Genomic DNA, 56137 nt, shown 5'->3' with positions numbered 1-56137 from the left:
GGAGGACTGTGCGATCGAGTGCTGGCTGCACGGATCGTCGTTCGACCTCCGCACCGGCAAGCCGTCCGGCCTTCCCGCGACGCGCCCCGTCCCCGTATACCCCGTAAAGATCGAAGGGGACGATGTGCTCGTCTCCGTCACCCAGGAGTCCTGAGTCACCCATGGCAACGCTTGAAATCCGCGACCTGCACGTCACCGTCGAGGCCGACAACGCCACGAAGGAGATCCTCAAGGGCGTCGACCTGACCGTGAAGCAGGGCGAGACCCACGCCATCATGGGCCCCAACGGGTCCGGCAAGTCCACCCTCGCGTACTCGCTGGCGGGTCACCCCAAGTACACGATCACCAGTGGCACGGTCACCCTGGACGGCGAGGACGTCCTGGAGATGTCCGTCGACGAGCGGGCCCGCGCCGGCCTGTTCCTCGCCATGCAGTACCCGGTCGAGATCCCCGGTGTCTCGGTCTCCAACTTCCTGCGCACCTCCGCCACCGCCATCCGCGGCGAGGCCCCCAAGCTGCGTACGTGGGTCAAGGAGGTCAAGGAGACGATGGCCGAGCTCCAGATGGACCCGGCCTTCGCCGAGCGCAACGTCAACGAGGGCTTCTCCGGCGGTGAGAAGAAGCGCCACGAGATCCTTCAGCTGGAGCTCCTCAAGCCGAAGATCGCCGTCCTGGACGAGACCGACTCCGGCCTGGACGTCGACGCGCTCAAGACCGTCTCCGAGGGCGTCAACCGGGTCCGCGAGAGCGGCGAGGTCGGCACCCTGCTGATCACGCACTACACCCGCATCCTGAAGTACATCAAGCCCGACTTCGTGCACGTCTTCGCCAACGGCCGTATCGCGGCCTCCGGCGGTGCCGAGCTGGCCGACCAGCTGGAGAACGAGGGCTACGAGGCCTACACGAAGGGTGGCGCTTCCGCGTGACTGACGCCCGACAGGGGCTCACCGGCCTCCTCGACACAGAGGCGATCCGCAAGGACTTCCCGATCCTGGACCGTACGGTCCACGACGGCAAGAAGATCGTTTACCTGGACTCCGCGGCGACCTCGCAGAAGCCGCGCCAGGTCCTCGACGCGCTCAACACGTACTACGAGCGCCACAACGCGAACGTGCACCGTGGCGTCTACACGATCGCCGAAGAGGCCACCGCGCTGTACGAGGGCGCCCGCGACAAGGTCGCCGCCTTCATCAACGCACCCAGCCGCGACGAGGTGATCTTCACGAAGAACGCCTCGGAGTCGCTGAACCTCGTGGCGAACATGCTCGGCTGGGCGGACGAGCCCTATCGGGTGGACCGTGAGACCGAGATCGTCACCACGGAGATGGAGCACCACTCCAACATCGTGCCGTGGCAGCTGCTCGCGCAGCGCACCGGCGCGAAGCTGAAGTGGTTCGGCATCACCGACGACGGCCGCCTCGACCTGTCCAACATCGACGAGATCATCACCGAGAAGACGAAGATCGTCTCCTTCACGCTGGTCTCCAACATCCTGGGCACGATCAACCCGGTCGAGCAGATCATCCGCCGCGCCCAGCAGGTCGGCGCGCTGGTCTGCATCGACGCCTCGCAGGCGGCCCCGCACATGGTGCTCGACGTGCAGGCCCTCCAGGCCGACTTCGTGGCCTTCACCGGCCACAAGATGGTCGGCCCGACGGGCATCGGCGTGCTGTGGGGACGGCAGGAGCTCCTGGAGGACCTGCCTCCGTTCCTCGGCGGCGGCGAGATGATCGAGACCGTGTCGATGCACTCGTCGACGTATGCTCCGGCGCCGCACAAGTTCGAGGCCGGTACGCCCCCGATCGCCCAGGCCGTCGGCCTCGGTGCGGCCGTGGACTACCTCTCGGCGATCGGCATGGAGAAGATCTACCAGCATGAGAAGGCGATCACCGAGTACGCGGTGAAGCGCCTCCTGGAGGTCCCGGACCTGCGGATCATCGGTCCGGCGACGGCCGAGGACCGCGGGGCGACGATCTCCTTCACGCTCGGCGACATCCACCCGCACGACGTGGGCCAGGTCCTCGACGAGCTGGGCATCGCCGTCCGGGTCGGTCACCACTGCGCGCGGCCGGTCTGCCTGCGGTACGGAATTCCCGCGACGACGCGAGCGTCGTTCTATCTGTACTCCACGCCCGCCGAGGTCGACGCCCTGGTGGACGGTCTGGAGCACGTCCGGAACTTCTTCGGCTGAGGGCTGACAGGTGAAGCTGGAATCCATGTACCAGGAAGTGATCCTGGACCACTACAAGCACCCCCACGGGCGCGGCCTGCGGGACGGCGACGCCGAGGTGCACCACGTCAATCCGACGTGCGGCGACGAGATCACGCTCCGGGTGAAGTACGACGGCGAGACCATCGCCGACGTGAGCTACGAGGGCCAGGGCTGCTCCATCAGCCAGGCCAGCGCCTCCGTGCTGAACGAGCTGCTCGTCGGCAAGGAGCTGTCCCAGGCACAGAAGATCCAGGACACCTTCTTGGAGCTGATGCAGTCCAAGGGCCAGCTGGAGCCGGACGACGCGATGGAGGAGGTGCTGGAGGACGCCGTCGCGTTCGCCGGCGTCTCCAAGTACCCCGCCCGGGTCAAGTGCGCGCTGCTGAGCTGGATGGCGTGGAAGGACGCGACGGCCAAGGCGCTGTCCGAAGGGAAGACCGCATGAGCGACAACGAGACCGCGACCATGAAGCCGGCCTCCGAGGAGGAGGTCCGCGAGGCGCTGTACGACGTCGTCGACCCCGAGCTGGGCATCGACGTCGTCAACCTGGGCCTGATCTACGGCATCCACGTCGACGACGCCAACATCGCCACCCTCGACATGACCCTGACGTCCGCGGCCTGCCCGCTGACCGATGTCATCGAGGATCAGGCGAAGTCCGCCACCGACGGCATCGTCAACGAACTCCGGATCAACTGGGTCTGGATGCCGCCGTGGGGCCCGGACAAGATCACCGACGACGGACGCGAGCAGCTGCGCGCGCTCGGCTTCAACGTCTGACACTCCCGGACAGCTCTGACGCGTCCCGGACAGCTCTCCGACACGTCCCCGGGGTTCCGGCATATCCCCCGGGCAAAGTGGCGAACGGCCATGCCCGCCAGGCACACTGGCGGGCATGGCCGTTCGTATGTACCACATCGCCGTCGACTCCCACGACCTGCCGCTCATGGCCCGCTTCTGGAGTGCGGTGCTGGACTGGCAGGTGCTCTTCGAGGACGAGGAGGAGATCGTCATCGGCGCCCACGAGACCGCGCTGCCGGGCATGTGCTTCCTCCCCGTGCCGGAGGGGAAGACCGTCAAGAACCGGCTGCACATCGATCTCACCCCCGACGACCGGGACGCCGAGGTCGAGCGGATCATCGCGCTCGGCGCCCGGCGGGTGGACGTCGGGCAGGGGCCGGACGCCACCTTCGTGGTGATGGCCGATCCGGAGGGCAACGAGTTCTGCGTGCTGCGCCCCAAGCGGACCCTGACCGACTGAGACCGGCTCGGACCGGCCGGGAGCAGGCTGAGACCGGCTCGGATCGGCTGGTACCGGCTCGGACCGGCTGGGACCGGCCGCCCGGCCCTCCGCGCTCAGGCGGGGGCGGGCGGCGGCGGGCCGTACTGCTCGGGCAGGGGCTGCGCAGCCGCCTCTGCCAGGACCGGGCCCAGGTTCTCCGTGCGCATCCGGCGGTCGACGTACAGCAGACCGATCACCAGCGGCGGGAAGACCGCCGTGAACAGCTGGGCGATCAGCTGGCTGACGAACGACAGCAGGACCAGGCCGCCGAACAGGGCCACGATCTCCCCGCCGCTCGGGTCGGCGTCCACGTCGGCGGGGTCGAACAGGCCGGGGAGCAGGCCGGCCATCTGGAACGGCATCTGGATCATGTAGCCGATCATGGACGCCAGCGCGTAGGCGACCAGCCCGACGCCGAAGACCCGCCACCAGCTGTTCCGCACCAGTTGGGCCGAGCGGCGCAGGGCGGCGACCGGGCGCTGGTTCTCGAAGACCACGACCGTCGGGGCCAGGGAGAACCGCACCCAGAGCCAGACCGCCACGGGGGCGACGAGCAGCGTGCCGATGACGCCGGCCGCGATCAGCGGCACGACGCCGTCCTCGTCGCCCAGCGAGACGGTGTAGATCGTCAGCCCGGCGATGGCGGTCATGAAGAGCGCCATCGGGATGACCGCGATCAGACCCGTCAGGAACACCGTGCCGATGATGGACCAGACCCGCGACCACGCACGGCTCCAGACGGCGCCGAAGCGGATCGGGCGGCCCAGGACGGCTTCCTGGAGGACGACGGGCACCGCTGCCTGCACCACGGCCGACGCCAGCAGATAGACGATGACGCCGATGATCATCAGCACGCCGAACGCGACGCCCAGCGGGACCAGTTGCGCCGCGTCCGGGGAGCCGGTGGTCAGCTCGTCCCAGTGGGTCGCGACGGCGGAGCCGGCGACCACCAGTGCGACGATCATCACGAGCGCCGCCGCGCCGAACAGCGTCAGGGCCACGCCGGTCAGCGGCTTCCAGTACCGCCCGAGCGTCGAGAAGGCACCGCTGAGCATGTCCGAGATCCTCAGCGGCGCCAGGGGTATCACCCCGGGCCTGGGCGGTGCGGCCCACCCGCCGTTCCAGCCGCCGTCCGGTCTCTGCGCGCCCCCGTGGAAGGGCCCCCCACCGTGAGGTGCGCCCCCGTACGGGCCGCCGCCCCACCCTGCGTCCTGCGCCACTGCGTCTCCGTCGCGTCGTCGGCCCGCACCGGCGGGCCGTGTTGTCGGTCGGCACACCGTAGCTTCCCCGGCGCGGCCCGATGATATGTACGGCCGTACGCAACGTTGGGTACAGTCGTACACATGGGATATGCATACGGACTGCTGGCCGCCGCCATCGCGGCGGAGGTGGCCGGGACGACGGCCATGAAGTACAGCGAGGGCTTCACCCGGCTCTGGCCCTCGCTCGGCACCGCGGTGGGCTATCTCATCGCCTTCACGCTGCTCGCGCAGACCCTCAAGACGCTCTCTGTGGGCACCGCCTACGCCATCTGGGCCGGCGTGGGCACCGCGGCCGTCGCCCTCATCGGGATCCTGTTCCTGGGGGAGTCCAGCGGCCTGGCCAAGATCACGGGCATCACCCTGATCGTGGTCGGGGTCGTCGTCCTCAATCTGGGAGGGGCCCACTGATGGCCCGGCGGTACGACCCCGAGCGGCGGACGCGGATCATCGACGCGGCGCTGCGTGTGATCGCGGCCGACGGCCTGGCCGGGCTCAGCCATCGCACCGTGGCCGCCGAGGCCGATGTGCCGCTCGGCTCGACCACGTACCACTTCGGCTCCCTCGACGAACTCCTGGTCGCCGCCCTGCGCCGGTGCAACGAGAACTTCGTCCAGGCCCTGCGCGGCAGCGAGGTCCTGGCCGCGCCGGGGCCCATATCCGCCGGACCTGACGGATCCGCCGCGTCCGTCGGCCTCGCGGAGGAGCTGACCCGGCTGCTGGAGGAGTGGTTCGCGGGCGAACGCGGGGCGATCGAGCTGGAGTACGAGCTGTATCTCGCGGCCCTGCGCCGCCCCGCGCTGCGCCCCGTCGCCGCCGAGTGGACCGAGGAGGCCGTCGAGCTGCTGTCCCGGCGCACCGACCCGGAGACCGCGCGGGCCCTCGTCGCGCTGATGGACGGCGTCTGCCTCCAGGTCCTGCTGACCGGCGGCACGTTCGACGCGCCCTGCACCCGCGAGATGCTGGGCCGGATCGTCGACGGCGGCGTCTGAGCCGTAGGCGGTAGCCGCCTGAGCCGGGGCCGCGCCTGCGCCGGAGGCGGCACCCGCCTGAGCCGTGCCTGCGCCTGAACCGGTGTCGCGGGCGCCCCGCTCAGTCCGCCGGGCGGCGGCGGACCGCTTCCAGGGCCTCGCGCACGCTCGCCTCGATGTCCGTGACCGGGTACAGCACTTCGCGGATCGTCCGCTCACGGTCCACCACCAGCGTCAGCCGCTTGAGCCTGCTCACGCCCGCCGCCCGGAACGTCGGCAGCCGCAGCGCCGCCGTCAGCGTCAGATCCGCGTCCGAGAGCAGCGGGAAGCGCAGCCCTTCCTTCTCCGCGAACGCGCGCTGCTCGTCCGGGCGTTGCACGGACACCCCGTGCACGGTCGCGCCCGCCGCCGTGAAATCGGCCAGCTGGTCGCGGTACGTGCACGATTCGAGGGTGCAGCCGCTCGCCCCCGGGATCCCCGCCCAGCCCGGCGGGTAGGCGTCGCGGCGGGCGTAGGCGCTGGGGAAGCAGTACAGGACGGTGTACGGGGTGCCGGCGACCGGGTCGCGCGGCTCTCCGTCGTCCCCCGTCAGCAGCAGCTCCGGCAGCCGCGTCCCCCGCAGCGCCCGCACCCGGGCCGCCTCCCGTGAGGCCTCCGCCGTCGTCGCCATCGTCTCCCCTTCCCCCAGCACCCAGGTGTCGCCCCAGTCCTGGAGCGCGATCAGTACGGGCAGCAGCGCCCGGCCGCGCGGGGTGAGGAGGTACTCGTACCGGACCGGGCGGTCCTGATACGGCTCCCGCGCCAGCACCCCCGCGTCGACCAGCAGCCGCAGCCGCTCGGTCAGCACCTTGCGCGAGACGCCCAGCTCCTGCTGGAGCGCGTCGAACTGGTGCACACCGCGCGCGGTGTCCCGCACGATCAGCAGCGTCCACCAGTCGCCCACGACGTCGAGAGCCTGGGCGATCGAGCAGCCGGCGCCGGCCAGGCTGGTGCGCTGGGGCATGGTCGTTCCTCCGGTTGTGGCCGCTGTCCGCCCCGCGCTGCCCGGGGTCCTTCGGTTGACCCCGATGGAATCATGCTGCCATAGTCCGTTCCCATAAGGAACTCGCTAAGGGTGTGTGTGGGGGAGCGGGGATGGGCATGGTGCGCGGTGTTCCGCGGACGGTACGGCTGCTGGCGCTCGGGGCGTTCCTCAACGCCGTCGTCAGCTTCACCTTCGTCTATCTCTTCGTCTACCTCGTCGGGCCGCGTGGCCTGTCCGTCACCCAGGCCGGAGTGATCAGCGGCATCGGCGGCGTCGGCCTGGTCGCGGGAAACTTCACCGGCGGCTGGTTCGGAGACCGCCTCGGTCATCGCCGCGCCCTGCTGACCGGTGCCTGCGTCAGCGGGACGGCGCTCGTCGTCCTGCCCGTCCTGCCGGTCGCCGCGCTGTACGCGGTGCTCCCCCTCGGGCCTTTCGTTCGGATCATGCCGGGCTCGCGGGGTTCGGCACGCACTCCCCCAAGCTCTCGGCTTCGCTCGAGCAGGGAGGGGCCCCCTCCGACGTTGTCGTCAGTCGCCAATGCTCCGCAGTGACTCCCTCCTCCGCCTTGCAGCTGCACGCACCGGACCCCGCTCCCTGATCCGGCCTGATCCGAACGGAAGGCCCCAGCCCAGTACGCCGCGGGCGTCGTCCGCGCCGCCAACGCGGCCCTCGTCGCGGTCTCCGTCCCCGAGGGCGGCAGCCGCCGCCAGAGCTTCGCCCTCACCCGCTTCGCCGCCAACGGGGGCTTCGCCGTCGGCCCGCCGCTCGGCGCGCTGATCGCCACCCGGTTCTCGTACGACTGGCTCTTCGTCGCCGACGGCATCGGCACCCTGCTCTTCGCCCTCTACGCCGCCCGGATCCTGCCCGCCCGCGGCAGCGCCCACTCCGCACCCGCCCACGACCCGGACGCTCCCGGCCTCATGCGCGAACTGCGGGCCAGACCCGCCGTCCTGGTGCTGCTCGCCGCGATCGTCCTGGTCGACCTCGTCTACCGGCAGCAGTACTCGACGCTGCCGGTCTTCCTCGCCGACCACGGGCACTCCACCCAGCTCTACGGCTGGCTGCTCGCCATCAACGGCGGCGTCATCCTCTGCCTCGAACTGCCCGCCGCCCACGTCCTGCGCCGGCGCGCCCCGCTCGGCCTCGTCGGCGTCGGGCTCCTGCTCGTCGGGCTCGGCTACGCCGTCCTGATCCCCGGCGCGGGCGGGCTCTTCGCCGTCACCATGATGCTGTCACTGACCCTCGGCGAGATCCTCTACAAGACCCCCGCCACCGCCTATGTCGCCGACCAGGCGCCCGGCCACGCCCAGGGCCGTTTCCAGAGCCTGTACGCCGGTGCCTCGATCAGCGGCCAGGTGCTCGCCCCACCGCTCGGAGCCGCCCTGTACGCCGCCGCTCCCGCCCTGCTCTGGCCGCTCTGCGCCCTGCTCGCGGCGGGTGCCGGGGCCGCGGTGCTGGCGGCGCGGCGGCTGCCCGGACCGGGGGAGCGGGCGCGGGCGGAAGGAAGGGGGCCCCATGCTGAGACCGGTTCGCCCGAGCGGGCCCCGGCCGGTTAGGTTGCTGTTCATGACCGACACGACTTCCCAGGGTTCTGCCCGCACCACCGGCGCCGTCGCCGCCGGCCTCGCCACCGTCGCCGGTGACGGCACCGTCCTCGACACCTGGTTCCCCGCCCCCGAGCTGACCTCGGACCCCGGCCCGGCCGGTACGACGCGCCTGACTCCGGACGAGGCCGTCAACCTGCTCGGCGAGGGCGCCGCCAGGGCCATCGGCGTGGACGCCCGGCGCGGCGTCGAGATCGTCGCCGTGTCCACGGTCATCTCCTCGCTCGACGACAAGCCGCTCGACGCGCACGACGCCTACCTGCGTCTGCACCTGCTCTCGCACCGGCTCGTCCGGCCGCACGGCCAGAACCTCGACGGCCTCTTCGGGCTGCTCGCCAACGTCGCCTGGACCTCGCTCGGTCCGGTCGCCGTCGACGACGTGGAGCGGGTGCGGCTCAACGCCCGCGCCGAGGGCCTGCACCTCCAGGTCACCTCGGTCGACAAGTTCCCGCGGATGACGGACTACGTCGCCCCCAAGGGCGTACGCATCGCCGACGCCGACCGGGTCCGGCTCGGCGCGCACCTCGCCGCCGGGACCACCGTCATGCACGAGGGCTTCGTCAACTTCAACGCGGGCACGCTCGGCACCTCCATGGTCGAGGGCCGGATCTCCGCGGGCGTCGTCGTCGGCGACGGCTCCGACATCGGCGGCGGCGCCTCCACCATGGGCACCCTCTCCGGCGGCGGCAACGTCCGCATCGTCATCGGCGAGCGCTGCCTCATCGGCGCGGAGGCGGGCGTCGGGATCGCGCTCGGCGACGAGTGCGTCGTCGAGGCCGGTCTGTACGTCACCGCCGGCACCCGCGTCACGCTGCCGGACGGCCAGATCGTCAAGGCCCGCGAGCTGTCCGGCGCCTCCAACATCCTCTTCCGCCGCAACTCGGTCACCGGCACCGTCGAGGCCCGCCCGAACAACGCGGTGTGGGGCGGCCTCAACGACGTCCTGCACGCCCACAACTAGAGCCCGGCCCCTTCTCAGGCCGCGAGGAGTTCCTCGTACGCCGCACGCAGCCCGTCGGTCGCCCCGCGCCCGGCGGGCTGCAGCGGTTCCCGGACCGGTCCCGCGTCCAGGAGCGCCTTCGCGGTGACGGTTCCCGGGAGGCCGCTCGCCATCATCAGTTCGGTGAGGCGCACCGTGAGCCCGTTGAGCCGGGCCGCCTCGTCGGTCCGGCCCGCGTCGAACGCGTCCAGCGGCGCCCGCACCGGGCGCGGGGCCACGTTCGCGACCGTGCTGACATAGCCCGCGCCGCCCACCGCGTACAGCGGCAGGTTCAGCTCCTCGCAGCCCGAGTAGTACGCCAGCGAGGTGCGGGCCATCACCTTCGTCGAGCCGAGCAGGTCGTAGGAGCAGTCCTTCAGCGCCACCACCCGCGGGTGCTCCGCCAGCCGCAGCAGGGTCTCCGGCTCGATCCGGGTGCCGGTACGCCCGGGGATGTCGTACAGCATCAGCGGCAGGCCGGTGGAGTCCGCGACCCGCAGGACGTACGCCTCGACGGCGGCCTGCGGCGGGCGGCTGTAGTACGGGCTCACCACCAGCAGCCCGTCCGCGCCCGCCTCCTCGGCCTCCCGCGCGAGGCGCAGGGTGTGCGCGGTGTCCGGGCCGCCGACGCCGGAGAGCAGCGGCACCGCGTCGCCGACCTCCGCCCGGACGGCCCGCAGCAGAGCGGACTTCTCGGCGTCCGTCGTGGTGGGGGACTCGCCCGTGGTGCCGCTGAGGACGATCCCGTCGCAGCCCTCCGCCACCAGGCGTGCGGCGTGCGCACGGGCGGCGTCCGGGTCCAGGGCTCCGGCGGCGGTGAAGGGCGTGATCATGGCACAGAGCGTGCGGCCGAAGGGGCGCGGTGCGGTGGCGGTCATGCCCGAAGTGTCGGCTCCCGCAATCATGCAGGTCCACTTAGATCTTCTTGGGGTGACCGGCAAGGGATGCTGAAGAGTCGGGAGGGGCGACGACTTCTTCTGACGTGATCGAACGCAGGGGCGGAAGGCCGGGGTGTCGGGCCGCGGCGGCGGGCCGGGACGGCGGACAGAAGTGCGGCGGGCGGTATGCGGTGAAGCGGCGGGCGGCGGCCGGTGCATTGCGTCTAGGCTTGGACGCGAGAGCCTGTCGGGTGACCTCTGACCGGGCGGCCACGCCCTGGCACGCACGCTTCCGGCGTTGCCGAAATGCCCTAGTAGCTCCGCTACGAGGACATTCCGGCGCCTTGGAATCGCACGCACCATGCCGCGTCCGCTTTCCGATCGAAGGTCACCCGACAGGCTCTGAACCGCGTACGCACTCCGTATGCCCCCGAGCACGCACCGAGGAGAACCTCCGATGTCCGCAGAGCGCCCCTCCCTGCCGCCGGTGCGGCTGCACTCCGAGGCCGAACTGGCACGGGACGCGCTCGCCGCTCCGCTGTTCGTCCGCGCCGTCAGGCTCGCCCGCTGGGCAGGACCGGACACCCGGGTCGGCGCGGGCGGCGAACTCGTCGAGGCGCAGCTGCCCGCGGCCGCCGAGCACCTCGCTCTCCCGGCCGACGAGGACGGCGCGGCGTACGCCGGCGAGGCCTGGCGGCTCGCCGTGGACACCGGCCTCCTCGACGTCACCGACCCCGAGGAAGGGGCCGAGGACGGCGACGGCACTGTCGCCGCAGGTGAGAACCTGGCCCTGCTCACCGGCGGCTCCCCGCAGGACGTCCTGGGCATCTGGCTCGACGGCCTGGACGCCGTGCACGCCGACGCCACCGCGCCCGTCCTGGACGACTTCGCGGACCTCGTCGGCGAGGACGGCTCGATCGACTTCGACGCCCTGGACTGGGACCCGGAGGCCGAGGCGGAGTTCCTCGACGGCGTCCTCGGCAACCTCTACCTGCTGACCCTCGCGGACAACGGCGCGGGCGAAGGACCGGTCCCGCTGCCCGCCCTCGCCGCGTCGATGATCGTCCCCGACGACATGGGCGAGCCCACCGACGACATCCTGGAGCAGGTGTCGGAGGCGATGATGCGCCTCGACGACCAGTTCCGGCTGCTCGAACCCATCGGGATCGTCGAATACCGGCCGGTCGACGAGGCGTTGCTGGTGGAGGAGGGCGAATCCGCGGACGACTCCGCCGCCGGGGCCGACGACGAGGACGTCACGCGGTACGGCATGGTCAGGCTCACCCCCCTCGGCCTCTACGGCGTCCGGGCCCGGATGCTGGAGGCCGGGGTGGACGCCCCCGCCGTCGGCGACCTCGCGGGCAAGGGCGCCGACGTCCTCCTCGACGGCATCGCCCACTACCCGGAATCCGCCGCCCGCGCCGAGGTCAAGCTCTGGCTCGCGGGATACGGCGCCGAGGGCGCGGCAGCGGCGGCCGCCGAGCTGCTGGCCGCCGCGCGCGGTTCGGACGAGGGCGCGCCGCTGCGCCGCCTCCACTGTCAGCAGGCCCTCGCCGTGGCGGGCCCCGAGGCGGAGCCTGCCGTACGCTCGGTGCTCGGCGACCCGGAGCTGGGCGGCCTGGCCCGCGTCTGGCTCGCGGAGCGCGGCGCCGCCGACGTGCCCGCCCCGCCGGAGGACATGATCTTCTGGCTGGCCGTCGACACCATCGCCGCCCAACTGGACGTGGACGGCGAGCTGGACGAACTCCAGGGCCTCGTCGAGGGGCTCTCCGCGCAGCACAACGGCTTCTTCGACGAGGTCTGGCGCGTCGACCACCCGGCCACCGCCGATGTGCTGGAGGCCATGGGCCGGCTGCACAGCGACAAGAAGACCGCCAAGGAAGCCCGCAAGGCGGCGTTCAAGGCCCGCTCGCGCGCGGGCGGTTGAGCGCGACCTGAACACCGGGGTACTCAGGGAGCCCCGCGCCGTCGTTGCGCTGGGCCCACCCGCCGGAGGAGGCCCTCGGGCAGTCGCTGGGCCAGGTCCCCGCGCTGCCCGGCCGCACCCCGGTCCTGATCGACCGCTCCGGTTCGGCGGCCGCGCCGCTCTCCGGGCGCTCCCGGCCGAACCGGGCCGATGCCACGGCCGTCCCGGGGCCTGGGCCACTTCGGCGGCCTGGGCGGCACGAACCACGGTCGAGGCGGTGCGGCGGCCCTACCGGGGCCACCACGGCGTCCTCGTCGTCACCGATGAGCAGGCCGCGCACACGCGCCGTGGCGACGCGACCCGGAGCGTTCCTGACGCGGTGCCCGTCCGCACCTGGAATCGGGCCGGGTACCGGCTCGGGCACGCCCCGTCCGGTGACGGAAACCGCCACACGTTCGGGGGTCTTTCCGACCCGGCGTTCCGCGTGGTTCCGCTGCTGGAGGCGGGAGGAAGCGCTGACCGGCCGTGGTGAGCGCTGATTACGAATCCGGCACTTCTGGGGCCCCGGGCCCCGGCGGGCATGGCGTCGGGCCTTCACAGGGCGCATACTCGACTTAATGAAACAGTCAGCCGGATCCCGGCGTCACCTGCCTTCCAGTCCCTTCAACCGCCCGGCCCAGGAGGCCCCACCGGTCGAATGCTTCGATGTGGGCGACAGGGTGTCGCACGACCAGTTCGGGCTCGGCAGGATTCTCGCTGTCGAGGGCGACAATGACGCAGTCCTCATCGACTTCTCGGGGCGACAGGGAAGGATCCTGAGCCCGTACTCCAAGTTGACCAAGCTCTGAGACGCGAGACGAGCACGAGCAGCGTCCGCCTTCTCCGGATCCGGGGCACCTGAATCACTTCAGGCGCTCCGGACTCCGTCGCGGCCCCGCCGGCCGGGGCCCCCGGGCCCCCTCCCGGCGAGGGCCCACGGGCGGCTACAGGGACTTGGCAGCGGGCTTCACCATGCCCCGCACAGTGCGCGACTTCACGAACTCGCCCATCGCGGTCATCTCCCACTCGCCGGTGAACTGCTTGATGAGCTTGGCCATCATCACGCCGGTCTGCGGCTCGGCGCCGGTGAGGTCGAAGCGGACCAGCTCCTCGCCGGACGCGTCGTCGATCAGCCGGCAGTAGGCCTTGGCGACCTCGTTGAACTTCTGGCCGGTGAACGAGTTCACCGTGAAGACCAGGCCCGTCGCCTCGGCGGGGATCCGGCCCAGGTCCACGACGATCACCTCGTCGTCGCCCGCGCCCTCACCGGTGAGGTTGTCCCCGGAGTGCTTGATCGCCCCGTTCAGGATGGCCAGCTTGCCGAAGTAGCAGCTGTCCAGGTGATTGCGGTTGGGGCCGTAGGCGATCACCGACGCGTCCAGGTCGATGTCCTTGCCGCGGAACGCGGGCTCCCAGCCCAGGCCCATCCTGACCCGCGAGAGCAGCGGGGCGCCGCCCTTGACGAGGGACACGGTCTGGTTCTTCTGGAGGTTGACCCGGCCCTTGTCCAGGTTGATCTTCCCGGAGCCCGCGGGCGCGGCGGGGGCCGCCGGGGGAGCGGCCGGAGCGGGCGGGGCGATCCGCGGGTCGAGGGGTGCGGCGACGGGGGCTACCGGGGCGGGGGCGACCGGCACCGGCGGGGCGGCCGGGGCCGCGGGCTCCTCGACCGAGACGCCGAAGTCCGTGGCGATCCCGGCCAGCCCGTTGGCGTAACCCTGGCCGACCGCGCGGGCCTTCCAGGCACCGTTGCGCCGGTAGACCTCGATGACCACGAGCGCCGTCTCGGCGCCCAGCTGCGGCGGGGTGAAGGTGGCGAGCGCACTGCCGTCGTCCGCGTCGCGCACGGTGGCGGTGGGCTCGATGCCCTGGAAGGTCTGGTCGGCGGCGTCCGGGCTCGCGGTGACGACGATCTTCTCGATGCCCGGCGGGACGGCCGCGGTGTCCACCACGATCGCGTCGGGTGCGGAGCCCCCGCCGGAGCGATAGGTCACACCGGGGCCCGAGGGCTGGTTGTAGAAGATGAAGTCGTCGTCGGAGCGCACCTTGCCGTCGGCGGTGAGCAGCAGGCCCGAGACGTCGAGCCGCACCGGGGCGGCGACGTCCACCGCCACGCGGGCGGCGGAGAGGGGGATGTTCGAGCCGGGGGTCATAGCGGTCATGCACGGGGTAACGAACGACCCGGCTTTGCCGTTCCCTTACCTTCGGCCGTCCGGACCATGGCCGTCGAAGTGCCCTCAGCGGCGGTTGCGCGGGTGGTTTCGGGCGGTGCGCTCGTTGCCGTGCCTGTACGCGCCGGTCCAGCGGGCCATCACCAGTTGAGCGTCGCCCGATGTCACCTCGGCGAGGAACTTCTGCGCCCGGCCGCCGCGCAGGGTGCCCGCGGGGCGGTTGTGGTGGGTGATGGTGACGCTCTGGTCGCTGTGCTGTTCGTACTGGAATCCGGAAGGTCTCGGCATGCCCGTATCCTGCCCGCCCGGCCGCGCCCGCGTCGCCCGGATTTCCGCCGCCCCGCCCCGGCGGCCCCTTCCGGGCGGCTCGGTGCGGGGAGAATACGTCCGCCTTGACCTGCCCTCGGAGGCTGCCCTAGCGTTGGGCTGTTCAGGAATATGTACACCGATCAGAATTGTGCACGCCTGTATCTGCTCAGGGAGCGACCGTGGCCTCAGCCCCCCTTGCCGCCCGGCTCAGCGAAGTCGCCGGGCCGCTCTTCTTCCCCGTGACCGCGTTCGGGCCGGACGGCACCGTCGGCATCGACGTCTTCCGGGCCCTGGACTCCGGCGACGACGCCCTGGCCAACGCGCTGCTCGACCACTTCTCCCGGCCGCTCGTCGAACTGCGGGCCAAGGGCCGCGGGTGCGCCGTGTCCGCGGTCAAGGGCGATGTCCGGCTCCAGGGCCTGGACGTCGGCTTCCAGGGCCTGGACGTCGGCTTCCAGGGCCTGGACGTCGGCGCGGTGCGTATACCCGCCGGACCCGGAACTCTGGGCGGGGCGGGCCCTCGCCCCGTACCGCCAGAGCTGGACGGCCGGCGACGATCCGTACGGGGAGGCCGCCGGAGCGCTGGCCGCCGCCGGTCTGGAAGTGCACAGCTGGGTGGTCCTCGCGCACAGCTCGCGGCTCGGCGCGGAGCACCCGGACACCTCGGTGGTCAACGCCTACGGGGACCGCTACCCGTGGGCCCCCTGCATCGCCCGCCCCGCCGTGCGCGCGTACCTCGTGGATCTCGCGGCGGAGGCCGCCGCCCGGCCCGGAACGCGCGGTACGGAACTGGAGTCCTGCGGCTGGTACGGCTTCGCCCATCTGCACGCACACGACAAGGTCGCCGGCGTGGGCCTCGGCGACGCGGCGCAGTACCTGATGTCGCTGTGCTTCTGTCCTGAATGCCGCGAGGGGTACGGGCAGACGGGCGTCGACCCCGGCGAACTGTCCGCCGCCGTCCGCCGCGCCCTGGAACCGGCCTGGTCCGGCGCCGGCTCCCCGGAGTCGGGCCGGGACGGCATCGAGAAGCTGCTCGGGCCCGGACACGCGGACGCCACCCTGCGATGGCGCGGCCGGGCCGCCCGCGCGTTCCAGGAAGCGGCCGTCGCCGCCGTACGGGCCGCGGCTCCGCCCGGCTTCCAGGTGCTGCTGCACGCAGACCCGGTCGCGTACCGCACCGGGGCCAACGTCGGCGTCGAGGTGGACCACATCCTCGCCGTGGCCGACGGCGTGGTGCTGCCCTGCACCGGGCCCGACGCCGCCAGGGAAGCGGTCCTCGGGCCGTTCGCCGGCCGGGGCGGGGTGCGTGCCGCCAACTTCGGGGTCGTCGCCGGGATGGGCGGAAGCCCCCGCACCCTGGAGCGGGACGCGGCCCACGCCGCCTCGCTCGGCGCGGACCAACTGCGCCTGTACCACGCGGGACTCGCCTCGGGCCCGGACCTGGAGGCGGTCGCCGCCGCGCTTTCACGGCTGGGGTGAGGCGGGGGCTCACGACCGGGGTGCGGCGGGGGCGGACGTCGACGCGGGGGCGCCGCGGTGCCGTCGCCGTGCCCCTGCCGCCAGCAGCACCGCGGCCAGCACCCCCGCCGCCCCTCCGGTCGCCGTCAGCACCCGTACGTCCACCACCGCGACGAGCCCCGCCCCCAGTGCCAGGGCCACCGCGTTGGGTGCCGTACCAGCAGCGCCTTCCGGGGCAGCCGGTCCGCGAGCGCGCCGAGCGCGGGCCCGGCCAGCACCGGGGCCCACATCGCGCACACCGTCAGTGCCGCCAGACTGTTCGACCCGGTCAGCGACCTGCCCCAGATCCCCGCCGTGAGCCACAACGCCGACGTGCCGAACCCGGAGACGACCACCCCCGCCAGACAACGCCCCGCCGTCCGGTCCCGCAGGACCCGCACCACCGCCGAACCGCCCATGCCGCTCCCCACTCCGCACCCGCGCTGTGCGGGCCGTGCGGCTCATGCTGCGGAGTAAGGCGGTCCGGCGGCATCGGGCGAATGCCCTAAGGCCCGACTCCCGTTGAAGGTCCCGAAGCCGGAGGCAGCGGGCCACGAAGAGGGGCTCTCGGTACTGCGGGCGGAGAAGATGGCGGAGAGGGTGGCGTCGTCCGCGACCTGGATGGCGGTGGTGGTGGCGAAGGCGCGGGGCAGCTTCGGCGGACAGGTACCGGCGCCGTACGGAGCGGAGTTCATCCACGCGGCCCAGGCCGCCGCGTCGGTCGGCGCGGGTGGTGAATCCGGACCCGTGCGCCGCCGCGACCCTCAGCCCGGGGTGATGAAACCGGACTCGTACGCCGCGATGACCGCCTGGGTACGGTCCCGGGCGCCGGTCTTCGCGAGGACCGCCGCCACATGCGTCTTCGCCGTCGCGGGGCCCACCGCGAGCCGCCCCGCTATCTCCGCGTTGGTCAGCCCCGCCGCCATCAGCCGCAGCACGTCCGCCTCCCGCCCGGTCAGCCTCGCCACCCACGCCGGGGCCCCGGGCGCCTGCCGCGCGGCGTGCTCGGCGGCCAGCGTGCGAACCGCCGCCGGGTAGAGGAGCGAGTCGCCGCACGCCACCAGGCGTACCGCCTGCACCAGTTCCTCGGCCGCCACCCGCTTCAGCAGGAACCCGGCCGCTCCGGCGTGCAGGGCCTCGTACACGTACGCGTCGTTCTCGAAGGTCGTCACGACGACGATCCTCGGCGGGTCCTCCAGTGTGGCGAGGATCTGCTCCGTGGCCCGGATGCCGTCGATCTCCGGCATCCGCACGTCCATCAGCACCACGTCGGGCCGCAGCTCCCGCACCACGGAGACGGCCTCCGCACCGGTGGTGGCCTCCCCGACGACCTCGATGCCTTCCTCGGCGTCCAGGATCGCGCGCAGCGCCGTACGCACCATCCGCTCGTCGTCCGCCAGCACCACCCGCACCGAAGCCCCGCTCATCGCCGCTCCTCCGTCCGCCCGGCCGTTCCCGGGGTCCTCCGCCAGTCCGTCCCCGGTACCGCGCCCGGCGCGGCGCCCGGCACCGTCAGCGGCAGCCGGGCAATCAGCCGCCAGCTGCCGTCGTACGGTCCCGCTTCGGTTCGGCCGCCCAGCAGGACGGCCCGCTCCGCGATGCCGCGCAGCCCGCGACCGCCCCCGGGGCGTGCCACGGCGGGCTGTCCGCCCAGCGGATTCTCCATCACGATCTCCAGCTCCCTCTCCCGTACCGCGATCAGCAGCCGCACGGGGGACGGGCCGCCCCCGCCGTGCCGCGATGCGTTGCTCAGCCCCTCCTGGACGATCCGGTACGCCTCCCGCGAGACCGCCGGGTCCACGTTGTCCGGGTCACCGGGATCGCCCTCCCGCTCGTACGCCACCGGCACCCCGCAGTGCGCCAGCAGCCCGTCGAGCGCGTCCAGCCCCGGCCCGTGAGCCGCTTCCCCGCCCTCGTCCGGCTCTCCGTCCTGCCGCAGCAGCCCCAGCACCGAGTCCAGCTCGCCGACCGTCCGCCGTGTCGTCTCCTCGATGGCGGTCAGCGCCTCGCGGACGAACTCCGGATCGCGGTCCAGGACCCGGCGCGCCGCCCCCGCCTGAAGGGTCACGGCACTCAGCGCGTGGCCGACCGAGTCGTGCAGTTCCCGGGCGAGCCGGTTGCGCACCGCCAGGTCCGCGGCCCGGCGCTCGGCGGCGGCGAGCCGGTCCTCGGGGGTCGGCCCCAGCAGAGCCGGGGCCCGCCGGGCCAGCAGCTCCCCGGCCGCCGCCGCCACCAGCGCCATCGCCACCAGCATCGCGAGCCCGGCGAGCGGCGCGAAGGCCAGGGCCCACGGCTCCCGCAGCGCATCGGGCCCGCCGTACATCCAGGTGTCGCGCAGCCCCGCGAAGAACGGCAGGGCGGCCACCGTCACCGCGAACGGCGGCAGTGCCAGCGTGATCCCGCTGACGATCCCGCCGAGCGCCAGATGCAGGGTGTACCAGCCGGCCGCCCGCCCCCGGGCCTGCCGGGTCCGGGCGGGCCCGTCGGCCAGCAGGGCGGGCGGGACCCCGCACAGGGCGCGGGCGGCGGCCACGGACAGCGGCCGGACCAGGGCGAAGAAGCCGGTGACCGCCGCCATCGGCAGGGCGAGGACGAAGGCGGCGAACTGGGCGGGCAGCGAGGAGAAGAGCTGTTCCCCACCGCTCATCATGCCGACCAGGACCGTGCTGACCAGGAAGTACGGCATCAGCAGCGCGCCGCCGATGATCAGATGCAGCCAGCGCAGCCGCGCCCGCCGGCCGAACAGCGGGGCGACCGCCCTCATGACACCCGGCTGTCGGACGACGTGGCAGGGGCAGGGGCAGGGGCAGGGGCAGGGGCATCGGCGGCCGCGGGCAGCGCGGAAGCCGCCGCGCGCTCCGCGAAGAAGTACGCGCCAAGTGTCAAGACGAGCGCCCCGGCCAGCATCTGGACAGCGTAGACCGTCGTCGTCGCCGGCATCGGCCGGTCCGCCGCTTCGCCCGCGCCGATCAGACCGGTGACGCTCAACCAGCCGCCCCAGCAGGCCGTCGCCGACGAACCGGCCCAGGCCAGGACGAGCGGCAGCCGCAGGGAGAGGCGGCCGGTACGCCGGAAGGCGAGCAGGAGCACCCCGACGGCGGTGGCCACCACGAAGAGCAGGCTGACGGCTTCCAGTACGTAGAAATCGCTGGTGCGGGCCGCGGCCCGGCCCGGGTTGAGCCCGGCGGTCGAACCGGAGACCCACAACAGGTGCGTGACGCCGGGGAGAAGGGCCGCCAGAGCGACGGCGACAGCGGTCGCGCGCAGGGCGGGCGTGGTCGGGCCGTCCGGCAGATCCCGCAGCTTCCCCTGCCACAGATGGCCCCAGCGCTCCTTGGCGTACAGCGCGAAGAGGCTGCCGAGGGCGAGGCCCTGGACGATGAAGCCGCCGTAGACGACACCGAAGACCCACGGGTCCAGGAACGCCTCGGAACTCCCCTCGCCGACCGGCCGCCCGTCGCCACCGCCGAAGAGCCCAAGGACCATCTGGATCGGGAAGCCCGTCATGATCGGCAGCAGCAGACCGCTCGCCACCCACATCGGCAGCACCAGCAGCCAGGCGGGCACCCGCTTGCCCCAGGGCCGGGTCAGCAGCAGAGCGAGGACGATGACGGCGCCGTCCATCAGCACCGTGGCCCCGTTGGCGACGCGCAGCGTGGTGCCGCCGTCGAGCAGCGCGCTGCCGTCCGGGATACCGAGCTGACTGCCCGCCATCCAGGCGATCTTGAGCGCGATGTAGGGCAGACAGGACACCATGGCGACCGCCCGGAGCACGACCCGCGCCCTGCTGACGCGGTACGGGGGCGTCTCGGGCGGTGTGGTGCGGTACGGAGGTGTCCTGCCCGTCCCGGCGTGGTGCGGGGCGGGCGGGGGCGCTGTGGAGGGCCGGTTCGCTGTCATGGCTCCAGGCTCCCGCGCCGGCCGTGCCCCGCACGTCCTGCCCGGCGACGATCCGCCTCCGCCATCCGGGGGAGAGCCTCCCCGGGCCCGAGCCCCCGCTCCCTGACCCGACCTGATCCGAACGAAAGGCCCTATCCCCGGAGCGTCACCAGCACCTCGTCGATCTCCTCGCCCCGGGCGCGGGCGAACCCGCGGTCCTTGCCGGTCACCACGAAGCCGCACTTCTCCAGCACCCGGCGCGAGCCGAGGTTGTCGGCCGCCGCCCGCGCGTGCAGCGGGCGCGTGGGGGTCTCGTCGAGGAACGCCCGCAGGGCCGCCGTCGCCAGTCCGCGGCCCCAGTGCCCACGGCCGATCCAGTACGTGACCTGGCGGTCGCCGGGGTCCCCGTACGCCCCGACGTGGCCCACCACCGCACCGTCGGCCACCACCGTGCGCATCACCACCCCGCCGGACCCGGCGCGCAGCCGCGCCCAGTGGGCGTCGAACGCGGCGCGGTCGGTGGGGTCCTCGGGGGTGAACGCGGCGACGCGGGTCGCCTCCGGGTCGCTCATCCAGGCGAAGAACAGCGGCAGATCACCGTCCTGGACCGCTCGCAGGACGACCTCGGCCATCAGAGCCTCCGGGTCGCGAGGGTGAGCCGGTCCCGGGCGTCGAGCAGGGCGTCCTTCACCGTCTGTTCGTGCCCGGGGGTGAGCCGGGCGACCGGCACCGAGCAGCTGATCGCGTCGCGCGCGGGCGTCCGGTAGGGGATCGCCACGCCGAAGCAGCGCAGACCGAGGGTGTTCTCCTCGCGGTCCACCGCGTAGCCCCGCTCGCGGACCAGCCGCAGTTCCTCGATGAGCTTCTCGCGGTCGGTGATGGTGTGTTCGGTCAGCGCGGGCAGCGACTCGGGCAGCATCTTGCGGACCTGCTCGTCGGTGTGGGTGGCGAGCAGCGCCTTGCCGAGCGAGGTGGAGTGGGCGGGCAGCCTGCGGCCGACCCGGGTGAAGGGGCGCAGATAGTGCTGGGACTGGCGGGTGGCGAGGTAGACCACGTTCGTCCCGTCGAGGCGGGCCAGGTGGATGGTCTCCGTGGTGTCGTCGGAGAGCCGGTCCAGGGTGGGCCGGGCGGCGGCCACGACCTCGTCGCCGTCGATGTACGAGGTGCCCACCAGCAGGGCACGGACACCGATCCCGTACCGGGTGCCCGTCGCGTCCGTCTCCACCCAGCCCAGCTCCACCAGGGTGCGCAGCAGCATGTAGAGGCTGGACTTGGGGTAGCCGACCGCCTCCTGGACGGCGGCCAGCGAGTGCATGCCGGGGCGCCCCGCGAAGTATTCGAGGAGCTCCACCGTCCGTACCGCGGACTTGACCTGTGCCCCACCGGACTCGGCGACCGACATCGCCCACGCACCCTTCTCCAGCTCTCTTCGGCCTTCGTCCGCATCATCGTCCGAAAGCCCGCCATCACGATTGCCAAGACGGAACGCCCGGAAATAGAGTCCCAGGACATTCACGATCAGGAACTCTGTTCAGAATACCGAACACTTGCTGATATGCGGCCGCAGACGGTCGGAAGGCCGTCACCAGGCGGTCGGCAGACGGTCAGCAGACGGAGGGAATCACGGTGAGCGCAGTACCAGTCTGGAGTGTCGACCCCCGAACCGGGAACCCGCGCGAGCAGGTTGCCGTGGAGGCCGCCGCCGAGGAGGTCGACCGTACGGTCCGGGCGGCTCACGCCGTCCGCGACGCCCTCGCCGACCGCGCGGCGCGCGCCGCGTTCCTGCGTACGGCGGCGGAGCTGCTGGCGGAGTCCGGCGAGCACATCATCGAGGCCGCCGACGCGGAGACCGCACTCGGACCGGCCCGGCTCACCGGCGAACTGGCCCGCACCGCAGCGCAGTTGAGGGCCTTCGCGGAGGTCGTCGACGAAGGCGCCTTCCTCGACGTCCACATCGACCACGAGGACGGGTCGCGGACCCCGCCGTGGCCCGACCTGCGCCGTTACAAGATCCCGCTCGGGGTCGTCGCCGTCTACGCGGCCAGCAACTTCCCGCTCGCCTTCTCCGTCCCCGGCGGCGACACGGCCAGCGCGCTCGCGGCCGGCTGCCCGGTCGTCGTCAAGGCGCACCCCGACCACCCGGCCACGTCCGAACTCTGCGCCTCGGTCCTCCGCCGCGCCGCCGCCCGCACCGGACTGCCCGAGGACGTCCTGACGCTGGTGCACGGCTTCGACGCGGGCGTCGAGCTGATCCGCCACCCGCTGGTGAGCGCGGCGGGCTTCACCGGATCGGTGCGCGGCGGCCGGGCCCTGTTCGACGCCGCCGCCGCCCGGCCCGTGCCCATCCCCTTCCACGGCGAACTCGGCTCCCTCAACCCGGTCGTCGTCACCGGGGCCGCCGCCGCCGAGCGCGCCGGGGAGATCGGCGCGGGGCTCGGCGGCTCGATGACCCTGGGCGTGGGCCAGTTCTGCACCAAGCCCGGCTTCGCCCTGGTCCCCGAGGGGGCGGCGGGAGACCAGCTCCTGAAGTCCCTCACCGAGGCGGTCAGTTCCACCGGCTCCGGCGTCCTGCTGGACCACCGCATGCGGGACGCCTTCGTCGCGGGTGTACGGGAACGGGCCGCGCTGCCCGACGTCAGCGCCCCCGTCACCCCCGGCGCGGGCGGCGAGCACACCGTCTCCGCCGGATTCCTCACCGTGCCGGCCGCCCGGCTGACCGTGAAGGGCCCGCACGACGCGCTGCTGGAGGAGTGCTTCGGCCCGGTCACCGTGATCGCCCGGTACGCCTCCGTCGACGAGATCGCCGCCGTCCTCGCCCGGCTGCCCGGGAACCTCACCGCCACCCTCCAGGCCGCCACCGAGGACGCCGACCCCGACGCGGCGCGGCTGCTGGCCGCCCTCACCCCGCTCGCCGGGCGCATCCTGGTCAACGGCTGGCCGACCGGCGTCGCCGTCGCCCCCGCCCAGCACCACGGCGGCCCCTACCCCGCCACCACGTCCACCTCCACCTCGGTCGGCGCGACGGCGATCGAACGCTGGCTGCGCCCCGTGACGTACCAGAACACCCCCGACGCGCTCCTCCCGCCGGAACTCCGCGAGGACAACCCGCAGGGCCTGCCCCGCCGGGTGGACGGCCGCCGGGCATGAGTCTGGGCCCGGACGCCTTCCCCTTCGCCCCGGACGCGGTGGGCACGACGGACGCCGGAACCGGAACCGCGCCGACGGCGTACTGAACCGGCGGGGCGGGACCCGACCGGTGACGCCGGGGCGTCGTATCCCGGCCTGGAGGGCCGGGAGTGCGCCGAGTGCTGCCTGGCGGTGGGGGCCGGGGAATCCCCCGGCCCCCTTCGGTGTTCGCACCGGTGAACCGACCTGCGGAGGCACCCTCCGCACACCCCCCACGAGCCCTGGAGAGATGAAGAGTCATGCGCGTCGAGATCTGGAGCGACATCGCTTGCCCGTGAACCAACGGAGCCACAGGTTACCGCGACGCTCTGACCAGCGTCTATGTGGCGGGAGTTGGGCAGCACAAAGCCCCGCCCATGCGCCACGGGGGCAGCACACGGACGGGGCCGGTAGGGGGTGCGTGCTTGGTCAGTGCGGCGCGCAGGTGGACGCGCGCAGCTCCGCGAGACGGCGTTGGTACAGCGGGCCTACAGCGTGCGCGCCCCTCGCCTCACTCGGGGTGGCCTGTTCGATCAGGTGATGGGAAACCGCCCTGAGATGAGCGGCCCAAGCGATCACGTGCTGTTGAGCCGTCCGCCCGCATCCCTGCGGTTCACCAGGGAGACACAGCGGAAGTTGCGGACCGAGCTTGTTCGCCGCGTGCCGGAGGTACCGAGCGATGGTGAGCCATTCGTCCTCGGTCCGCCGAACGGCGTTGCTCTCGCCTTCCCACCCCCACGGGCCGAAGTCGTCCCCGTGATCGTCCATGCGCGCTCCTGGTATTCAGCGGATTAGGCCGGTGCAGCGATGGTAACGGCGCTCTCCGCTTCCCTGGGGTCGCAGTGCCCGACCGAGGGAACACACGGACCACAGGGGCCGCACATGGGGAGGAACTGCGGAGGAGTGCACGACTGGACGCCATCCGCGTGCACCGCCGCGATATCGGCCGCAACGTCGGTCATCTGCGCGCCGCCCCAGATTTCGGAGATCGGCCGTTCCAGCACGTTGCCGAGGGTGAGGAATCGGCCGAGGACGCACGGCCACACATCACCGGTCGGGCCGATGGCGAACTTCTCGTGCGCGCAATGCCCGCATAGATCAGCGATGGCCGGCGCGGCCCCCTGACTCGCTCGCCCGAAAGCGCGGGTTCGGTATCCGCCGACCGTGCCGACACCGAGCGCCGTAAGGTCCCGCGCCGCTTCCTGTACGCGCTGCCCGTCCCGCACAGCGACGACCCCGCCCCGCAGCGGGATACCGAGCGCGAGCGCCTTTTGCACGTTGGCACGCGTCTTCTTGTGTGCCCCTCGGAGTTGCGTCACCGCGTCGTGTTCCTCGGCGCTGTCCGAGTAGTACGACGTGGCGAGCTTGACGCCGTACTCCCCGAATGCGTCCCACAGTTCCGGGCGGATGTGGGTCATGTTCGAGAACACCTCGATGCCGAGGCCCCGGCCGTGAGCGTGCTTGATCAGCGCGGGCAGACTCGGGTAGAGCGTCGGCTCTCCGCCGATGAACTGAACGTCCAGGGTGCCCATGTCGGCAAGCTGGTCAATGACGTTCAACCAGTCGTGCACGGTCATGGTTCCGTGCGTTCCCTTGGGTCCACTGTCTGCGTAACAGTGATCACAGAACTCGTTGCAGAGTCCCGTGACCTCCAGCCATGCGAATAAGAGACGGTTTCCGGCAGTGCTCATTGCAGCTCCTTACGACCGTTGGTGTTTGGTGCCCCGCCCCTGTCGAGAATTCGGATGCGCTCGACAGGGGCGGGAGTTCAAAGGCGTCCGGTAGCGGCCAGCGTGAGAATCGCCGTACTCGATGCGGCGACCGTGAAGACGAACACGAACCAGCCGAACCGGCGTACGCACTTCACGCGCTGTCCGCGAGGGGCACGCAGTTGGGGCAGTCGTCGGTGTGGAACGGCGACGGGGGATGAATCGGGCCGGGGAGGTAGACCACGCCGGAACGCTTGTCCAGCGCTCCGCCGTACTGGTCATACCAACCGGGCGGAGAGTCCGCGTACGGGCTTCCGGGACCGTCTATGAGGCTGACTAGCTTCGGGGGCGGAAGAGGCCGCGTACGGCGCTGCTGTGCCTCTACGGCGGCCGTCACCGCTTCCTCCGTCGCTTGGTCCCCTCCGGGTCGGCGCAATCGATGTGCCGGTAGATCGTGACGGGGGTGCCGGACTGCCGCTCGATCTCTCCGCGTCGGCAACGTTCAAGGGTCTTGATCGGCTTCATGCAGGCCGGGCACGTCTCACCCGAGGGGGCGAACGTCGTGTACTCCCACTGTCGTGCGTCGGTGTCTTCCGTGGTCGCGCTCGCCATGGTTCGCCGTCCCGTCAAGTCCGCTGGTGATGATGGGTGTTGGACTAGGCAAGCGCGGCGAGACAGCGGGAACCACAGCAAAAGGGCCGCACTCATGCCGCACCCTGGCCGCACTGGATACGCTGGCCAGGGCAGACGGGCATTTCCCGAGAGGAGACCGGCCACGATGACCAGCAGGCGGCGGAGGTTGGCGGAGCGCCGGAAAGCGTGCGGGTACAACCAAGAGGAATTCGCGGAGGCGGTCGGCGCTGATCGCTCCACGGTCCAGCGCTGGGAAAGCGGAAGGACTGATCCGCAACCCTGGCAGCGACCGAAGATCGCAAAGGCGCTGTCGGTCACGCCTGCGGAACTTGACGCGCTGCTAGTCCCGGATGCGTACGCCCCGCCGCAGCCTCGTACCGCTTGGCTGTCTGACGTAGCGTCGGATAGTGATGACGAATTCGACGCCCTCGAATTGGCGCGGCGTGTATCCGCTAGCGACGTCGGCAAGGAAACGCTAGGTCGCCTAGAACGCGCATTCGATGAACTGGCAATGAAATACCCGGTGTCACCGCCGCAAGACTTGCTCGAAAGAGTAAGGAAGCATTCCACTTATGTCTCACATCTTATGGATGCGCGCATGACCCTTGCGGAACAGCGCCGCCTTTATGTAGTCGGCGGATGGTTCCAACTCTTGGGGGCCACGCTGCATATCGACCTGAACCAGGAACACGCGGCGACGGCTCGTTTGCAGACAGCGGCCACTCTTGCGCAGCACGCAGATCACCACGAAATCGAAGCGTGGTGCTACGAGACTGACGCTTGGCGGGTGCTCACCGATGGCGACTACGCGCGTGCGCTAGAACTCGCACGGATTGCACAGGAATTGGCTCCGGCTGGCACGTCGGCTGCAATCCAGGCGACAGCCCAAGAGGGCCGGGCACGGGCGCGGCTTGGGGAAAGGGCGGAAACATACGCGGCCGTTGAGCGAGTTCAACGCATGTCGTCCGCCATGGTTCCGCGCAAGGGTACCGAGCATCACTATCAGTACGACCCCGGTAAGGCGCTGGCCTATACGGCAACGACGCTGGCATGGGTGGGAGATCCCGCAGCGGAGGACTACGCGCGACAGGTAATCGCGCGGCTTGCTCCCGCTGACGACGTGGAGAAATGGCCGCGCCGGGTGGCGTCCGCGAACATCGATTTGGCGTTGGCATTGCTCGGGGGTGACCGGCTAGATGAGGCGTGCAACGCAGCACAGCGGGCCATACTGTCCGGGCGTATTGTCCCATCGAATCATTGGCGTGCCCTTGAAGTGGTCAACGCAGTAGAAGCGCGACAGCTTCCGGAAGCGACGGATCTTCGCGAGGCATACCAGGGATTGAAGGCGCTACCAAAGGGCGAATAGGTTGCCAGAATGAGAAAGGCCCCGCACTCGCCACCCTTGAATGGGGAGCAAGTGCGGGGCTCGGGGGCTAACCGTTGAGAACGTTCGTAAGGCGGGCTGCCGCCTTACCGCCGAACAGCGCGAGGCCACAGTAGAAGTCGATGCGCGTTCGGTAGACCGGCTTGTCGTGCGACTCGCCAAGATCTGTGACCTGGACTCCGCCGTTGGTGAGGCCCGAGAGTCCAGCGTCCGCCTCGGAAGCCCCGAAGCGAACGGCGTAGATGTCGCCGGTCTCGGCACTTCCGGTCCCAACTGTCAGCGGCAGCACGTCTGTGCCGTCGAGTCGCTGGCCGGCGTCGAGGAGCGGAATTCCGTTCCACATGGTGGTCGGCTTCCCTGCTATCTCCTTGGTCAGGAGTTCACTACCCCCAAGCCGTCGGAACCCGGACGCAATCTTGGCCCGCAGAGCAGCATTCATGTAGAGCGCGCCATTCGTGCCGTCGATGCCCCGTACCTGGTTCGTCAGGGTGTCGAGCAGGTCGAAGAAGTCGTGTCCGTTGACAACGGGACCCGTCCCCGTGGCATCGACGACCTGTCGGCCGACCAGCCGCTTGCGAAGCCCGTCGAACCCCTTCGGGTTCACCGTGACGTCCCCGTTGAAGAACTGGTCAGCGAAGTGGATAGAGGCAGCCTTGACCTTCATGTGTGTCTGAATCGCGCGCTGATCACTAAGGTTTCCTCGGGTCTGGACGATGAACTTGTCTACGTCTGCATCACCTCCGAGGATCGCCAGTGTTTCGATGCGCTGGTTAAGAGTTCCGGTGCTCTCCGGGTACGCCTCGTTTACAGCGCGGAAGGACACTCCAGGCAGGCTGGATTCCTCGTTGTACTTGAATGCGCTTCCCTCCACCTGGATGAGCGGCAGCCTGTCGAGGATCGGCGACTCCTGAACGAAGGTCTCGATTACGCCACGCTGAAGCTGGTCAAGCGTGAGCTTTGCAGATTCGATAAGGGTAAGAGTCACAGCTATATCTCCTGATTTCGATTGAACTGATAAACACGTGACCCACAGAAACGCTCAATTGAGCCACGCGAGTTTTTTGCCTCCCTGCCGTTCTTTTGCGGGAGGGGTCGGGGGTCACCCCCTGGTCAACAGCTCACGAACGGCGAGGCTTGACGCGTTCGGCTGCCCACCCGCCCGGCTGGTGCTTCGCGGTCTCGCGGCTATGGCACGTCGAACACAGCGGACGGAGACGAGACCACGCGTCCGGATCACTGACACCCCGAGCGACCAGCGCACGCCGTGACTCGGGGAAATGGTCGGCAACCGTCGCAGTGCGGGAGCAAAGCACGCACCACGGATGCGCGTACAGGTAGCGCTTACGGATGCGCTCCCAACGGACGCCGTATCCCTTGGCCGTGGTCGTCCCTCGCTGCCGTTCGGCTTCCCTCGCATGTGTCGGGCAGCGTCCGCCCGTGGTGAGTTCGGGGCAGCCGGGGACAGAGCAAGGGGGGCGGGGCTTACGGGGCATGGGGGCACCTCCGATGCACGGGGGGTTGTCGTCAGACGGACATGAAAGGGACTCCGGCGGGACTCCCGTTAGCCCCTGGCCGTAGGCAAGCGGATGCGGTGCCATTGACCGAGCCGCACATCTATCAACGTTGATAGATGTCACTCTCTGTAACCAATGCAGGTAGAATCAGGAACCTGACGCACCCGTGCACGAGGGTTCACGGTGGTGAACCATTTCCCCCATTTCCCGTGCTCCCCTAGCGGGCAATCGACGAGAGGTAGCCATGCCGAGCGACCGTGAGCAACGCCCCGCATTCGAACTACGCTGTGGCGGGCTCCACTTGACTGTTCAGCGCATTCCCGGATGGCTGGTGGCAGCACTCGCCACAACGGCAGGTAGCGGGCTCGCAGCGTGGCTCACGTCGCGCTAAAGGCGGGATGCACTGGACCCGCTACGACTGGTCCTCGTTCCCCAAGGGAAAGTCCTCGCCCGTCTTGATCCGGTGGCAGTCCCGACACAGTGGTTGAACGTTCGTGTCTGTGTCCTCGCCCCCGAGTGCAAGCGGCTGCACATGGTCCACGTCCACCACGCCCGCGAGGACGAGCGAACCGCACCGGGCACAGCGAGCACCACCACGGGCACCAACCAGAGCACGGAGACGAGCGGCCCCCGAGAACACCCGGACCAGCACCGCACGGCGAGCACGCCGAGCACGGACCGAAGCCCGCTTGCCGAATGCCTGGTGGTGGTTCTCGCAGCGTCCGCGGTGCGTCGCCGGCTCGGTGCAGTCGATACAGCGCACGGTCCCGCACCCCCTCCACACCGTGAGTCGGCGTTCTTCTGCCAACACGAGTGAGCCCCGTGTTTAAACGGGGCTCCACCGCGCACATGTCTAGGCGAAAATATCCAGGACCTTGAGACCAATTTGGATGAGCTGAGATACCACCCATGCCACCCGCCAGCCCGGCCCACTATTGGAGTTGCCGTCGATCACGCTTCCACCTGCCTTCCATGCCGCCCGGCCAATTGCCGGGTGTCCATGGGGATGGCGTTACGTATGGACCGCACGCATTCCAATGGGCACTTCGGATGGAAAACCGATGCCTCGGGTATCATCGGGGTCTTTAACCCAAGTGGTTCTATAATCGTCCACCCGCATCGTCTGCAACGCAACAAGAGCGAGCGAGATGGAACGCGAAGTGATTTCGCACCCACACCCGGAGTCGAACCGGGAACTCTGCGGGTTCGTCCGGGTCTCCCCGAGGGGCCGGTACCGCGCACCTCTACCAGTTGGGTCATGCGGGCTGGTGGTCGTCCTCGCCGGCAGGGCCGGTCCGAACACCATGGGGAGATCACACGAGCTTGCAACCCCGTTCGGCACCCCCGGTCAAGGGGCGGTTACTAATGGGCGGTGTGATCTCCCCGCGCTCTGCCTCACGACCACTGCGGCCACCCCTCGGGGTGCGTGCTGCACGGGCAGAGCTGTTCGTGAGAGTCGGGCACTCAGACCGCCGTTTCCGGGCTGGTGGGGTGCGCGGTAATCCCGCTCTCACTGTGTTGTGGGGACCAGCAGATTCCCGGCCCCCGCCGTGCGGGGTGCTCGGAGCCCGTTCGGTCCCTCACTGTGGTGTGGGGTCCAGCAGATTCCCGGGGGCCGACCATGGCGGGATGACGGTTGGACGTGCTGTTTGGTTTTCTCTCTATTTTTTAGACGTAATCAAAAGAACCCCTCTAACCGTCATATCGCCATGGCTCCGCCCGCTGGTCCCGCTGTCGCTCGGCGAGCCCTGTACGCCCGTCTGCGGGCATGGGAAAGCCCCGGCGGTCTGCGAGGACTACCGGGGCGGTCGGGCTGGTCAGGGGGGGCGGGTAGGGGCTACGCGGCAACTGTTCTCTTACGGTGCTCTCGCGTCGCGTCAACATGTGAGAGCGCCGCGAGTAGCGGGCTCTCGTCGGTTTCCTTGTCCCGCCAATCCAGAGCTATCCGCTTGTCGATGGGCGTGCGGTCCCCTCTCCCCTTGGGTGGAGCCAGCGTTACCTTTGTGAGCGCTGCACGAAGTAGGGCTCGCTGTCCGCCCACGCCTGCGCTGTCCCAGAGTGCGGCCAAGGCATCCGGGTCCATGAGGGGGCTCAAGTCTGCGTCTTTGGACAACTCGGCCAACTCGACCTTCAGTCCGCTGATTTGCTCGCTCAAGTCGCGCCGCAGTGACTCATAACGTGACTCGTCCATGCGGCCCACTATGAAGAACTCCTTTTCGAGCTTCATTTCGCGGCCCACGGCACTCTCCAGGGCCGCATTTACCTTTGCCTTTTTATCTTCCTTGGACGGGTCTTTATATGAAAGCCAGCGGCGAGCAATAGCCTGGATGGTGTTGGAGTCAGGCGAAAGGCTAAGGATGTGATGAGCCCATAGACCTTGAATTGCCGTTTCGATCCTCTTTCGGTCTGTGGAGACCCCTATGCAGGCAGACTTGCCTTGAGCTTGGCGCGCGTCGCATCGATAATTTACCCCGCCGTTCTGCATCGGCCCTTTGCAGCGTCCGCAGCGAAGTAGTCCGCTCAGGATTGCGACCGTTTCCCGCTTTCCTCGGGTTCGATCACCAATACTGGTTCCGGGCTGGGAGCGCTCGGCGAGGATCTGAGCTATCTTTACGTGTTCGGCGAATGTGATCACACCTTGCCCCACGGGTATGGGGTGACCCTTCTTGTCCAGAAGGGGGGTTCCGCCTCTGTGGTACTTGTCGAGCGAATTCCCGTTGTCGTCGCGCATCTTTTCGCGGTCTGGTACAAGACCGGCCCATGAGACCGAATGGGCGAGACTGATGATCCCGGATGCAGTCCACTTCTTTCCGTGACGCGTTAGCAGTCCCTCGCTGTTGAATTCGTTTGCGATGAATGCGGGCGTCTTGCGATCCAAGAGATATACCGCGATCCGCCGGGCGGTCGGATACTCTCCCTTGTGATGTGCGAGTTTTCCCGACCCTTTGGGAGAGTGGAGCCCGTAGGGGGCTACCCCGCCCGTCCACTTCCCTTCCGCCTTGTTGGCAGTAATCCCGAGCTGCGTGAACTGGCTGATGTCGTTTGCTTGCTCGCGGGCTTGCTCCGAAAGAATGGCGAGGATCATCCGAGACTTTGTGGAGTCGATCCTTTCGGCGGTCACCATGATGCGGGCGCGCTGTTTGTCGAACTCGTCCAGCAGCAAGCCGACTTGTCCCATGCCTCGCCGAGAAAGACGACTCGTCTTGTACACGTACAGCGTCTTGGAGCGGCCGGAGATTATCGCGCCCGTAGCTTTCTCGAACTCCTCGCGACGAACGTGTGCCTTGCTCGCGCTTCGCTGTTCGAACCAGACGTGCCGGATTCGCTTTCCCTCGCCTGAGGAGTACGCGTTAATGTCGCGGAGCATTTGCCGCAGCGAGGACATGGTGTCCTTCTTCTTGCTGCGGCGTAGGTAGATCTCCGCCAGATCCTCCGGGGCCCCGATTGCAGGCAGCCATAGCCCAAGCTCTTTGAGCTCGTCATCCTCGAAGCCGAGAGCGCGCAGCGTGGGCAGGTCCGTCCGTTCCATGGTCATCCGTTCGCCGAAGGTGACCACCTCCTGTGACTGCGGGTACTGGCGCGGCGGGGTCCTGGTCCGCTGTGGGGACCAGGAAGTTCCGACGAGCACATTTCCGCAGGTCAGGCGTGGTATGGCTCCGTTGGTCCATGGGTGTCCGTGGTGCTACATCGGCAAGGCCCGCTTCGAGAAGGGCCTCGCGGAGTTCGCCCACCGGAACGAGGTCGAGGTGGTGCACCGCTCCTTCGAGCTCGACCCCTCCCGGGCCAAGGGCGACACCGCGCTCGTGATCGACATGCTGGCCGAGAAGTACGGCCGCAGCCGCGAGGAGGCCGCCTCGATGGAGGCCAATGTCGCGGCCAACGCGCAGGCCGAGGGGCTCGGCTACCGTACCGAGGGCCGCGACCACGGCAGCACCTTCGACCTCCACCGGCTGCTGCACCTGGCCAAGGCCCGCGGCTGCCAGGACGAGCTGCTGACCCTCGCCTACCGGGCGAACTTCGCCGAGGAGCGCTCCGTCTTCGACGACGAGGTGGTGCTCGCCCTCGCCGTGGAGGCCGGACTCGACGCGGACGAGGCCCGTGCGGTGCTCGCCGACCCCGGGGCGTACGCCGACGATGTCCGGACCGACGAGCGCGAGGCGGCCGAACTGGGCGCCAACGCCGTGCCGTTCTTCGTCCTCGACCGGCGGTACGGGATCTCCGGCGGTCAGCCCTCGGAGGTCTTCGTCCAGGCGCTGGAGCAGGCGTGGAAGGACCGTTCCGCCACCGCGCTGACCACCGTCGGCGGGGACGCGGCGGCCTGCGACGCGGACGGGGCCTGCGAGGTTCCGCGCGGCTGAGCCCCGCCCCGCGCAGTCAAGGAGCCATCACCCATAAGCATTCCTTTGGTGGAGACCTTAACTCTCCATGATTGACTTTGGGTTGGGAGAGCTTCAGGGTGGACGTATGACGATCCTCGCGCCCATCCAAGCGGCAGCCGTTGAATTCGCTCCGGAGGTCACCTACCTCAACACCTCCAGCTGGGGACTGCTGCCCCGCCGGACGATCGCCGCCGTCAAGGCCCTGGCCGACGAGAACGCCGTCGGCCGCCGGGAGGGGGCGGGCAGCTTCGAGGCGGTGGAGGCCGCCCGGGTCGGCTTCGCCCGGCTCGCCGGGGTCCACCCGGACCGGGTCGCCACCGGCAGTTCCGTCACCGTCCACGTCGGCCTGATTGCCGCTTCGCTGCCGCCCGGCGCCGAAGTCCTCTGCCCCGAGGGCGAGTTCTCCTCCGTGGTCAGCCCGTTCGCGCTCCGCGGTGATCTGCGCGTGCGGTACGCGCCGCTCGCGGACCTCGCCGCGGCCGTACGCCCCTCGACCGCCCTCGTCGCCTTCTCCGCCGTGCAGTCGGCCGACGGCCGGGTCGCCGACCTCCCCGCCGTCCGCGCGGCCGCCGCGGCGCACGGGGCCCGGACCCTGCTGGACGGCACCCAGGCGGCGGGGTGGTTCCCGCTGGACGCCGGGGCGTACGACTACACGGTCACCGGCGGCTTCAAGTTCCTGCTCTGCCCGCGCGGTACGTCGTTCCTGACCGTCACCGAGGAGGCGCAGGGCACGCTGCCGCCGCTCTTCGCGGGCTGGGTGTCCGCCGGCGCGCCCTGGGCGAACAACTACGGCCCGCTGGAACGCCTGGCTCCCACCGCCCGCGGCTTCGACGAGCCGCCCGCCTTCCTCTCGTACCACGGGGCCGAGCACTCCCTGGACCTGCTCGCGGAGGTCGGCGCCGACGCCCTGTACGCACACGCCACCGGGCTCGCGGCCCGGCTGCGCGCGGGGCTGGCCGGGCTCGGGTACGAGGTGGTCCCGGGGGAGTCGGCGATCGTCTCGGCACCGGGGCTGGAGGACCGCAGGCCCGGCCTGGTAAAGGCCGGGATCGCCGTCTCGGCCCCGGCCGGGAATCTGCGGATCTCCTGCCACCTCTACAACACCGAGGCCGATGTGGACCGGGTGCTGGAGTTCCTGGCCTGAGACCTCCCGCGCGTACGCCCTCATCCCGCGCGCGCCTCATCCGCGTGCGCGTGCCCGTCCTCTCGCGTACGTCTGGATCAGCGCCGGTCGGGGCAGTCCGCGGTCTCCCGGCAGAGGTTCTCCTCGACCTTCGCCAGCAGCCGGATCAGCTCCGCGCGCTCGGCCGGGTCCAGGCCCGCGAGCGTGTGTTCCTCCAGGCTGCCCCAGGCGGCCTGGACCGCGGTGTGCAGCGCGCAGCTCGTGTCCGTCGCCTCGACCAGCACGGCCCGCCGGTCGGCCGGGTCGGGGCGGCGGCGTACGTGCCCGGTCTGCTCCAGCCGCTGGAGCATCTTCGTGACCGTGGACGGGTCCAGCTCCAGCGCCCTGATCAGCTCCGTCTGGCGGATCGCCCCCTGGTCCCACAGATGCATCATCAGCAGCTCCTGCCCCGGGTAGAGGTCCACCCCCTTGAGCGCCTTGCCCGCCGCGATCCGGTGCAGCCGGGCCACGCGGGAGACGGCGTGGCTCACGGGCCCGCTGAGCGCCGCCGTGGGCAGCGCGGCGGTACAGGCCTCTTCCGCGGGGGTGGCGTGGCCGGTGGTCATGGCGGGCTCCTGGGGTCCTCGGGGCTGTGGGCGGCGGCTTTCGATGATGCCCGACGGTTCCCCACCACTTTACCTTGGTCGGCCAATCAATGAGGTACTGTTGCCGTCGACGCCAATGCTTGGCCGACCACATACTTTTTTGGGAGCCTTCATGACCACCGCTTTCGACCCGATCGACCTGTCCGGCACCCCGCTGGCCAACCGCATCGCACTGGCCCCGATGACCCGCAGCCGGGCCGGTGAGGGCGGCACCGCCACCGAGCTCACCGCCACGTACTACGCCCAGCGCGCCTCGGCCGGCCTGGTGATCACGGAGGGCATCCAGCCGTCCGTCGTGGGCCAGGGCTACCCCTCCACGCCCGGTCTGCACAGTGCCGAGCAGGTCGCCTCCTGGCGTACGGTCACCGACGCGGTGCACGCCGAGGGCGGCCGGATCTTCGCCCAGATCATGCACGCGGGCCGCATCGGCCACCCGGTTCTGCTGCCGGACGGCCTCGTCCCCGTCAGCTCCTCCCCGGTCAGGGCCGAGGGGCAGGTCTACACCCACGTCGGACCGAAGGACTTCGTCGAGCCGCGCGAGCTGACCGACGCCGAGATCCGCGCGACCGTCGCCGACTTCGTCGCCGCCTCCCGCAACGCCGTGGACGCCGGATTCGACGGGGTCGAGCTGCACGGCGCCAACGGCTATCTCATCCACCAGTTCCTGGCCCCCAACACCAACCGGCGCACCGACGCGTGGGGCGGCTCCGACGAGGCCCGCGTCCGCTTCGCCGTCGAGGTCGTCAAGGCCGTCGCCGCCGAGATCGGCCCGGAGCGCACCGGACTGCGCATCTCGCCCGGCAACCCGTACAACGACATCGACGAGCCCGCGCCGGAGGCCGTCTACACCGCGCTGGTCCGGGAGATCGAACCGCTCGGCATCGCCTACCTGCACGTCCTGGAGGCCGCCCCGATCCGCGAACTGACCCTCGCCCTGCGCAAGGCGTTCTCCGGAACCCTCGTCATCAACGTGCACACCGAGGGCGCCACCGGACCCGGCGACCACACGGTGATCGACGACGGCATCGCCGACCTGATCTCCTACGGGGCGCTCTTCCTCGCCAACCCGGACCTGCCCGCCCGGCTGAAGGCGGGCGGCCCGTTCAACACCCCCGACCCGTCGACCTTCTTCGGCGGCGACGCCAGGGGCTACACCGACTACCCGGCGCTGGGCTCCGTCAAGTAGCCCGTACGGCAGGCTGGTTCACGCCCCGGGCCGGGCGGCCGGTCACGCCGAGTCCCGGCGTACCAGCTCGGTGGGGAGGATCACCGCGGCCGGGTCCTCCCCGCTGATCTGCGCCAGCAGCACCCGTACCATCTCGGTGCTGATCCGGTCCCACGGCTGCCGGATCGTCGTCAGGGCCGGGCGGGAGGCGAGTGCCGCGGGGGAGTCGTCGAAGCCGCCCACCGCGACGTCCTCGGGCACCCGGCGCCCGGCCCGCTCCAGCGCCGCCAGCACACCCTGGGCCATCAGGTCCGACGCGACGAACACCGCGTCCAGGCCGGGGCCCGCTCCAGCAGCGCGGCGGCCGCCGCCTCGCCGCTCCCCCCGGCTGTAGTCGCCCGGGGCGATCAGCGCCTCGTCGGCGGGCAGCCCGCACTCCGCCAGCGTCTCCCGGTACCCCGCGAGGCGCTCCACCCCGCCCGGGGTGTCGAGCGGGCCGCTGACCGTGGCGATCCGGCGGCGCCCGGACGCGTACGGGAAGCGCACCATGTCCCGTGCGCCGTCCCGGTCGTCCGCCGCCACGTAACTCACCTTCGAGCCCTGCCCGATCGGCTTGCCGCAGGCCACCAGCGGAATCCCGGCCTCGTGCAACTGGGCGGCGACCGGATCGCCGGAGTGGCTGGAGACCAGCAGGACCCCGTCCACATGGCCGGCGATGTAGCGCATGTTGCGGCGGCGAGACGCTCTACGACCGTCACCTCACCGTCGACTTCGGCCACCCCGAGGCCGACCTCGGCGCATACCCGTTGGTGGTCGTCCCGGCCCTCTACCTCGCCTCCGAGGCGACCGGCCGCAAACTGCGCCGGTACGTGGAGGGCCGCGGAACGCTCGTCGTCTCGTACTTCTCCGGCATCGTCGACGCCGACGGCGCCGTCCACCCCGGCCCCTGCCCCGGCGTCCTGCGCGATGTCCTGGGCCTGACCGTGGAGGAGTTCGCCCCGCTCCCCGCCGGCGGAACGGTCCGCCTGACCACCCCCGAAGGGGCGCGGAGCTCACCGGCGACCTCTGGTCGGACGTCGTGATCCCGCGCGGGGCCGAGACGATCCGGGCGTACGCCGACGGCATCCCGGCCGGCTGGCCCGCCGTCACCCGGCACCGGCTGGGGGAGGGCAGCGCCTGGTACGTCTCCACCCGGCTCGGCGGCCCCGGCCTGGACGCGGCCCTGGAGCGGGCCTGCGCGGACGCCCGCATCGCGCCCCGGACCGGGCTCCCGCACGACGTCGAGGCGGTCCGCCGCACCGGCTCCAGCGGCACCTACCTCTTCGTCATCAACCACACCGACGCCGACGCCGAGGTGCCGCTCGACGCCCCCGGCTACACGGTCACCCCCGCCGGACACGCTGCCAGCCTCCGGGATGTCATGAACGTCGTGGAGGCCGTCCCGAACGGGCGGGGCCTGGGCGTCGTCTACCTCTGATTCCTGGCGGAGCCGCCGGGCCGTTGAACTGTTTCAGCTCGGCTTCGAAGTCGGCGCAGACCTCCCGAATGATCTCTTCGGTGCGGGTCAGCGCGGCGTCGGTGAGCGCTTTCCTCCGGTACTCAGTGAAGAAAACCAAGTGAACGTTCAGGTTGTGGACAGCGTGGCGACCTGTTCTGACATCGGTGTCAGGGGTTACATCGTGGTGACACATGCCAACGCTATGGTCCTGGTCGTGAGTCAAGACGCCCTGGTCAAGCGGCAGTATGGGCCTCGCGCTCATCCCGGCTGCCGGGAGGGCAGTCGTCAGGCCCGCGAAGCGCGTCAAGCCCGCTACCACAAGGTAAGCAGGAATCTCCCGGCTTCAGCCGGGAGAGCACTTCAATGGGAGGCGTCCTGGACCGCCGTGCCCGGCAGCGGCTGGGACCCGCAGGACCCGGCCTCCGGCAACGCATGGGAGAACCAGGCGCTGTTCGGCTACGACACCACACTGCTGCCCGCCGCCCGCTGGTTCTCCCACCGCTGAGCGGGCTCAGCCCTTCTCCTCCCGCGGCCGCCCGTCCCACCGCCACGACGTGCGGCGCGGGTGGTCCGGCAGCTCGGCGCGACCGGTGGCCCACAGCAGGACGGTCCACCGGTCGCCGCCCGCCGGGGCGTCCGGGAAGAGCCGGGCCAGCACCCGGTCGCAGAGCGCCGGGGACGGCGACCAGTCCAGCCCCAGGCCCTCGGCGAGGTCATGGGTGTGCACCAGGGTCTCCACCACCCCCATCGCGGCGAAGCCCTCCGGGTCGGAGATCCCGTACCCGTGGTACGAGCGCACCTGCGGCGGTGTCGTCCGCGCCATCGAGGCCAGCAGCGCCCCGCTCGCCTCCAGCGTGGCCAGCAGCCCGGCGGGACCGGCTTCACGGTCGGCGAAGACCGCGTTGTGCGGACCGCCCTCCCGTCCGGGCGCCCACCGGTAGGGCACTTCACCGTCCAGCGGAGGCGTACGGGGACCCAACTGCACGGCGTACGCGAACAGATCGTCGCTCAGGTGCTCCACCGTCTCCCAGCAGCTCCAGGTGAGGCTCCCCGCGGGCACGTCCCAGCGGTCCGCCGGAGCCCCGGCCAGCACGTCCACCGCGAGCCGGACCGCCGAGGTCACGTCGTCGGCGGTCACCGGCAGCCGGGTTCCCGTCAGGGCCGCCCGTTCGGCGGCGGAGCACTCCACGCAGAACTCGTTGCCCTCGGGATCGGCGAGCGTGGCCCAGCCGCGCCCGTTCGGTCTGCGGCGGTCGCCCACCATGGTCGCGCCGAGCGCGAGCAGCCGCTCGACCTCCTCGTCCCGGGAGCGGTCCTGCGGCTGGATGTCCAGATGGACGCGGCTCCCGGCCTGCTGGGGCCCGTCGGCCCGCACGAAGAGGATCGCCGCGCCCGGGGCCTCGACCAGCGCCTCCGGATCACCGGGGAAGTCGTCGTCGGCGAGCGGGGATTCGAGCACCTGGGCCCAGAAGCTGCCGAGTGCGTAGGCGTCGGCGCAGCTGATCGTGATGTGGCGTACATGGGAAGTCATGGCGAACACCCTCTCCGCTGACCCGGCCCCGGTCCAGTGAGTTACGCGCGAAGGGCCGGGACGGCGTACCGTCCCGGCCCCGACTCGCCTGCGCGTACCGCTACTTCACCGGGGTGAAGTCCCGCGCCCCGATGAACTCGGGGCGGCGGATCGGAGCCGCGAAGGGCTCCTGCGCCGCGTTCTCCACGCTGTTGAAGACGATGAAGACGTTGCTGCGCGCGTACGGGGTGATGTTGTCGCCCGAGCCGTGCATGGCGTTGCAGTCGAACCAGGTCGCCGAACCGGCCTTGCCCGTGAAGAGCCTGATGCCGTGGCGGTCCGCCATCTTCGTCAGCGCGTCGTCGGACGGCGTGCCGGCGTCCTGCATCTGGAGCGACTTCTTGTAGTTGTCCTTCGGCGTCTCGCCCGCACAGCCGAGGAACGACTTGTGTGAACCGGGCATGATCATCAGCCCGCCGTTGGTGTCGAAGTTCTCGGTCAGCGCGATCGACACGGACACCGTCCGCATGTTCGGCAGGCCGTCCTCCGCGTGCCAGGTCTCGAAGTCGGAGTGCCAGTAGAAGCCCGAGGCCCCGAAGCCCGGCTTCACATTGATCCGGGACTGGTGGACGTACACGTCCGAGCCGAGGATCTGGCGGGCCCGGCCCACCACCCGCTCGTCGCGGACCAGAGCGGCGAAGACCTCGCTGATCTTGTGGACCTCGAAGACGGACCGCACGTTCTGCGACTGCTTCTCGACGATCGAGCGCTCGTCGGCGCGGATCGCCGGGTCGGAGATCAGCCGGTTCAGCTCCGCCTCGTAGCCGGTGACCTCGTCCGGGGTGATCAGCTGGTCGACGGTGAGGAAGCCGTCGTGCTCGTATCCCTGGAGATCCTTGGCGGTGATCGGGCCCGGTGCGCCCGGCGCGGACCAGATGACCGGGTCCTGGCGGGGAGTGGTCATCTCGGCGGCGCCGCGCGAGGGGTACAGATCGGCGCGTACTTCGGTGGTCATGGTTCAGCCCTCCTCGGTCAGCAGTGGGTAGACACCGTTCTCGTCATGGTCCTCCCGTCCGGTGACGGGGGGATTGAAGACGCACACACAGCGGAAGTCGGTCTTGGGCCGCATGGTGTGCCGCTCATGTCCGTCCAGCAGATACATCGTGCCGGGCGTGATCCAGTGCTTCTCGCCGGTCTCGTCGTTGGTGAGCTCGGCCTCGCCCTCGGTGCACAGCACCGCCTCGATGTGGTTCGCGTACCACATCGAGGTCTCCGTGCCCGCGTACAGCACGGTCTCGTGGAGCGAGAAGCCCACCTTCTCCTTGGCGAGCACGATGCGCTTGCTCTCCCAGGTGCCGGACGCGGACTTCACATGCCGGTCGGTGTTCTCGATGTCACTGAACGATCGGACGATCACGGTGAGCGGTTGCCTTTCTCTTCTCTGCACAGCGTCCCGGGCCTCGCGGCCCGGGACCTCTTCTTCTCCACCTGCCCCGGCAGCGCCGGGTCAGGCCGTCTCGCGGACGCAGCGGGCCAGCGTGCGCAGGCCCTCGTCCAGCTCTTCGGGGGTGACGGTCAGCGGCGGCAGCAGCTTGACGACCTCGCTCTGCGGGCCCGAGGTCTCCAGCAGGAGCCCCAGCTCGAAGGCGCGGGCGCAGACCGCCGAGGCGCGCGCCGGGTCCTCGAACTCCATGCCCCACACCAGGCCCCGGCCGCGGAACTGCGCGGTCGGCTCCTCGGCGCAGATGGCCAGCAGCGTCTGCTCGACCTGCTCGCCGCGGGCCAGGGTCTGCTTCTCCATCTGGCCGTCCGCCCAGTAGGCGTCCAGCGCGGCGGCGGCCGTGACGAAGGCCGGGTTGTTGCCGCGGAAGGTGCCGTTGTGCTCGCCCGGCTCCCAGATGTCCAGCTCCGGCTTGAACAGGCAGAGCGCCATGGGCATGCCGTAGCCGCTGATGGACTTCGACAGCGTGACGATGTCCGGGACGACGCCGGACTCCTCGAAGGAGAAGAAGCCGCCGGTACGGCCGCAGCCCATCTGGATGTCGTCGACGATCAGCAGCATGTCCTGGCGGTCGCACAGTTCTCGCAGAGCGCGCAGCCACTCGGGCCGGGCGACGTTGATGCCGCCCTCGCCCTGGACGGTCTCCACGATCACGGCGGCGGGCTTGTTCAGCCCGGAGCCCTGGTCCTCCAGCAGGCGCTCGAACCAGAGGAAGTCGGGGACCGTACCGTCGAAGTAGTTGTCGAACGGCATCGGGGTGCCGTGCACCAGCGGGATCCCGGCGCCGGCCCGCTTGAACGCGTTGCCGGTGACGGCGAGCGAGCCCAGCGACATGCCGTGGAAGGCGTTGGTGAACGAGACGACGGACTCGCGGCCCTTGACCTTACGGGCCAGCTTCAGCGCCGACTCGACGGCGTTGGTGCCGGTCGGGCCGGGGAACATCACCTTGTACGGCAGGTCGCGCGGGCGCAGGACCACGTTCTGGAACGTCTCCAGGAACGCGCGCTTGGCGGTGGTCGCCATGTCCAGGCCGTGGGTGATGCCGTCGCGCTCGATGTAGTCGATCAGCGCGCGTTTCAGCACCGGGTTGTTGTGGCCGTAGTTGAGCGAGCCGGCCCCGGCGAAGAAGTCCAGGTAGGAGTGGCCGTCCTCGTCGGTCAGCCGGGCGCCCTGCGCGCGGTCGAACACGGCGGGCCAGCTGCGGCAGTAGCTCCGGACCTCGGATTCAAGGGCCTCGAAGACGCTCAGTGCGGGCGGGGTGATGGTCACAGCGGATCTCCTGCGTGAGGGGGTGTGACGGGCAGTGGTCGAGTGCTCCCCGCCGCACGGCGGCGGCCGGGACCGCGCCGGGTGGTCGGCCGGCGCGAAAAGTCGGGGGGTGCCGGCGTACGGGTCGGGTACGCCGGGTCGTGGCCGGGACGGCTCAGGTGGCGAACGGGCCTATCCGGTAGAGCACCTCGGGCAGGTGCGTCCCTTCGGGGAACAGCCCGCCGTCGAAGAGCACCTCCTGCTCCAGCGCGACGTCGTGGCGCTGGGCGTAGGACGTGAACAGCCGGTCGGAGGCGGTGTTGTCCGGCGTGATCGTCGTCTCCACGGACGACAGGCCCTGGCCGGCGGCGACCCGGGCGGTCAGCGCGTCCAGCAGGGTGGCGGCCAGTCCCTTGCCCCGGTGGGCCTGGTCGACGGCCACCTGCCAGACGACGAGGGTCTGGGGGCGGTCGGGCCTGATGTAGCCCGTCACGAAGGCGATGGGCTCGCCGTCCTCACCACGGGCGACGGCGGAGGTCGCGGCGAAGTCACGGCACCACAGCAGGTAGCTGTACGAGGAGTTCAGGTCCAGGACCTGGGAGTCGCGGGCGATGCGCCAGATCGCGGCTCCGTCCTCCACTCGTGGGGCATCGATACTGAGGAATTCGCTTCGGGCACGGGCAAAATCTGCTGGTGCTGCGGTCATGCGAATTGAATTTACCCAGCAAATTTCGAAATTGCATCGAGGTGAAGGGTTGGGTGAAGCGCCCCTATGTGTTATCAGGCGTGCGCGAGATCCGCCATGATTAGGGTAGGGTTTCCTGTACTTTGTCCCGAATTTTTCGGGCATAACGTCGCCGGTGTGGAGTCGGTCACAGGGTTGTAACTCTCCTGAGACGTGTCCGAATTACGAGGTTCGAGACCCGCGAAAACTTCCGCGTTTAGGTAGCGGGAAAGCGGGCAGAAGAATGCGGGGAGCTGCTTTCGGTAAAGCAACTCCCCGCATTATGAATATCAGCGGCCCGGCCAGGTTTTCGAAACGGCCCCGCGGGCACCCTCGATATCGGCCGGCCGGCCCGCGTCGGTCAGCGCCGCTCCCAGAGCCGCGAGCGAGGACAGCACCGCGTCCCGCGTCGCATCCGCCCCGTAATGATTGACCCGGATCATCTCCTTGGACAGCGCCCCGCCGCCCGCGATGAGCGGCAGCGAGGGGTCCGCCGCCAGCGCCCGCGCGACCAGCGAGGCCGCGTCGGTCCCCGCCGGGGCGCGCAGCGTCGTGGCCACCGGAGCGGCGTCCCGCGCGTCGTGGACGTACGGTTCCAGACCGCCGCCCAGCGCCACCGCACCCGCCCGGGTCGCCGCGGCGGCCGAGGCGTGGCGGGCCATCACCGTCTGTGGGCCCTCGGCCTCGATCCGCTCCAGGCACGCCTCCAGGCCCAGCATCTCCAGCTGCGCCGGGGCGTGCGGCAGGGCCGTGCGGCCGGCGTCGATCCAGCGCTCCTTCCAGTCCAGGAGGGAGAGGTAGGAGCGCCGCGGGGCGGCCGGGTTGGCGGCGATCCGCTCCCAGGCCCGCCCGCTCACCGACACCGCCGACACCCCGGCGGGCCCGCCCATGGCCTTCTGCGCGCCGATCACGCACAGGTCGACGCCCCAGGTGTCCGGAAGCAGCGGCTCGGCGCCCACCGAGGCGACCGCGTCCAGCATGAACAGCGCGCCGTGCGCCCGGACCACCTCGCCGATCTCCGCGACCGGGTTGGTGTTGCCGGTCGCCGCCTCCGCGTGCACCAGCGAGACGAAGTCGATCTCCGGGTGCTCGGCGAGCGCCTCGGCGACCAGGCCGGCGGTCGCCGCCGTGTGGAAGGGCACCGTGAGGTCGACGACATGCGCGCCGCAGTCCCGCAGCCAGTTGCCGAAGGTCTGCCCGTAGGGGCCCGTGACCACGTTCAGCGCGGTCGAGCCGGGCCGCGCGCCGCTGCGGATACAGCCCTCCAGCGGCAGCAGCGCCTCGCCCTGGGTGATGACGACGTCCTGCTCCGTGGCGAGGAGCCGGGCCACGCGCCGCTCGATCGCCGCGAAGCGGTCGGCGGTGAGCGGGGGGAGGTCGAGGAAGGGGTGCGTCACGGTTCGGTGCTCTCTTCGGGTCGGTCGGTCGGGTCTTTCGGCGGCCGGGCGGCGGTCGGGCGGCGGCCCTGCCCGCGGCCGATGCCCCCCGCGCAGCCTACCGACGGCCTCGTACAGTGCCGCATATGAGTGATCAGGAGGAACAGCGGGTGCTGCGGGTGAAGGGCCGGGTGCTGGTCGGCCCGGACGAGGTGCGGGACGAACTGTGGGCCGTGGACGGGCGGATCACCTACGAACGGCCGGCCGGCGCCGACGACGCGGTGACGGTCACCGGCTGGGCACTGCCCGGACTGGTCGACGCGCACTGCCACGTGGGCCTGGACCGGCACGGCCCGGTCGACGCGGCGACCGCCGAGAAACAGGCCCTCGCCGACCGGGAGGCCGGAACCCTGCTGATCCGGGACGCCGGATCACCCTCCGACACCCGGTGGATCGACGACCGGGAGGACCTGCCGAAGATCATCAGGGCCGGCCAGCACATCGCCAGGACCCGCCGCTACATCCGTAACTACGCCCATGAGATCGAGCCCGGCGACCTCGTCGCGTACGTGGCCCGGGAGGCCCGGCGCGGGGACGGCTGGGTCAAGCTGGTGGGGGACTGGATCGACCGCGACGCCGGGGACCTGACCGCCTGCTGGCCGCGCGGCGAGGTCGAGGCGGCCATCGCCGAGGCGCACCGGCTCGGCGCCCGCGTCACCGCGCACTGCTTCGCCGAGGAGTCGCTCACCGACCTGGTGGAGGCGGGCATCGACTGCATCGAACACGCCACCGGCCTCACCGAGGACACCATCCCGCTCTTCGCCGAACGCGGGGTCGCGATCGTCCCGACGCTGGTCAACATCGCCACCTTCCCCGACCTCGCGGCGGGCGGCGAGGCCAAGTTCCCCCGCTGGTCGGCCCATATGCGGCAGCTGTACGAACGCCGCTACGACACCGTGCGCGCCGCGTACGACGCCGGGATCCCGGTCTACGTCGGTACCGACGCGGGCGGCTCCCTGGCGCACGGCCTGGTCGCGGGCGAGGTCGCCGAGCTGGTCAAGGCGGGCATCCCGCCCCTGGAGGCCCTTTCGGCCACCGCGTGGGGAGCCAGGCGCTGGCTGGGGCGGCCCGCGCTGGAGGAGGGCGCCCCGGCGGATCTGGTCGTGTACGACGAGGATCCGCGCGCGGACGTCCGGGTGCTGGCGGCTCCTCGGTACATCGTGCTGAACGGGCGGGTGATCGGCTGAGCGCGGCGCGGTGCTGTGTTGACGAGCAGTGACGGATGCGGTCCCCGGCTCGTTGATGCACCTCAGCGCACTCTCCGCGCACGCTCCGGCGCGGTCGCACACCGTTCGGCCCCGCCGTGTGAAACGGGTGAAGCCAGGGGACGCACGTGCCGAAAGATTCGAATATGCGAGCGGAAACCCCCCTTTGGGGTGAACTCACGTCAGGTGTCCACCAGTTCACCCTCAGTGCGTAAAGATTCACGGAGTCGAGGCCGCCGGCACGGGCGATGTCCCCCATTGGACTGTGCCGGTGGCTCCATGTCTCTTGTGGGGGTTCCACCATCTTGAACAGCAACACCTTCCGTCTCGCCGCCCTGGCGGTCGCCGCCGCCCCCGTCGCTCTGCTTGCCGCCGTCCCCGCGCACGCAGCCCCGGCGACGCCCGCCACCGGCGGCGAGGGCCGGGCGAGCGCGGTCGTACTCCGTACCGGGCTCGACGTCTCGCTCCTCAACAAGTCCGTCCAGGTGCCACTCAAGGCCACGCTCAACGAGGTGCAGGCCCCGGCCAACGCCGAGAAGACGGCCCTCAGCGTGAACGTGGACGGAGTGGAGGGCGGCCGCCCGGTCAGCATCCTGCGCGCCGAAGTGGCCACCGCGAACGCGACCGTCGACGAGCACCGGGCCGAGGGCCACACCAACCTGGCCAAGGCCCGGATCCATGTGCCCGGACTGCCTCTGCTCTCGCTCATCGAGGTCGAGAAGGTCACCTCCAAGGCGGTCTGCGAGACCGGCAGGAAGCCCGTCGCCGAGTCGAACGTGCTCGGCCATGTCTCGGTGCTCGGCAAGAAGGTGACGCTCACTGCGGGCGGTCCGACGCGGGTGTCGGTGCCGGGCGTCGGCGAGGTCTCCCTCGACCTGTCCAAGACGGTCACCACCGAGCGCACGGCGGCCGCGACGGCGCTCCAGCTCAAGGTGTCGGTCAACCCGTTGAATCTCAACGTCGCCGAGGTGGAGGGCGAGGTCACCCTCGCCGAGGCGACCTGCGAGACCCCGGAGAAGCCGAAGACCCCCGAGGAGCCGGGCTCGACGGGCGGTGACAGCGGTGGCGGTTCCACGGGCGGTGACAGTGGCGGTGGCTCGACGGGCGGCGACAGCGGTGGTGGTTCCACGGGCGGTGGCAGTGGCGGTGACCAGGGCGACGGAGGCGCCACCGGCGGCGACGTGAAGACGCAGACCGGCTCCGACACCGCCCCCACCACGGCGAACCTCGCCGAGACCGGCGGCAGTTCCACCACCCCGTACATCGCGGGCGGAGCAGCCCTGCTGCTGGCCGTCGGCGCGGGCGCGACGGTGCTGGCGCGCAGGCGCGGCAGCAGCCAGAGCTGATACGTGAGCGGCCGGAGCCGAGCGTGCCGGGGCCGGAGTTGACACGTGCCGGAGGTCGGAGCTGATACGCGCCGGAGGTCGGAGCTGATACGCGCCGGGGGCGGCGTCCGTACGACGAACGCCGCCCCCGGTACGCCGGCCGGGTCGCTCCTCAGCGCCCCGATCTCGCGGGCAGCGCCTGCACGGCCTGGTCCAGGGCCTGGAGGAAACGGTTGGTCGTGGCCCGGTCGCGGACCGCGAGCCGCAGCCACTGCGGCCCCAGCCCGGGGAAGGTGTCCCCCCGCCGGGCCGCGAAGCCCAGCAGCCGCAGCCGCTCCCGGACCTCGGCCGCCCGCTCAAGACGCACCAGGACGAACGGCCCCCGGGCCGTCTCCACCGTCTCCACCTCGCTGAACTCGGCCAGCCCGGCCAGCAGATGGGCCCGGTCCACCGTGATCCGGTCCGCCGCCTCGGCCGCCTCCACCAGCGCCCGCGGCTCCATGCACGCCTCCGCCGCCGCCAGCGCCGGGGACGACACCGGCCACAGCGGCTGCGCCTCGGAGAGCAGCGCCACGGTCTGCGGATCGGCCAGGACATAACCGATCCGCAGACCGGCGAGCCCCCAGGTCTTGGTGAGGCTGCGCAGCACCACGAGCCCGGGGATGTCCGTCCGCCCGCACAACGCCTCGCGCTCGCCCGGCACGACGTCCATGAACGCCTCGTCGACCACCAGCGTCCGACCCGGCCGCGCCAGCCGTTCCAGCAGCGCCGCCGGATGCAGCACGGACGTCGGGTTCGTCGGATTGCCGATCACCACGAGGTCCGCCTCCTCGGGCACCGCCGCCGGATCGAGCCGGAAGCCGTCCTCGGCGCGCAGCAGCACCCGCCCCACCCCGTGCCCGGCCGCCCGGAGCGCCGCCTCCGGCTCGGTGAACTGCGGATGCACCACGACCGGATGCCGGACCGGAAGAGCTCGGGCGAGCAGGACGAACGCCTCGGCCGCGCCCGCCGTCAGCAGCACCCGCTCCGCCGGCAGCCCGTGCCGGCCGGCGACCGCGGCGCGGGCGGACGAACCGTCCGGGTAGGCGGCCAGCGAGGTGAGCGACGCGGCTATCCGCTCGCGCAGCCACTCCGGGGGAGTGTGGGTACGGACGTTCACGGCGAGATCGGTCAGATTCTCGCCGCGCACCTCCGCGTCGCCGTGGTGGCGCAGGTCGGGCCCGGCGCTCTCGATGTTCCGCGTGGGGGGATTCATGGCAGCCATGGTGAACGGGCGGGAGCCCGCCGTCACCGGTGAGGTGGAAGTTTTCCTCCCCGAAACATCGGAAGTCCCGGCGACGGCCGGACGCCGGCGGGCCACCGCACAGGTCGCCACCCCCTTGGACGAGGTGTTCCCGCCCGGGGCACGGGTCTTCGGCACCACCAGCTCGTCCGCCTCGATCAGCGCCGCCGCCTCCGCGACCGACGGGGTCCCCACCGCCGCGCCCACCGCGCCCGAGGGGTGCGGCACCCGGACCGCGGCCAGCGCCCCGGCCGGATGGGTCCGCACCGGCACCCCGAGCCGGGCCGCCGCCCCCACGATCCCCGGCTCGTCCCCCTTGGCGTCGACCGTCGCCACCTCCAGCACGTCCGCCGGGTCCAGCCCCGCCCCGCTCAGCACCGCCTCGATCAGGGCGAACACCACATCACCGCAGGCGCCGCGCCGCGCGCCGACCCCCACCACCAGACTGCGGGCCCCGGACTCCGGTCCGGGTCCGACGGATGCTCCGGTCATCGGCGGAGTCCTGCCTTTCAGGTCAAACGTCTCGGTGGCGCGGGGGAGCGGGCACGGCCGTTCCGTATACAGACGCAGATACGGATACGGGCACGGGCACAGATACGGGCGCGGGCGCGGGAACAGGCGCGGGCGGCCCGGAGGGGCACAGGCGGCGGGAGGCACACAGCCGGCCGCTCCGGTAAGGACACCCTGAGATGCGAAGAGAGGGCCCGATCGACTAGCAAGGCCCCATGGCGGTGTTCGTCGCGCTCGGCGCGTTCCTGATGACTCTGGCCGGCGGCTGGGTCGCACAACGCGTCTCCGACCGCCGTCACCTGGTGCTCGGCTTCGCGGGCGGGCTGATGCTCGGCGTGGTCGGACTCGACCTCCTGCCGGAGGCGATCGAGGCGGCGGGCACCCCGGTGTTCGGCGTGCCCGCCGCCCTGCTGCTGTTCGTCGGCGGCTTCCTGACGGCCCACCTGGTCGAGCGGCTGCTCGCCGTACGCCAGGTGGCACACGGGGCGAGCGGCCCCCAGGGTGAACGCGTACCGCAGGTGGGACTGACGGCGGCCGCCGCGATGGTCGGCCACAGCCTGATGGACGGCATCGCGCTCGGCGCCGCCTTCCAGGTCAGCGGAGCCATGGGCACGGCCGTCGCGCTGGCGGTGATCAGTCATGACTTCGCCGACGGATTCAACACGTACACCCTCACCAGTCTTTACGGGAACGCCCGCCGCAAGGCGCTCCTGATGCTGTTCGCGGCTGCCGTGGCGCCGGTCGTGGGCGCCGCGACGACGCTGCTGTTCACCCTTCCGGAGGAACTGCTGGGCGGCTATCTCGGCTTCTTCGGCGGAGCGCTGCTCTATCTGGCCGCCGCGGAGATTCTTCCCGAGGCGCACCACACCCATCCCGCCCGCTCCACCCTTCTCTGCACCATCGGGGGCGTGGGCTTCATCTGGCTGGTCGTCGGCATCGCCGAGTGAGCCGCGCGTACGCCCGCACGCCTCGTCACGACGGATGCGCCCCCGGGACACCGGCTCACCGGGCCCGGCAGTGCTCGACGAACCTCCGGGCCACCGAGGGCGAAGCGGCCCAGTGGGTGTGCAGATAGCTGGCGTGCACGCCCCGCTGGACGTACCCCTCCACCCGTCGCTCCGGCTGGTGCAGGCCCCAGGCGGGCGTGGTCCCCGCCCCCGGCTCCAGCACCGTGCGGTGGAACTCATGGCCGCGCATCCGGGTCCCCGCCACCGCCAGCGCGCTGTCCGAGACGGCCACCGCCTGCCGGTACCCGAGCGTGAGGCGATCGGACATCCGGGCCCCGGCGTCCAGCACCCCGCACATCGGCCGCCCGTCCAGCTCCCGCGCCAGATACAGCAGCCCCGCGCACTCGGCCGCCACCGGGGCTCCGTCCAGGGCCAGCTCCGTCACCGCCCGCCGCAACGGCTCGTTGGCCGACAGCTCGGGGGCGTACATCTCCGGAAACCCGCCGCCGATCACGAGCCCCGCCGTACCCACCGGCAGCTTCTCGTCCCGCAACGGGTCGAAGGTCACGACCTCCGCACCGGCCGCCGTCAGCAGCTCGGCGTGCTCCGCGTACGCGAAGGTGAACGCCGCCCCGCCCGCCACGGCGACGACGGGGCGGGGGCCCCGCGCGGGGGCGTTCGCGGGCTCCCACGTCTCGTCCGGCAGCGCGGGCGCGGTCCGGGCCAGCGCCATCAGCGCGTCCAGGTCGCACCCGGCCCGCACCCGCTCACCCATGGCCCGTACGGCATCCACCGCGTCGGCACCCCGCTCGGCCACCGGGATCAGCCCCAGGTGCCGCGAGGGCGTCGCCACCTGCGGGGCCCGCCGCAGCACACCCAGCACCGGCAGCCCCGACTCGTCCAGTGCGTCGCGCAGCAGCGCCTCGTGCCGGTCGGAGGCCACCTTGTTCAGGATCACCCCGCCGATCCGCACCCGCGGGTCCCAGGAGGCGAACCCGTGCACCAGGGCCGCCACCGAACGCGACTGCGACGAGGCGTCGACCACCAGCACCACAGGGGCCTTGAGCAGCTTCGCCACCTGCGCGGTCGACGCCAGCTCCCCCTGCCCCGATGCGCCGTCGTACAGCCCCATCACGCCCTCGACCACGGCGAGGTCGCAGCCCGCCGACCCGTGCGCGAACAGCGGGGCGATCAGCTCCGTCCCGCACATGTACGCGTCGAGATTGCGGCCGGGGCGGCCCGTCGCCAGCGAGTGGTAGCCCGGATCGATGTAGTCCGGGCCCACCTTGTGCGGCGAGACGGCCAGCCCGCGCGCGGCGAAGGCGGCCATCAGCCCGGTGGCGACGGTGGTCTTGCCGCTGCCGGAGGCCGGAGCGGCGATGACCAGACGGGGCACAGTCACCACTCGATGCCCCTCTGGCCCTTCTGCCCCGCGTCCATCGGGTGCTTGACCTTCGACATGTCGGTCACCAGGTCGGCGGCCTCGATCAGGGCGTCCGGCGCGTTGCGGCCGGTGATCACCACGTGCTGGGTGCCGGGCCGGTTCCGCATCACCTCGACGACCTCGTCGGTGTCGATCCAGCCCCAGTGCATCGGGTAGGCGAACTCGTCGAGCACATACAGCTTGTACGTCTCGGCCGCCAGGTCGCGCTTGACCTGCTCCCAGCCCTCGCGGGCCTTCTCCTCGTTGTCGAGCTGGCCGTCGCGCTGGACCCAGGACCAGCCCTCGCCCATCTTGTGCCAGTCGACGGTGCCGCCCTCGCCGCTCGCGCCCAGCACCTTCAGCGCGTTCTCCTCGCCGACCTTCCACTTCGCGGACTTCACGAACTGGAACACCCCGATCGGCCAGCCCTGGTTCCAGGCCCGCAGCGCGAGCCCGAAGGCGGCTGTCGACTTGCCCTTCCCGATGCCCGTGTGGACGAACAGGAGCGGGCGGTTGCGCCGCTGACGGGTGGTGAGCCCGTCGTCCGGCACCGATGTCGGCTGTCCCTGTGGCATTAAGCGGCCCTCCCGGCTGCGGTGACGTCCTTGACGAGCCCGGCGATCGAGTCGGCCCGCAGCTCGTCGAGCGTGACGGCGGTGCCTCCCAGTTCCCGGGCGAGTTCCCCGGCGAGACCGAGGCGTACGTACCCCGACTCGCAGTCCACGACGACCGAGGCCGTCCCCTCCGAGCGGTGCAGCCGGCCGGCCCGCCCCGCGAGCGCCACCGGCTCCGGGCCACCGGTCGCCCGGCCGTCCGTGACGACGACGAGCAGCGGCCGCCGCGACGGATCGCGCAGCCGCTCCACCCGCAGCACGTCATGGGCCTTGAGCAGCCCGGCGGCGAGCGGGGTACGGCCCCCGGTCGGCAGCGACTCCAGACGGGAGGCGGCCGCGTCCACGGACGAGGTCGGCGGCAGCGCCACCTCGGCCTCCTTGCCCCGGAAGGTGACCAGACCGACCTTGTCCCGCCGCTGGTAGGCGTCCAGCAGCAGCGACAGCACGGCCCCCTTGACCGCGCTCATCCGCTGCCGGGCCGCCATCGACCCGGAGGCGTCCACGACGAACAGCACGAGGTTGCCCTCACGCCCCTCCCGGCTCGCCTGCCGCAGATCGTCCCGGCGCACCACGAGCCCCCGCCCGGAACGCCCGCGCGAACGCTGGTGCGGGGCGGCGGCCTGCACGGTCGCGGCCAGATGCAGCTTGGTCAGCGACCCCTGCGGGCGGCGCGCGCCGGTCGTGCGCCCGTGCTCGGTACGGGCCCGGGAGCGCCGCCCGGCAGCTCCCTCGCCGAGCCCCGGCACGCTGAGCATCTTCGTCCGGAACGGCTCGGCGGAGGCCACCGGCTGCTGCTCGGCCCCGGCGGACCGGCCGGGCGCGCCGGGATCGCCCTCGGGGGTCTGCGACGGCGTGTCGCTCGCACCGCCCTGAGGCGGCACACCACCGCCACCGCCGTCGTCGCCTCCACCGTCCGGCCCGGACCCGCCGGGATCGGGGTCGGGGTCGGAATCAGGGTCGGGCTGGTCGCCGCCGCCGCTCTCTCCCTCCTCCGGCTCCTGCCGGCCGGCCTCGTCCAGGGTCTGGTCGAGCTTGTCCTCGTCCAGACCCGGCGCGTCGAAGGGGTTGCGGCGCCGCCGGTGGGGGAGCGCGAGGAGCGCGGCCTGCCGCACGTCGTCGGCGGTCACCTCCTCGCGCCCCGCCCAGGCGGCGAGCGCGGTGGCGGTACGGGCCATCACGATGTCCGCCCGCATCCCGTCGACCTCGAACGCGGCACAGGTCGCGGCGATCTGCCGCAACACGCCGTCGCCCAGCACGACGAGGGGCAGCAGGGCGCGCGCGGCGGCGATCCGCTCCCGCAGCGCTTCCTCCTCCGCGGCCCAGCGGGCGGTGAAGCCCTCCGGGTCGTCGTCGTACGCGAGCCTGCGCCGCACGACCTCGACCCGCTCGTCGGTGTCCCGGGACGCGGCCACCTCGACGGTCAGCCCGAACCGGTCCAGCAACTGCGGCCGCAGTTCGCCCTCTTCCGGGTTCATCGTCCCGACCAGCAGGAACCGCGCCGCATGCCGTACGGAGACGCCCTCGCGCTCGACGTACGAAGCACCCATGGCCGCCGCGTCCAGCAGCAGGTCCACCAGGTGGTCGTGGAGCAGGTTGACCTCGTCGACGTACAGGATCCCGCGATGAGCGTCGGCGAGCAGCCCAGGCTCGAAGGCCTTCACGCCCTCCGAGAGCGCCCGCTCGATGTCCAGCGCCCCCACGAGCCGGTCCTCGGACGCGCCGACGGGCAGCTCCACGGTCCGCGCGGCCCGCGACACACCGGCCGCCTCCGCGTGCGGCCCGTCGGGACACGCCGGATCGGGGGAGACCGGGTCACAGGAGAACCGGCACCCGGGCACGACGGAGACCTCGGGCATGAGGGCGGCCAGCGCGCGGACGGCGGTGGACTTGGCGGTCCCCTTCTCGCCCCGCACGAGCACCCCGCCGACGGCCGGACTGACCGCGTTCAGCAACAGCCCGAGCCGCAGGTCGTCCTGCCCGACGATCGCGGTGAAGGGATACGGCGTACTCACTTGGCCTCCTGGTCGACATGAACATCAGCACAATCAAGCCCGTCCGGCTTCCGGGCTTCTCCAAGCGCCTCCGGGTGAGCCCTTTCAAGCCCCTCCGGCGATTGAGGAGCGGGGCCCACTCCCGCACCAGTGCCCACTCCCGCACCCGGCACCGCACCCGGCGCCCCCGGCGGCACGAACGGCAACCCCGCAGGCGCGCCCCCCTCGATCAACCGCCACAACGCGTCCGTATCGGCGTGCTCCTCCACCAGATCCCCCAGCCGGTCCAGCTGCTCCTCCCGCAGCACCCCGAAACTCGTGTCCGGCGCCGGCACGAACCGCCGCCCAGCGGCCTGGGCCACCTCCACCAGGAACCGCCGCCGGAACGCGTCGCTCTCCAGCGACCCGTGCCAGTGCGTCCCCCACACGGCCCCTACCCGGCACCCGTCGAGGAACGGCTCGCCGCCCCGCACATCGGCCACCCCGTGGTGGATCTCGTACCCCTCCACCGGCTCGCCCAGCGCCGAACCGACCGGCCGCGCCAGCGTCTTGGCCCGGTCGAACCGGATGCGTACGGGAAGGAGCCCCAGCCCGTCCACGAGACCCGCCCGGGACTCCACCTCGTCCTCGATCCGCTCGCCGAGCACCTGGAACCCGCCGCAGATCCCCAGCACCGGCCGGCCCTCCGCCGCCCGCCGCACCAGCGCGTCCGCGAGGCCCCGCTCGCGCAGCCAGGCCAGCGCCTTCACCGTGCCGCGCGTCCCGGGCACGACGGCCAGGTCCGCGTCGGCCAGCTCATCGGCCCGGTCCACGAACCGCACGACGACGCCCGGTTCGGCGGCCAGCGCGTCCACGTCCGTGAAGTTCGACATCAGCGGCACCGCGCAGACCGCCACCCGCAGGACGTCCTCGCCGTGCGGGGGAGCCACGACCGACTCCCGTACCGCACCCCGCAGGGACACCCGCAGGCCGTCCTCCTCGTCGATGCCGAGCCCGTGGACGTACGGCAGTACCCCGTACGTCCGCCGCCCGGTCAGCCCGTACAGCATGTCCAGGCCCGGCTCCAGCAGCGAGACGTCTCCCCGGAACTTGTTCACCAGATAGCCCGCGACGAGCGCCTGGTCCTCCGCGCCCAGCAGCGCCGTGGTCCCGAAGAACGACGCGAAGACCCCGCCCCGGTCGATGTCCCCGACCACCAGGACGGGGAAGCGGGCCGCTCGGGCGATCCCCATGTTCACGATGTCCGTGCGCCGCAGATTGATCTCGGCGGGGCTTCCGGCCCCCTCGCAGATCACCGCGTCGTACGTGGACCTCAGCTGCTCCAGGCAGTCGGTGACCGTGCCGAGCAGCGCCTCCTGACGGCCCCCGTGGTACCCCCGGGCGCTCATCTCGCCGACCGGCTTCCCCATCAGGACCACCTGGCTGGACCGGTCGCCGCCGGGCTTCAGCAGCACCGGGTTCATCAGGGCCGTCGGCTCCACCCGGGCGGCCTGCGCCTGCATCGCCTGGGCCCGCCCGATCTCCGCGCCCTGTCGGGTCACGAAGGAGTTCAGGGACATGTTCTGCGCCTTGAACGGCGCGACCTTCACCCCCCTGCGCACCAGCCACCGGCAGATGCCGGCCGTGACGACGCTCTTGCCCGCGTCCGACGTGGTTCCTGCGACCAGCAGTCCGCCGCCACTCATGCCCGCTCCCGTTCCCGTACCGCACTGCGTGCCGGACCGCTCATGACCGTCCCCGCTTCCGTCCCGCGGCCATCCGACCCGCCACGCACACACCGAGGGCCAGCGCGCTCACCCGGCGCGACAGCCGTACCGCGCGTTCGATGTCCGCGCCCCGCACGTCCCGCCCGGCCTCCCCGTTCAGGACCGGCCGGTGCTCGACGCGCCCCGCGTACGCCAGCGTCCCGCCCAGCCGTACGCCGAGCGCCCCCGCGAACGCTGTCTCCACCGGCCCCGCGTTCGGGCTCGGGTGACGTCCCGCGTCGGCCCGCCAGGCACGCACGGCATCCCCGGGACGCCCGCCCGCCGCCACGGCCAGCGCGGCCGTCAGGCGGGCGCCGGGCCACCCGGCGAGGTCGTCCAGGCGGGCCGAGGCCCAGCCGTAACGGCGGTAGCGGGGCGACTTGTGACCGACCATCGCGTCGAGCGTGTTCACCGCCCGGAACCCGACGAGCCCCGGCACCCCGCCGATGGCCCCCCACACCAGCGCGCCCACGACGGCGTCCGAGGTGTTCTCGGCGACCGACTCGACGACCGCGCGGGCGATCCCCGGACCGTCCAGGGAGTGCGGATCGCGCCCGCACAGATGCGGCAGCCGCTCCCGGGCCACTTCGAGGTCCCCGGCGGCCAGGGCGCCGCCGATGGCGCGGGCCTCCCGGCCCAGCGACGTACCGCCGACGACGGACCAGGCGGTGGCGGCGGTCAGCGCGACGCCGAGCGCGGGGCGTCCCCGGGCGGCGCGGGCGGCCAGCGCGGCGGCCCCCACGGCGCCTCCGGCGCAGACGAGGGTGTGCAGCGCGCCCGCGGCCCGGTCGTCACGCCACAACAGCGCCTCGGCCCGCGCGGCGGCGCGGCCGAATCCGGCGACGGGGTGGCCCCGACGGGGGTCGCCGAGCAGGGCGTCGGCGATCAGCCCGGCCGTGGCGCCGTACGCGAAGACGCGGTCGGCACGCACGGCTCAGCCCGTCGCGGGGAGCGTCGTCGTGGCACCGGGGCCTTTACCGGGGGGCACGGGATACGGCACACGGCGGCCGGGCATGGCGTAGGTCCTCACTCAGGGTCCGCGCCCTGGTTCGACGTGACCGGCGACGAGAGTCTCCTGGCTTCCGGATCCGCAGTTCCCCCGGCCTTCCAGCCCGCGTCTCGCGGGCCGTGACATCCGGTGTGGGGGAGTGCTCCCCGGTGACAGTGGCGGGACCGCGCCGGATTCGCACCGGCTTCCTCTGCTGTCGCCGTAAATGGCTCCGGCAGTCCACCACGCCCCGCGAACAACCGTCAACTTGCCGTTGACCTGCGGGGCTCCACTGTGTGCGGACGCACATCGGGCCGGACACACACGAGGGTGTGTCCGGCCCGATGGAGTGCGACGAAGTACGCGGTGGAGCGGGATGCTCTTATGGATGTCAAGCAGCGGTTGTGAGGTGGCTCGGGTCTGCTGCTGTGACGTTGGTGGCGGTCAGGACGTGGAAGATCTCGCGG

Annotated in this window: 48 protein-coding genes, 8 pseudogenes and 1 riboswitch (1 of these 57 cut by a window edge); of the genes and pseudogenes, 25 read left to right on the top strand and 31 right to left on the bottom strand. The window is 71.3% G+C overall.

Annotation, left to right across the window (positions count from 1 at the left end):
• The 6 genes from ACGF2Y_RS26845 to ACGF2Y_RS26820 all read left to right on the top strand — a co-directional run.
• Positions 1-154, top strand: the end of a protein-coding gene (locus ACGF2Y_RS26845; protein ID WP_003969893.1) for a bifunctional 3-phenylpropionate/cinnamic acid dioxygenase ferredoxin subunit. It extends 164 nt beyond the left edge of the window; 154 of the gene's 318 nt are visible here — the last part of the coding sequence; the start codon falls outside the window, past its left edge; its stop codon occupies positions 152-154.
• Between the two features lie 7 nt (positions 155-161).
• Entirely contained in the window at positions 162-926 is a 765-nt protein-coding gene (gene sufC / locus ACGF2Y_RS26840; RefSeq protein WP_392952344.1) for a Fe-S cluster assembly ATPase SufC, read from the top strand.
• The gene (locus ACGF2Y_RS26835) at positions 923-2191 is read left to right on the top strand and encodes a cysteine desulfurase (protein ID WP_392952341.1); all 1269 of its coding nucleotides are present in this window, start codon (positions 923-925) and stop codon (positions 2189-2191) included. Before sufC ends, ACGF2Y_RS26835 begins: the two co-directional genes overlap by 4 nt.
• A 10-nt stretch (positions 2192-2201) precedes the next feature.
• Positions 2202-2657 (top strand): Fe-S cluster assembly sulfur transfer protein SufU, encoded by a 456-nt coding sequence (gene sufU, locus ACGF2Y_RS26830; protein ID WP_063804482.1) that lies wholly within the window; start codon positions 2202-2204, stop codon positions 2655-2657.
• On the top strand, positions 2654-2992 hold the full coding sequence (locus ACGF2Y_RS26825) for a metal-sulfur cluster assembly factor (RefSeq protein ID WP_003969897.1): 339 nt from the start codon (positions 2654-2656) through the stop codon (positions 2990-2992). Before sufU ends, ACGF2Y_RS26825 begins: the two co-directional genes overlap by 4 nt.
• A 115-nt stretch (positions 2993-3107) precedes the next feature.
• Positions 3108-3473, top strand: a complete 366-nt coding sequence (locus ACGF2Y_RS26820; protein ID WP_392952338.1) for a VOC family protein — start codon at positions 3108-3110, stop codon at positions 3471-3473.
• Between the two features lie 95 nt (positions 3474-3568).
• Here ACGF2Y_RS26820 and ACGF2Y_RS26815 read toward each other — a convergent pair whose 3' ends face one another.
• Entirely contained in the window at positions 3569-4549 is a 981-nt protein-coding gene (locus ACGF2Y_RS26815; protein ID WP_392952336.1) for a hypothetical protein, read from the bottom strand.
• Positions 4550-4837: 288 nt separating this feature from the next.
• Between ACGF2Y_RS26815 and ACGF2Y_RS26810 the strand changes: the two genes are divergently transcribed.
• Positions 4838-5164, top strand: coding sequence for a DMT family transporter (locus ACGF2Y_RS26810; protein WP_392952333.1), 327 nt, complete (start codon positions 4838-4840; stop codon positions 5162-5164).
• Entirely contained in the window at positions 5164-5745 is a 582-nt protein-coding gene (locus tag ACGF2Y_RS26805) for a TetR/AcrR family transcriptional regulator (protein ID WP_392952331.1), read from the top strand. Before ACGF2Y_RS26810 ends, ACGF2Y_RS26805 begins: the two co-directional genes overlap by 1 nt.
• Before the next feature lie 100 nt (positions 5746-5845).
• Here the strand turns inward: ACGF2Y_RS26805 and ACGF2Y_RS26800 are convergent, their stop codons facing one another.
• Entirely contained in the window at positions 5846-6727 is an 882-nt protein-coding gene (locus ACGF2Y_RS26800; protein ID WP_392952329.1) for a winged helix-turn-helix transcriptional regulator, read from the bottom strand.
• 131 nt (positions 6728-6858) lie between these two features.
• On the opposite strand from ACGF2Y_RS26800, the pseudogene ACGF2Y_RS26795 reads away from it, so the two are divergent.
• The 3 genes and pseudogenes from ACGF2Y_RS26795 to dapD form a co-directional block, all read left to right on the top strand.
• Positions 6859-7173: pseudogene (locus ACGF2Y_RS26795) on the top strand (MFS transporter); the annotation flags it as partial.
• A 201-nt stretch (positions 7174-7374) separates the two neighbouring features.
• Positions 7375-8304 (top strand): annotated as a pseudogene (locus ACGF2Y_RS26790) (MFS transporter); the annotation flags it as partial.
• 10 nt (positions 8305-8314) lie between these two features.
• Complete coding sequence (gene dapD / locus ACGF2Y_RS26785; protein ID WP_392952327.1) at positions 8315-9313, top strand: 2,3,4,5-tetrahydropyridine-2,6-dicarboxylate N-succinyltransferase; 999 nt, start codon at positions 8315-8317, stop codon at positions 9311-9313.
• A 14-nt stretch (positions 9314-9327) separates the two neighbouring features.
• On the opposite strand, the gene ACGF2Y_RS26780 is transcribed toward dapD, so the two are convergent.
• Complete coding sequence (locus ACGF2Y_RS26780; RefSeq protein ID WP_392952324.1) at positions 9328-10209, bottom strand: 4-hydroxy-tetrahydrodipicolinate synthase family protein; 882 nt, start codon at positions 10207-10209, stop codon at positions 9328-9330.
• A gap of 457 nt (positions 10210-10666) precedes the next feature.
• On the opposite strand from ACGF2Y_RS26780, the gene ACGF2Y_RS26775 reads away from it, so the two are divergent.
• From ACGF2Y_RS26775 to ACGF2Y_RS26765, 3 genes and pseudogenes are all read left to right on the top strand, one after another.
• Complete coding sequence (locus ACGF2Y_RS26775; RefSeq protein ID WP_392952321.1) at positions 10667-12136, top strand: hypothetical protein; 1470 nt, start codon at positions 10667-10669, stop codon at positions 12134-12136.
• Positions 12137-12171: 35 nt separating this feature from the next.
• A pseudogene (locus ACGF2Y_RS26770) lies at positions 12172-12647 on the top strand (TROVE domain-containing protein); the annotation flags it as partial.
• 85 nt (positions 12648-12732) lie between these two features.
• Positions 12733-12963, top strand: a complete 231-nt coding sequence (locus ACGF2Y_RS26765; protein ID WP_003969918.1) for a hypothetical protein — start codon at positions 12733-12735, stop codon at positions 12961-12963.
• Between the two features lie 135 nt (positions 12964-13098).
• On the opposite strand, the gene ACGF2Y_RS26760 is transcribed toward ACGF2Y_RS26765, so the two are convergent.
• Together ACGF2Y_RS26760 and ACGF2Y_RS26755 are read right to left on the bottom strand one after the other, a co-directional pair.
• Entirely contained in the window at positions 13099-14313 is a 1215-nt protein-coding gene (locus ACGF2Y_RS26760; protein WP_392952319.1) for a TerD family protein, read from the bottom strand.
• A gap of 75 nt (positions 14314-14388) precedes the next feature.
• Entirely contained in the window at positions 14389-14610 is a 222-nt protein-coding gene (locus ACGF2Y_RS26755) for a hypothetical protein (protein ID WP_392952316.1), read from the bottom strand.
• A 260-nt stretch (positions 14611-14870) separates the two neighbouring features.
• Between ACGF2Y_RS26755 and ACGF2Y_RS26750 the strand changes: the two are divergent.
• Both ACGF2Y_RS26750 and ACGF2Y_RS26745 read left to right on the top strand, forming a co-directional pair.
• Positions 14871-15062 (top strand): annotated as a pseudogene (locus tag ACGF2Y_RS26750) (5-dehydro-4-deoxyglucarate dehydratase); the annotation flags it as partial.
• A 40-nt stretch (positions 15063-15102) separates the two neighbouring features.
• Positions 15103-16110, top strand: a pseudogene (locus ACGF2Y_RS26745) (hypothetical protein); the annotation flags it as partial.
• A gap of 191 nt (positions 16111-16301) precedes the next feature.
• On the opposite strand, the pseudogene ACGF2Y_RS26740 reads toward ACGF2Y_RS26745, so the two are convergent.
• The 6 genes and pseudogenes from ACGF2Y_RS26740 to ACGF2Y_RS26715 all read right to left on the bottom strand — a co-directional run.
• Positions 16302-16547: pseudogene (locus tag ACGF2Y_RS26740) on the bottom strand (MFS transporter); the annotation flags it as partial.
• A gap of 345 nt (positions 16548-16892) precedes the next feature.
• Complete coding sequence (locus tag ACGF2Y_RS26735; protein WP_392952314.1) at positions 16893-17555, bottom strand: response regulator; 663 nt, start codon at positions 17553-17555, stop codon at positions 16893-16895.
• Positions 17552-18892, bottom strand: coding sequence for a sensor histidine kinase (locus ACGF2Y_RS26730; RefSeq protein WP_392952311.1), 1341 nt, complete (start codon positions 18890-18892; stop codon positions 17552-17554). The genes ACGF2Y_RS26735 and ACGF2Y_RS26730 overlap by 4 nt, the downstream gene beginning before the upstream one ends.
• Positions 18889-20028, bottom strand: a complete 1140-nt coding sequence (locus tag ACGF2Y_RS26725; protein WP_392952309.1) for a hypothetical protein — start codon at positions 20026-20028, stop codon at positions 18889-18891. Before ACGF2Y_RS26725 ends, ACGF2Y_RS26730 begins: the two co-directional genes overlap by 4 nt.
• A 131-nt stretch (positions 20029-20159) precedes the next feature.
• Complete coding sequence (locus ACGF2Y_RS26720; protein WP_392952306.1) at positions 20160-20639, bottom strand: GNAT family N-acetyltransferase; 480 nt, start codon at positions 20637-20639, stop codon at positions 20160-20162.
• Positions 20639-21409, bottom strand: coding sequence for an IclR family transcriptional regulator (locus ACGF2Y_RS26715; RefSeq protein ID WP_392952303.1), 771 nt, complete (start codon positions 21407-21409; stop codon positions 20639-20641). The genes ACGF2Y_RS26720 and ACGF2Y_RS26715 overlap by 1 nt, the downstream gene beginning before the upstream one ends.
• A 224-nt stretch (positions 21410-21633) precedes the next feature.
• Between ACGF2Y_RS26715 and ACGF2Y_RS26710 the strand changes: the two genes are divergently transcribed.
• A complete protein-coding gene (locus ACGF2Y_RS26710; protein ID WP_392952300.1) occupies positions 21634-23154 on the top strand; it encodes an aldehyde dehydrogenase (NADP(+)) in 1521 nt (506 codons plus the stop codon).
• Positions 23155-23963: 809 nt separating this feature from the next.
• On the opposite strand, the gene ACGF2Y_RS26705 is transcribed toward ACGF2Y_RS26710, so the two are convergent.
• Together ACGF2Y_RS26705 and ACGF2Y_RS26700 are read right to left on the bottom strand one after the other, a co-directional pair.
• Positions 23964-24863 carry a radical SAM protein gene (locus ACGF2Y_RS26705; RefSeq protein WP_392952297.1) on the bottom strand — a complete coding sequence of 300 codons (900 nt, stop codon included), beginning with the start codon at positions 24861-24863 and terminating at the stop codon, positions 23964-23966.
• Between the two features lie 411 nt (positions 24864-25274).
• Positions 25275-25493 carry a hypothetical protein gene (locus tag ACGF2Y_RS26700; RefSeq protein WP_392952294.1) on the bottom strand — a complete coding sequence of 73 codons (219 nt, stop codon included), beginning with the start codon at positions 25491-25493 and terminating at the stop codon, positions 25275-25277.
• Between the two features lie 166 nt (positions 25494-25659).
• On the opposite strand from ACGF2Y_RS26700, the gene ACGF2Y_RS26695 reads away from it, so the two are divergent.
• On the top strand, positions 25660-26880 hold the full coding sequence (locus ACGF2Y_RS26695) for a helix-turn-helix domain-containing protein (RefSeq protein WP_392952291.1): 1221 nt from the start codon (positions 25660-25662) through the stop codon (positions 26878-26880).
• Positions 26881-26947: 67 nt separating this feature from the next.
• Here the strand turns inward: ACGF2Y_RS26695 and ACGF2Y_RS26690 are convergent, their stop codons facing one another.
• The 3 genes from ACGF2Y_RS26690 to ACGF2Y_RS26680 all read right to left on the bottom strand — a co-directional run bounded on the left by ACGF2Y_RS26690 (position 26948) and on the right by ACGF2Y_RS26680 (position 31968).
• The gene (locus tag ACGF2Y_RS26690; RefSeq protein WP_392952288.1) at positions 26948-27883 is read right to left on the bottom strand and encodes a major capsid protein; all 936 of its coding nucleotides are present in this window, start codon (positions 27881-27883) and stop codon (positions 26948-26950) included.
• Positions 27884-28824: 941 nt separating this feature from the next.
• Positions 28825-29052: an HNH endonuclease gene (locus ACGF2Y_RS26685; protein ID WP_392952475.1), complete on the bottom strand. Its 228-nt coding sequence runs from the start codon at positions 29050-29052 to the stop codon at positions 28825-28827.
• 1197 nt (positions 29053-30249) lie between these two features.
• Positions 30250-31968: a recombinase family protein gene (locus tag ACGF2Y_RS26680; RefSeq protein WP_392952285.1), complete on the bottom strand. Its 1719-nt coding sequence runs from the start codon at positions 31966-31968 to the stop codon at positions 30250-30252.
• A 94-nt stretch (positions 31969-32062) separates the two neighbouring features.
• Here ACGF2Y_RS26680 and ACGF2Y_RS26675 point away from each other — a divergent pair, with 94 nt between their 5' ends.
• Positions 32063-32770: a DsbA family oxidoreductase gene (locus ACGF2Y_RS26675; protein WP_392952282.1), complete on the top strand. Its 708-nt coding sequence runs from the start codon at positions 32063-32065 to the stop codon at positions 32768-32770.
• A 106-nt stretch (positions 32771-32876) separates the two neighbouring features.
• Entirely contained in the window at positions 32877-33935 is a 1059-nt protein-coding gene (locus ACGF2Y_RS26670) for an aminotransferase class V-fold PLP-dependent enzyme (protein WP_392952279.1), read from the top strand.
• A gap of 77 nt (positions 33936-34012) precedes the next feature.
• Here ACGF2Y_RS26670 and ACGF2Y_RS26665 read toward each other — a convergent pair whose 3' ends face one another.
• Positions 34013-34519, bottom strand: a complete 507-nt coding sequence (locus tag ACGF2Y_RS26665; RefSeq protein ID WP_392952277.1) for a MarR family winged helix-turn-helix transcriptional regulator — start codon at positions 34517-34519, stop codon at positions 34013-34015.
• A 151-nt stretch (positions 34520-34670) separates the two neighbouring features.
• Here ACGF2Y_RS26665 and ACGF2Y_RS26660 point away from each other — a divergent pair, with 151 nt between their 5' ends.
• The gene (locus tag ACGF2Y_RS26660) at positions 34671-35744 is read left to right on the top strand and encodes an alkene reductase (protein WP_392952274.1); all 1074 of its coding nucleotides are present in this window, start codon (positions 34671-34673) and stop codon (positions 35742-35744) included.
• Positions 35745-35786: 42 nt separating this feature from the next.
• On the opposite strand, the pseudogene ACGF2Y_RS26655 reads toward ACGF2Y_RS26660, so the two are convergent.
• A pseudogene (locus tag ACGF2Y_RS26655) lies at positions 35787-36476 on the bottom strand (LacI family DNA-binding transcriptional regulator); the annotation flags it as partial.
• Between ACGF2Y_RS26655 and ACGF2Y_RS26650 the strand changes: the two are divergent.
• Positions 36404-37200, top strand: a pseudogene (locus tag ACGF2Y_RS26650) (beta-galactosidase trimerization domain-containing protein); the annotation flags it as partial. The pseudogenes ACGF2Y_RS26655 and ACGF2Y_RS26650 overlap by 73 nt on opposite strands.
• Here ACGF2Y_RS26650 and ACGF2Y_RS26645 read toward each other — a convergent pair.
• From ACGF2Y_RS26645 to ACGF2Y_RS26615, 7 genes are all read right to left on the bottom strand, one after another.
• A complete protein-coding gene (locus ACGF2Y_RS26645; protein WP_392952271.1) occupies positions 37142-37414 on the bottom strand; it encodes a transposase in 273 nt (90 codons plus the stop codon). The pseudogene ACGF2Y_RS26650 and the gene ACGF2Y_RS26645 sit on opposite strands and share 59 nt — an antisense overlap.
• 318 nt (positions 37415-37732) lie before the next feature.
• Complete coding sequence (locus tag ACGF2Y_RS26640) at positions 37733-38752, bottom strand: VOC family protein (RefSeq protein ID WP_392952269.1); 1020 nt, start codon at positions 38750-38752, stop codon at positions 37733-37735.
• 100 nt (positions 38753-38852) lie between these two features.
• Positions 38853-39746 carry an ectoine hydroxylase gene (gene thpD, locus ACGF2Y_RS26635; protein ID WP_392952267.1) on the bottom strand — a complete coding sequence of 298 codons (894 nt, stop codon included), beginning with the start codon at positions 39744-39746 and terminating at the stop codon, positions 38853-38855.
• A 3-nt stretch (positions 39747-39749) separates the two neighbouring features.
• Positions 39750-40148, bottom strand: a complete 399-nt coding sequence (locus tag ACGF2Y_RS26630; RefSeq protein WP_030590141.1) for an ectoine synthase — start codon at positions 40146-40148, stop codon at positions 39750-39752.
• A 90-nt stretch (positions 40149-40238) separates the two neighbouring features.
• Entirely contained in the window at positions 40239-41501 is a 1263-nt protein-coding gene (gene ectB, locus ACGF2Y_RS26625) for a diaminobutyrate--2-oxoglutarate transaminase (protein WP_392952264.1), read from the bottom strand.
• Between the two features lie 154 nt (positions 41502-41655).
• Positions 41656-42186, bottom strand: a complete 531-nt coding sequence (gene ectA, locus ACGF2Y_RS26620) for a diaminobutyrate acetyltransferase (RefSeq protein ID WP_392952261.1) — start codon at positions 42184-42186, stop codon at positions 41656-41658.
• 308 nt (positions 42187-42494) lie between these two features.
• Entirely contained in the window at positions 42495-43601 is a 1107-nt protein-coding gene (locus tag ACGF2Y_RS26615; RefSeq protein ID WP_392952259.1) for a pyridoxal-phosphate-dependent aminotransferase family protein, read from the bottom strand.
• A 125-nt stretch (positions 43602-43726) separates the two neighbouring features.
• Between ACGF2Y_RS26615 and ACGF2Y_RS26610 the strand changes: the two genes are divergently transcribed.
• Entirely contained in the window at positions 43727-44827 is a 1101-nt protein-coding gene (locus ACGF2Y_RS26610) for an amidohydrolase family protein (RefSeq protein ID WP_392952257.1), read from the top strand.
• A 323-nt stretch (positions 44828-45150) separates the two neighbouring features.
• Positions 45151-46191 (top strand): SCO1860 family LAETG-anchored protein, encoded by a 1041-nt coding sequence (locus ACGF2Y_RS26605; RefSeq protein ID WP_392952254.1) that lies wholly within the window; start codon positions 45151-45153, stop codon positions 46189-46191.
• Between the two features lie 151 nt (positions 46192-46342).
• On the opposite strand, the gene cobC is transcribed toward ACGF2Y_RS26605, so the two are convergent.
• Positions 46343-47944, bottom strand: coding sequence for an Rv2231c family pyridoxal phosphate-dependent protein CobC (gene cobC, locus ACGF2Y_RS26600; protein WP_392952251.1), 1602 nt, complete (start codon positions 47942-47944; stop codon positions 46343-46345).
• A 233-nt stretch (positions 47945-48177) separates the two neighbouring features.
• Here cobC and ACGF2Y_RS26595 point away from each other — a divergent pair, with 233 nt between their 5' ends.
• Positions 48178-48909: a ZIP family metal transporter gene (locus ACGF2Y_RS26595; protein ID WP_392952248.1), complete on the top strand. Its 732-nt coding sequence runs from the start codon at positions 48178-48180 to the stop codon at positions 48907-48909.
• A 55-nt stretch (positions 48910-48964) separates the two neighbouring features.
• Here ACGF2Y_RS26595 and ACGF2Y_RS26590 read toward each other — a convergent pair whose 3' ends face one another.
• Genes ACGF2Y_RS26590 through ACGF2Y_RS26570 form a run of 5 tightly spaced genes read right to left on the bottom strand, consistent with a single transcriptional unit; the run spans position 48965 to position 55613 of the window.
• A complete protein-coding gene (locus tag ACGF2Y_RS26590) occupies positions 48965-50314 on the bottom strand; it encodes a cobyrinate a,c-diamide synthase (RefSeq protein ID WP_392952245.1) in 1350 nt (449 codons plus the stop codon).
• The gene (gene cobO / locus ACGF2Y_RS26585; RefSeq protein ID WP_018512216.1) at positions 50308-50907 is read right to left on the bottom strand and encodes a cob(I)yrinic acid a,c-diamide adenosyltransferase; all 600 of its coding nucleotides are present in this window, start codon (positions 50905-50907) and stop codon (positions 50308-50310) included. The genes ACGF2Y_RS26590 and cobO overlap by 7 nt, the downstream gene beginning before the upstream one ends.
• The gene (locus ACGF2Y_RS26580; RefSeq protein ID WP_392952241.1) at positions 50907-52958 is read right to left on the bottom strand and encodes a putative cobaltochelatase; all 2052 of its coding nucleotides are present in this window, start codon (positions 52956-52958) and stop codon (positions 50907-50909) included. Before ACGF2Y_RS26580 ends, cobO begins: the two co-directional genes overlap by 1 nt.
• On the bottom strand, positions 52955-54622 hold the full coding sequence (locus ACGF2Y_RS26575; RefSeq protein ID WP_392952239.1) for a cobyric acid synthase: 1668 nt from the start codon (positions 54620-54622) through the stop codon (positions 52955-52957). The genes ACGF2Y_RS26580 and ACGF2Y_RS26575 overlap by 4 nt, the downstream gene beginning before the upstream one ends.
• Before the next feature lie 40 nt (positions 54623-54662).
• A complete protein-coding gene (locus tag ACGF2Y_RS26570; RefSeq protein WP_392952236.1) occupies positions 54663-55613 on the bottom strand; it encodes a cobalamin biosynthesis protein in 951 nt (316 codons plus the stop codon).
• A 137-nt stretch (positions 55614-55750) separates the two neighbouring features.
• Positions 55751-55883, bottom strand: a riboswitch (cobalamin riboswitch).
• Between the last annotated feature and the right edge of the window lie 254 nt (positions 55884-56137).

Source organism: Streptomyces sp. NPDC048142, from assembly GCF_043202835.1.
Classification (GTDB): domain Bacteria; phylum Actinomycetota; class Actinomycetes; order Streptomycetales; family Streptomycetaceae; genus Streptomyces.
Note: the sequence above shows the minus strand (reverse complement) of the source record. Positions and strands in the feature narration are given on the sequence as shown.

Excerpts from the sequence above, each read along its gene's own strand:
- sufC (WP_392952344.1), top strand. The coding sequence starts at position 162 with ATGGCAACGCTTGAAATCCGCGACCTGCACGTCACCGTCGAGGCCGAC.
- ACGF2Y_RS26825 (WP_003969897.1), top strand. The coding sequence starts at position 2,654 with ATGAGCGACAACGAGACCGCGACCATGAAGCCGGCCTCCGAGGAGGAG.
- ACGF2Y_RS26820 (WP_392952338.1), top strand. The coding sequence starts at position 3,108 with ATGGCCGTTCGTATGTACCACATCGCCGTCGACTCCCACGACCTGCCG.
- ACGF2Y_RS26815 (WP_392952336.1), bottom strand. The coding sequence starts at position 4,549 with ATGCTCAGCGGTGCCTTCTCGACGCTCGGGCGGTACTGGAAGCCGCTG.
- ACGF2Y_RS26810 (WP_392952333.1), top strand. The coding sequence starts at position 4,838 with ATGGGATATGCATACGGACTGCTGGCCGCCGCCATCGCGGCGGAGGTG.
- ACGF2Y_RS26805 (WP_392952331.1), top strand. The coding sequence starts at position 5,164 with ATGGCCCGGCGGTACGACCCCGAGCGGCGGACGCGGATCATCGACGCG.
- ACGF2Y_RS26800 (WP_392952329.1), bottom strand. The coding sequence starts at position 6,727 with ATGCCCCAGCGCACCAGCCTGGCCGGCGCCGGCTGCTCGATCGCCCAG.
- dapD (WP_392952327.1), top strand. The coding sequence starts at position 8,315 with ATGACCGACACGACTTCCCAGGGTTCTGCCCGCACCACCGGCGCCGTC.
- ACGF2Y_RS26780 (WP_392952324.1), bottom strand. The coding sequence starts at position 10,209 with ATGACCGCCACCGCACCGCGCCCCTTCGGCCGCACGCTCTGTGCCATG.
- ACGF2Y_RS26775 (WP_392952321.1), top strand. The coding sequence starts at position 10,667 with ATGTCCGCAGAGCGCCCCTCCCTGCCGCCGGTGCGGCTGCACTCCGAG.
- ACGF2Y_RS26765 (WP_003969918.1), top strand. The coding sequence starts at position 12,733 with ATGAAACAGTCAGCCGGATCCCGGCGTCACCTGCCTTCCAGTCCCTTC.
- ACGF2Y_RS26760 (WP_392952319.1), bottom strand. The coding sequence starts at position 14,313 with ATGACCGCTATGACCCCCGGCTCGAACATCCCCCTCTCCGCCGCCCGC.
- ACGF2Y_RS26755 (WP_392952316.1), bottom strand. The coding sequence starts at position 14,610 with ATGCCGAGACCTTCCGGATTCCAGTACGAACAGCACAGCGACCAGAGC.
- ACGF2Y_RS26735 (WP_392952314.1), bottom strand. The coding sequence starts at position 17,555 with ATGAGCGGGGCTTCGGTGCGGGTGGTGCTGGCGGACGACGAGCGGATG.
- ACGF2Y_RS26730 (WP_392952311.1), bottom strand. The coding sequence starts at position 18,892 with ATGAGGGCGGTCGCCCCGCTGTTCGGCCGGCGGGCGCGGCTGCGCTGG.
- ACGF2Y_RS26725 (WP_392952309.1), bottom strand. The coding sequence starts at position 20,028 with ATGACAGCGAACCGGCCCTCCACAGCGCCCCCGCCCGCCCCGCACCAC.
- ACGF2Y_RS26720 (WP_392952306.1), bottom strand. The coding sequence starts at position 20,639 with ATGGCCGAGGTCGTCCTGCGAGCGGTCCAGGACGGTGATCTGCCGCTG.
- ACGF2Y_RS26715 (WP_392952303.1), bottom strand. The coding sequence starts at position 21,409 with ATGTCGGTCGCCGAGTCCGGTGGGGCACAGGTCAAGTCCGCGGTACGG.
- ACGF2Y_RS26705 (WP_392952297.1), bottom strand. The coding sequence starts at position 24,863 with ATGAGCACTGCCGGAAACCGTCTCTTATTCGCATGGCTGGAGGTCACG.
- ACGF2Y_RS26700 (WP_392952294.1), bottom strand. The coding sequence starts at position 25,493 with ATGGCGAGCGCGACCACGGAAGACACCGACGCACGACAGTGGGAGTAC.
- ACGF2Y_RS26695 (WP_392952291.1), top strand. The coding sequence starts at position 25,660 with ATGACCAGCAGGCGGCGGAGGTTGGCGGAGCGCCGGAAAGCGTGCGGG.
- ACGF2Y_RS26675 (WP_392952282.1), top strand. The coding sequence starts at position 32,063 with ATGGCTCCGTTGGTCCATGGGTGTCCGTGGTGCTACATCGGCAAGGCC.
- ACGF2Y_RS26670 (WP_392952279.1), top strand. The coding sequence starts at position 32,877 with ATGACGATCCTCGCGCCCATCCAAGCGGCAGCCGTTGAATTCGCTCCG.
- ACGF2Y_RS26665 (WP_392952277.1), bottom strand. The coding sequence starts at position 34,519 with ATGACCACCGGCCACGCCACCCCCGCGGAAGAGGCCTGTACCGCCGCG.
- ACGF2Y_RS26660 (WP_392952274.1), top strand. The coding sequence starts at position 34,671 with ATGACCACCGCTTTCGACCCGATCGACCTGTCCGGCACCCCGCTGGCC.
- ACGF2Y_RS26645 (WP_392952271.1), bottom strand. The coding sequence starts at position 37,414 with ATGTGTCACCACGATGTAACCCCTGACACCGATGTCAGAACAGGTCGC.
- ACGF2Y_RS26640 (WP_392952269.1), bottom strand. The coding sequence starts at position 38,752 with ATGACTTCCCATGTACGCCACATCACGATCAGCTGCGCCGACGCCTAC.
- thpD (WP_392952267.1), bottom strand. The coding sequence starts at position 39,746 with ATGACCACCGAAGTACGCGCCGATCTGTACCCCTCGCGCGGCGCCGCC.
- ectA (WP_392952261.1), bottom strand. The coding sequence starts at position 42,186 with ATGACCGCAGCACCAGCAGATTTTGCCCGTGCCCGAAGCGAATTCCTC.
- ACGF2Y_RS26610 (WP_392952257.1), top strand. The coding sequence starts at position 43,727 with ATGAGTGATCAGGAGGAACAGCGGGTGCTGCGGGTGAAGGGCCGGGTG.
- cobC (WP_392952251.1), bottom strand. The coding sequence starts at position 47,944 with ATGACCGGAGCATCCGTCGGACCCGGACCGGAGTCCGGGGCCCGCAGT.
- ACGF2Y_RS26595 (WP_392952248.1), top strand. The coding sequence starts at position 48,178 with ATGGCGGTGTTCGTCGCGCTCGGCGCGTTCCTGATGACTCTGGCCGGC.
- cobO (WP_018512216.1), bottom strand. The coding sequence starts at position 50,907 with ATGCCACAGGGACAGCCGACATCGGTGCCGGACGACGGGCTCACCACC.
- ACGF2Y_RS26575 (WP_392952239.1), bottom strand. The coding sequence starts at position 54,622 with ATGAGTGGCGGCGGACTGCTGGTCGCAGGAACCACGTCGGACGCGGGC.